Genomic DNA, 57,671 nt, shown 5'->3' on the forward strand with positions numbered 1-57,671 from the left:
AGATTTAAAAAATTACCATGCAGTCTGGCGGACACCGATCACAGGAATTTATAAAGGTTATAAAATCATCACGATGCCGCCGACATCCAGCGGTGGAATTGCCTTATTGCAGTTACTTCATTCGGTCGAAAATTACCCGGTGGCGAGATACGGTTTTAACAGCGATTCAACAATTCAGCTGCTAACCGAAGCAGAACGCCGCGTATACGCCGACCGTGCTACATATTTAGGCGACCCCGACTTCTTCAAAGTTCCGCAAAGGGAATTGCTTGAACACGGCTACTCCGTTGCCAGGATGAAGTCGATGAGCTTTAGCAAGGCGACGCCAAGTTCTGAGATCAAGGCCGGCGATATAACCGTCAAGGAAAGCAATCAAACCACTCACTTTTCCATTGTTGATCAATACGGCAACGCAGTTTCGATCACGACCACATTAAACGGTTCGTTCGGGTCGAAGGTTGTCGTTCAGGGTGCTGGCTTTTTCCTTAATAACGAGATGGATGATTTTTCTGTTAAGCCGGGAAGCCCGAATATGTACGGCCTGGTTGGTGGCGAAGCGAATGCGATCGCTCCCGGCAAACGGATGCTTAGTTCGATGACGCCAACCATCATCGAGAAAGACGGTAAACTGTTTATGGTTGTCGGCACTCCCGGCGGTTCAACTATCATGACATCCGTATTTCAAACGATATTAAATGTTATCGAATTCAACAAAAGCATGCAGGCCGCAGTTTCTGCTAAACGCGTACATCATCAGTGGCTGCCCGACACTATTTATTCGGAAACCGGAGCTTTGGATAGTTTGACTAAGATCAAACTGCAGCAAAAAGGATACCCGATAAAAGAATGGGGCGCCAGCGGCCGGGTCGATGCGATATTAAAAACCAAGTGGGGTTATTATCAGGGAGGCGCGGATCCTAGAGGAGATGATACAGCGATGGGATGGTAAAATATCTAAAGTTCGGTTATTCCGAACACCTGTCCGTTCGATTTAAACCGGATGGAAGCGGCATCCTTTTTTTGCGGGGAGAATCGGTGAGATGGCTAAAAAAAGATATAGCGGACAGCCGGACCACAGGGGCCATTTGTACAAACTTTCATTTCCAAAATCCTGGATCTTGCCGTTTAATTATCCTGGCTTCTTTGGCAACATATTAAACTGGTTCCCAGGAAATCCTACTGTTATCAAAATGAGATAATCTTTTTTAAATTTGAATATGACTTCTACACAAATAAAAACTGAAATACAAAAGGTTTTGGATGAAGTTCCTGAAAACGCTTTACAGGACGTTTTAGACTTTCTGAAAGACTTACAATCGTCGTCATCTGAAAAAATTAAGCTGACAAACAATGTGCGCCAAATTTTAGCTGAGGACAGAGTGCTTCTGGAAAAACTAGCTCGATGATAGACGTTAAAACAGCGTTAAATATTCATAACATTCTTATCGATAAATTTGGCGGAAGTAGAGGAATCAGAGATCTCCCTGGTTTGGAAGCTGCGCTGGCAAGACCATTTATAACGTTTGACCAGATTGAACTTTACAAAACACCTTAAACCAAGGCAGCAGCCATTTTCGAAAGCGTTATCATAAATCATCCTTTTATCGACGGCAACAAAAGGACCGCATATGTACTGATGCGTTTAATTTTATTGGAGCAGGGACTAGATATATCAGCATCTCAAGACGAAAAGTACGAAATGGTAATAAATGCAAGTAAAGGAAAAATAAGAATTGAAGAAATATCTCAATGGATAACTGATAATTTGAAAAAATAAATATCTGAGTTTCATTAACGCCAGCTTTTCAAAATGGAAATTAACAAAACTGATATTGAAGCGATAGAAGCACGCCTTGTGGAAGGAATAAAAGCCGGCGATGTCGGATTTCTTGATAAATTGCTACACGACGATCTGCTTTGCATCACACCAAACGGCAAAACGATTACAAAAGCGATGGATCTCGCATCACACAAATCGCGGGAGATGATCGTTGATAAGCTTACTCATAACATAGAAAACATTAGTATCATCGGCGACACGGCTGTAGCTACCGTAATTTACGATGCAGCCGGCGTCATGCTGGGCGAACCGATCTCCGGAAAATTTAAGTACATCCGCGTTTGGAAACTAGTTGATGATGGCCTGAAAGTTATTGCCGCCAGTTGTTGCCAGATTGATTAGAGTATAAAATCCTTGTTAGCCTGGGCGGTGTCGAAGGAGGTGATTGCGTTTGATTAAAATTAGGAGGCAACATTTAGACAAAACATTGCCACCAGTATTGGCAGGCAACTTCTCCGCCAATACTTAAAGTAGGTCTGACTTTGAGTTAAAGTGCCGGTGACTTTAAGTTAAAGTAATGGCGATTATTGATTGATTTGAATCGGTTATGTTCCGGCATGTAACATAGGCATATCGATGTGAAAACAAAACGAGATCTCCCGATCCCATACAATTACAACAAAGAACTTGGCTAGGCGAAATATCCCCTAATGATACTTACACAAATAAGCCACCGGTTTTTCAGCCCTCACTTTAAACCTAGAGTTTTCCGCAACCTCAAACTTCTCTCCATCTTTAAACGATTCCCAAACCGTTTCTTTATCCAGCTGAGCGTGTAATTCTCCCTGTACAACGATCATGGTTTCCGCTGCCGTTGTATTAAATTCAAATTCGCCGGGTGCTATTACACCTACAGATGATTTTCCTTCATTTGAATCGAAGCCAAGTGACTTTACTGCGCCGTCGAAATATTCGTTTATTTTGATCATATCCTGTAAATATAAATTAGCTCACCATTGTTTCAGTTTTTTGATATATGCGCTGAGTTCGTTGGCGATCATTGCATGTTCTGCGAGATCCGGGTGATCATCGCATCCATTATGATATCGCTTTTTAAAAAAATAAGAACTTACATTCTGGTCGCCGGACGCATGAACGGATTTGGTAATTCCCGCAATCATATTCTCCATGAAACTCCTCAATTTTTGATCAGCCATAGGGCTCGTTATACAAACAACAGATGTCGCAGGGTATTGGGCCCGAACCTGCTTTATAAAGGAAACATAGGCATTACAAAACATCGCTGAATCCTGAATACCGTCGTTCTGGCCAAGACAAATCGTTAATACGTCCGGCTGGTAGCGTTTAAAATCCCATTGCAATGAATCTTTATAGAAAATTACTTTGTCAAAAAGCTGCGGCATGGTAGTTTTAATGTTGCAGCAGCTATGCGTCAGCCCGATTCCCGAGTAAGAAGTCAGCATCCATTGAGCATTCAAAGCCCTTGCCGTCGTCGGCCCGTAACTCATGTAAGCGTTATGCTGATCTTCCCATACACCTTTTCCGCATGGAATTTCAGATTGATCACTTCCGGTTCCGCAGGTGATCGAATTTCCGATGAATTCTATTCTGCGGATTGGCCCGGGCGGAGATTTAAGAAGCTTTTCAGCTTTAACTCCCAAAAATTCGAGGTAGCCGATGCTTGACTCTGTGTTTTTACAAACAGTAATAAAATGCTTGCCACTGCTTAAATTCGGTATTGTGAAGATATTTTCTTTTTCCTTCAGCTGAATCCGGTACGCCTTTTTATCGTCAACGGCTATTTCCAAGTAACTATGTTTAGTGCCGTACAATACTTCATCATTTAGCAGCACATCACATCGCTGACCTTCAATCGAAAACTGAACATAAACACCCGGCGCCCAAAAACGAGGCTTCATTTTATCGGTAAAATCGACCCGGCCGGTGTAGGTGATCAACGGATTATCAGCACGGTAAAAGTTAATCACATTTTGTTTTGCACGTGTGATTGTAGGCAGTGTAAGCAGTAAACAGACGGAGATAATTACTAATCTTGAGATTTTCATTCAACAGTTATAAAAGAAGGTATTCGCTAAAAATAAAAACTTTTCAGACTAAAAATAAGTGAGCTTACTTGATGTGTCCTACTAAGGGAATAAGCAAAAATTACAAAGCGAAATATTGCACGATAGTTATGTTTTGAAGCGGGCGCAATAGAGTATTTATTTGAAAACCAACGTTCACTTCTTCTTTCATTTTCAGCCCCGCCATACGGTACAAGTCCTCACCCTAAATACACATTACTACCGCTTCGTTGCGGGCTTTTCCCTTTTGTCGGGTTTATTACCGAACGGTTAGCATTTCATCGGAATACAGGCCTGTGCCTTAAGATACTTCGGATTACTTTGGCAAAGTACCTGCCGATTAGCAGCTACCTTTTGCCAAAAGCACTGTCCAAAAAAAATGAAATATGAAATACCGTCTGCTCGGTTATAAACCCGGGCGACGCGGATACCGGCCAGGTGTTTAAGGCCTCGTGTAGTATGTGCAAAGCACGGGACTGACATTAATTTTAAAGATTGCCTTGCTTTTCAAATTGTCGTAAATACGCTTTTACTCCGCGAAATATTAAAGATTAGTTTATCAAATCATCACAGCCCTAATCTAGCAAAGGATAAATTTTACGTTCTGTCAATGCATATAAATATTTTTTGCTTTCTACAAATCCATTATATAAATTTGTTATGCTTGCATAGTAAATGAAACCAGAAGAAACCGTAGATTATTTTTTAAAAATAACGTGGCAAAGTATCGCCAATAAGTACAACCAGATCGCATCACAATTTGAAATCACCCAGTCGCTGGGTTACATGCTGATTAATATTCATGAAAATGGAACAGCTGTTTCGCAAATCGCCAATCTGCTTGGAGTAAAAACCACCAGTTTATCCCGCATGCTTAACAACATGGAGGATATGGGACTTATTTACCGCCAGGGTGATGAAAACGATAAGCGATCGGTGCTGATCTTTTTAACCGATTATGGTAAAGAAAAAAGACAGATCGCGAAAGATGTTGTACGGAAATTCAATGAATATCTGAATAAACATATTAGTGAAAATGAGCGTATTCAATTGACAGAAACTCTACTGAAAATAAATCAATTAACTCAAGATTATAAATCAAAATAATGAACAGATCGATCAAAAAAGTAGCAGTACTTGGTTCCGGAATTATGGGATCACGTATCGCGTGCCACTTTGCCAATATTGGCGTGGAGGTGCTGCTGCTCGATATTGTGCCGAGAGAACTTTCTGCCGAGGAGCAGGCAAAGGGATTGAGTTTGGAAAATCCGGCGGTGCGCAACAGGATTGTAAATACGTCTTTGCAAACCGCCATTAAGTCTAATCCATCGCCAGTATACACTAAATCCGTCGTCAATAAAATAACAACCGGAAATTTCGACGACAACATGAAAGATATCGCCGGAGTTGACTGGGTGATTGAAGTTGTGGTTGAAAACCTGGATATTAAAAAGAAGGTTTACGAACAAATTGAGAAGTTCCGCAAGCCGGGAACTCTTATCACTTCTAATACTTCCGGTATTCCGATCCATCTTTTGGATGAAGGCAGAAGTGAAGATTTTAAAGCGTATTTCTGTGGAACGCACTTTTTCAATCCACCGCGTTATCTGAAGTTGCTGGAAATTATTCCAACACCAAACACAAAGCCGGATATCGTGGATTTTCTAATGCATTACGGAGATAAGTTCTTAGGTAAGACAACCGTCCTATGTAAGGATACACCGGCGTTTATTGCCAATCGCGTAGGTGTTTATTCGATTATGGCATTGCTGCATTTGGTAGAAAAGATGGATCTGACAGTTGAGGAAGTCGACAAATTTACCGGTCCGGCTTTAGGGCGACCGAAGTCGGCGACTTTCAGAACAACCGACGTAGTTGGTTTAGATACAATGATCAACGTGGCAAACGGTTTATATCAGAATTGCGCGGATGATAAAGCTCGGGAACTATTCAAGCTTCCGGATTATGTTCAAAAATTAGCTGAAAACAAATGGCTGGGTGATAAAACCGGCCAGGGATTCTATAAGAAAGTTAAAGGTGCTGATGGCAAGTCGGAAATTCTTGCGCTTGATTTGAAGACGCTGGAATATAAGCCGTCTCAGAAAATTAAATCCGCTACGCTCGAAGCAACAAAACCAATTGAAAATCTTCGCGACCGCATGAAGGTTTTCTCAAAAGGAACTGACAAAGCCGGCGAGTTTTTCCGGGTTTCTTTTTATGGATTGTTTGAATATGTTTCCGACAGAATTCCGGAAATTTCAGATGAGCTATACCGGATTGACGATGCCATGCGTGCTGGTTTCGGCTGGGAACTTGGCCCATTTGAAGTTTGGGACGCATTAGGTGTGAAGGAAACGGTTGCCGCGATGAAAGAAAAAGGCAACGAAGCGGCCGCCTGGGTTCATGAAATGCTGGATGCCGGAAATGAAAGCTTCTATAAAGTAGAAAACGGAATAAAAAAATACTACGACATTCCTTCAAAATCTTATAAGCCGATTCCGGGAACAGAAGCTTTCATTATCCTGGATAATATTCGTCCAACAAAAACCATCTGGAAAAATTCAGGAACAACGCTTACTGATCTTGGCGATGGAATCATCAACCTGGAATTTCATACCAAAATGAATACCATCGGCGGTGAAGTGATCCAGGGAATTAACAAAGCGATTGATTTAGCTGAAAAGGATTACAGAGGATTAGTAATTGGAAACGATGGAGCTAATTTTTCTGCCGGTGCAAACGTCGGTATGATCTTCATGATGGCTGTTGAGCAGGATTGGGATGAGCTGAATATGGCGGTAAAGATGTTCCAGAACACGTCGATGCGCTTAAGATATTCATCGATTCCGGTTGTTGTTGCGCCGCATAACCTGGCGCTTGGCGGCGGATGTGAGTTTTCGCTGCACGCTGATCACGTTCAACTAAGTGCCGAAACGTATATGGGCTTAGTGGAATTCGGCGTTGGGCTGATTCCCGGCGGTGGCGGTACAAAAGAATTTGCGCTGCGCGCTTCCGACGAATTTAAAGAAGATCAGATTGATCAAAATGTATTAAAAAACCGTTTCCTGACGATCGGTATGGCGAAAGTTTCGACGTCTGGCGAAGAAGCATTTGAATTAGGTTATTTGCAAAAAGGCAAGTATGCGATCTCTATGAACCGCAACAGGCTGCTGGCCGATGCGAAAGAAAAAGCGATCGAACTGGCAGAAGCGGGTTATACTAAACCTGTTCAACGGAAAGATATTCGCGTTCTTGGAAAACAAGGATTAGGAATTGTTTATGCCGGAGCTAATTCGATGTTTGCCGGTAACTACATCTCCGAGCACGATAAAAAGATCTCTGAAAAATTAGGTTACGTGATGTGCGGTGGAGATTTGTCGCAGCCGACGTTGGTAAGCGAACAATATCTGCTCGATTTGGAGCGGGAAGTGTTTTTATCGCTTGCAGGTGAGCGTAAATCGTTGGAGCGCATCCAGTCGATCATTACAAAAGGTAAACCGTTAAGAAATTAAAGATGCAACAAGAAGCATATATTATAGCGGGATACAGAACCGCAGTCGGTAAAGCGCCAAGAGGTGTTTTCCGTTTTACAAGAGCTGATGAACTGGCGGCTGATGTGATCAAACATTTGGTTGAATCAGTGCCTGGTTTAAATAAGGAACAGATTGATGATGTGATAGTGGGGAACGCAACCCCGGAGGCCGAGCAGGGATTGAATATTGCCCGGATGATTTCCCTGATGGGCCTTGACACCGATAAAGTGCCGGGTGTTACAGTGAACCGCTATTGCGCATCAGGGTTGGATACGATCGCAACCGCCGTAGCAAAGATTCGTTCGGGAATGGCGGATTGCGTTATTGCCGGCGGTGTAGAAATCATGTCGGGTATGCCTTTCGGCGGATGGAAGCTTGTTCCGCATCCTGAAGTTGCTAAAAATCACCCCGACTGGTATTGGGGAATGGGTCTAACTGCCGAAGCCGTTGCTAAAGAATACAACGTAAGCCGGGAAGATCAGGATGCTTTTGCATTAAAATCTCATCAAAAAGCATTGGAGGCAATCAAAAACGGTCATTTAAAAGATGGCGTTGTTCCGATCACAGTTAAGGAAACGTACTTGGATGAAAACTTAAAAAAGAAAACCAAAGAGTATGTAGTTGATACAGATGAAGGTCCAAGGGCAGATACAGCGCTGGACAAGCTGGCAAAATTGAAACCTGTTTTCGCCGCTGGCGGAAGCGTAACAGCTGGAAACTCGTCACAAACTTCTGACGGAGCAGCTTTTGTTTTGGTAGTTTCCGAAAGCAAATTGAAAGAGTTGAACGTGAAGCCAATTGCCCGCTTGGTAAGTTATGCCGTCGCTGGAGTGCCGCCCCGCATTATGGGAATCGGACCGATTGAAGCAATTCCTAAAGCTTTGAAACAAGCTGACATGACACTTGATCAGATCGACATGATCGAACTGAATGAGGCATTTGCATCTCAATCACTCGCTATCATCCGTGAATTAGGAATCAACCAGGATATCGTGAATGTAAATGGCGGCGCCATCGCATTGGGACACCCGCTAGGCTGTACCGGCGCGAAATTGACGGTTCAAATCTTAAACGAGCTAAAAAGACAGAACAAAAAGTATGGTATGGTGACGATGTGCGTAGGCACCGGCCAGGGCGCAGCAGGAATTTTTGAGATGTTGTAAGCTTTTGTCATCCTGAGGTACGAAGGGTCTCAAGGCTATGAAGTAAGGCAGAAGTTTATGCACTTCAGTGCGAATGTGAAACAGATTCTTCTTCGTCAGAATGACAAACAGGCAACTGTGTCATTCTGAGGTACGAAGGATCTCAAGGCTACGAAGTGAGGCAGAAGTTTATGCACTGCAGTGCGGATGTGAAACAGATTCTTCCTGCGTCAGAATGACAAAATTAAATGAAAGATCATAATTACTTTGTTTACATCCTTACCAATAAAAATAGAACGGTTCTTTACACTGGAGTAACCAATGATCTTGAAATACGATTACAACAACATAAAGAAAATAAGGAAAACACATTCTCTTTTACACATAAGTACAATTGCTTCTATCTAATTTGGTTTGAGCGACATACTTATATAGAACATGCAATTGAAAGAGAAAAGGAAATTAAAGGCTGGGTCCGTAGAAAAAAGATTGAATTAATTAAACTTGAAAATAAAGAGTGGAAGTTTCTAAATGAAGAGATCTTATCATAATTGAAATATCAATGTAAAGTGATTATTAGTTGCAACTAGGTAACAGATCCTTCGTGCCTCAGGATGACAAATAGTGACTTGTCATCCTGAGGCACGAAGGATCTAAAAGCCGCGAATAATGCAAATCCAGCGCTAATAGTAAACAGATTCTTCCTTCGTCAGAATGACAAAAAGAAAAAACTAAAAAATTATAATCCACATGGAAACAATAGAAAAGAAAACAATAAAAGGCGGCGAATTCATCATTCGTGAAACAGCGGCAGAAGATATCTTCATCCCGGAAGAGTTTGATGAAGAACAATTAATGATCCAAAAAACCTGCGAAGATTTCCTTGAAGCGGAGGTATTTCCGAACCTCGACAGGATTGACAAACAGGAAGAAGGCCTGATGCAAAGCCTGCTTGACAAGGCGGGTGAACTTGGCATTTTAGGCGTTTCTATTCCCGAGGAATACGGCGGCTTTGGAAAGAACTTTAATACTTCGATGCTGGTTACTGATTCAGTTGGTGCTGGTTACTCATTCGCTGTCGCACTTTCGGCTCATACAGGAATCGGTACATTACCAATCCTTTATTACGGAAACGAAGCGCAAAAATCCAAATATGTTCCAAAACTTGGCTCAGGTGAATGGAAAGCGGCTTATTGCCTAACTGAACCTAATGCCGGCTCCGATGCAAACAGCGGGCGTACCAAAGCAAAATTGAATGCTGAAGGAACGCATTACCTGATCAATGGCCAGAAAATGTGGATCACCAACGGCGGTTTTGCAGATATCTTTATCGTGTTTGCGAAGATCGACGATGACAAAAATCTTTCTGCTTTTATCGTAGAGAAAGAATTTGGCGGTATTTCTATGAACCCTGAAGAACATAAACTTGGAATTAAAGGCTCATCGACGCGCCAGGTGTTCTTTAATGATTGTCCCGTGCCGGTTGAAAACTTGCTTTCTGAGCGTGAAAACGGGTTTAAGATCGCAGTGAACATCCTGAATATTGGTCGTATCAAGCTAGGTGCCGCTGCCATTGGTTCTTCACGCAGAGCTTTAAGCCAGGCCATTAATTATTCGAATGAACGTGTTCAGTTCGGCTTGCCGATTTCCAAATTTGGCGCCATCCGTTATAAAATAGCTGAAATGGCAACACGTAATTTTGCTGTTGAAAGTGCTGCTTATCGTGCCGGTCAGAATATCGACGATGCATATGAGTCGCTTGTCGCCGGCGGTATGGACTCTGCGAAAGCGAAATTGAAATCTACTGAGCAATTTGCTGTTGAATGCGCGATACTGAAAGTATGGGGATCGGAAATGCTGGATTACATTGTCGATGAAGGCGTTCAGATTTACGGAGGTATGGGTTATTCAGCCGAAGCGCCGATGGAGCGTGCTTACCGAGACAGCCGTATTAACCGGATTTTTGAAGGGACGAATGAGATCAACCGCTTATTAATTCTGGATATGATCCTGAAACGTGCTTTAAAAGGCGAACTTGATTTAATGGGACCTGCGCAAGCGGTTGCCGGCGAATTAATGTCGATACCTGATTTTGGAGAAGAAGACGACTCATTATTCGCGGCGGAAAAGAAGGTACTCAAAAATCTGAAAAAAGCCGGATTAATGATTGCCGGTGCGGCCGTTCAGAAATTGATGATGACACTTTCCAAAGAAGAGGAAATCATCATGAACATCGCTGATATTATTGGATACGTCTATATCGCCGAGTCTACCATTTTAAGAGTTGAAAAACTGGTTAAATTACGTGGCGAAGATGCTGTAAAAGGCCAGTTGGATATGATGCGGATTTATCTTTATGGTGCAGTTGATAAGGTAGCTGTTGCCGGTAAAGAAGCTTTAAACTCGTTTGCCGAAGGCGATGAACTGAACATGATGCTTGTCGGTTTACGACGCTTTACCAAGATGGCTCCGTTTAACGTGAAAGAAGCCCGTCAGCGCGTTGCGAAACAACTAATTGATGCGAATAAATATTGCTTTTAAAGAGTAAGAACTTAATGATAAAGAGCAGGAATAGTATACATCCTTGCTCTTTTTATTTGTACAGGTCGCTCTTCGACCTAAAACCGGATCGAACGGCTATTTCTCATCCAAATTATACTGTTTCACCACGTATTCCAGCATGCTGACTGCATCTGCCTTTAGCTTCCTGTTATCGTCTATCAATTCCTTCGTGTTAATTCGTATCAGAACCATATCAGCACGTAACTGAGTAAGGTTTTCCTGGTTCAGGTTGCGCATCTGCGCGGTTAAAGGTGACGAATGATAAAAAGCAGCATTCAGGTTATCAGGCGTAAAATGATATCGCAAAAATGGATCAAGAAAGTTTCGCTGATATTGCAACGCGATATCCTGCACTGTACGAACAAGTTCTGTGTGAGCCTCGTAGGCAGAGATATACTTGATAATATGTGATTCTGAGAACTGCTTCAGGTGAAGTTCATTTTTGATGGCCGAAACTGCGCCCGCTGAAGGATGAAAGGGCCATAAATTGTGCGAACCGATGATAGCCTTTTGGATGCGCAGCATATCAGCGGTTTTTAAAGGCTGACTTAACAGGCTGAACAAACTATCGTTGCTCCTCATAATCTTTTTTTCCTCCTCATAAATTTCATTCAGGTGCACCGTATCGGCCTTGAGGTCGGTTACCAACTGAGAAGTCAATTGGCGGGTATGCTCATTATTAGTGATTTCCTCACGTATGTTTTCAGCAATAAAACCCATCATTACGGCTACGAATATCATAAAACCTTCCAGGAGGTATTCTTTCCAGGGTTTTGGATTGTGATCAAGTCTGGGATGATGATGGACTTCCATGTCGGTTACGGGTGCTGGTTTTTGAGGATTAATTTCTTCTGTGCTCGGTGCGGGTGATTTAACAAAAGATTCGTCAGACGCTTTAGGTGATACATCCTGGCTGGAAGACACTACCTTTTTATCGGCGGCTTTGCTGGCACCGTTTCTTTTTCGCGGTCGCGACGTTTTGACATCATCAGGAGAGTGGCCGGCTTTAGTATCCGGCTTTTTCTGACTGCTTTTACTCATAAAAATTTTTCAAATTTTGCCCAAATGTAAACATCTCTTCGCGAATCCCGAGTGGTACCTATAGCAGACACTCCGATAGAAAAGTTCCGGAATTACGCTGATAGTTGATAACGATTTGGTCCACTATAAAAATATCGGCTTGTCCAACTTCATCGCAATACGATACGCTGCGTTCATTAGTCCAACATGACTATAAGCCTGCGGAAAATTACCCCACTGACTGCCGTCGGCTGAGTCTACATCCTCACTGAAAAGTAACAGGTGATTACTGTACTTAATAATGCTTTCAAATTCGCGGATAGCGTCGTCAATTCTTCCTACGCAAGCCAACGCTTCCACATACCAAAAAGCGCAGATCAGGAAGGTCGTTTTAGGCTTACCGAAGTCATCGGCATGCAGATATCGATAGAATAACCCATTTTCTGCTTTAAGCTCTTTCTCAATTGCAACCAGGTGATCCTTTGCTTTTTGTGAACCTGGATCCAGGTAATTCATCATAATCAACTGCAAAGTACTGGCGTCCAGAAAATTCACATCTTTTGCAGTTGTGTAAACTTTTCGTTCAGGATCGTAACAGCTTTCAATATGGGCAGCTGCCTTGTCGATTAACACGTGAGCCCGCTGTATCAATTCGTCGTTGCCGATAGTTTTAGCCATTTTTGCCGCCGCGTTTGCGCCAGCCCACTGGAACAGATTGCTGTAGCAATGTATGTTCGCGAAATTCCGAAACTCCCAAATACCGGCGTCTTTCTCATCTATAGTACGCTCAATTTTAGTTAACAGATAGTCGATCCATTTTACAGAATCTTTCCGTTCATGAAAAATAAACCTGTGATCGGTATAAAGCGGCAGCATTGATATTAAAACTTGTCCGTAAATATCATTCTGAATGTGTTCGGAAGCCTGATTGCCAACACGTACCGGTTGATTGCCCATATAACCGTCGAGATAGTCGAGAATTTTTTCCTCCAGGTGTTTGTTTCCTGAAATACTGTAAAGCGGCTGATATCTAAAATCTTCGGAAAATGAAATATTTGTGATATAGTTAAAATATCTCTCCATCTCTTCAAAATGACCGATATGATTCAGCGAGGTTATAACATAAAACGTATCGCGCAACCAACAATACCGGTAATCCCAGTTGCGCGTACTTCCCGGAGATTCGGGCAAACTAGTAGTGCTGGCGGCGATAATGGCGCCAGTATCTTCATACTGGTGAATTTTTAAAGCAAGTGCCGACCGTATCACGTATTGCTGATAAAATCCGGCGATCGTCGAATGCTTGATCCATAAGCGCCAGTAATGCATGGTTTTGGTGAGAAAACTCTGCGCGGTACTTATGAGCGGCGCTTCGAGCGGCTGCCCGTAGGTCAATACCAGATATCGAACGTCCGTCAGTGAGAATGGCAGGCCATCACTGATATAGGTCAAGGGAATATCCGTTGTCAGTCGTATTTTCTCAGCCGCGCCCTCATATTCGATATGATTGCTTCCTTCCAGATCATTGAGGGAGCTGGCACCATAATCGTAAACCGGCTTACAGGTAACCTTAACCCGCGGCGAACCCGTCAGCGGTTCAATTTTTCGGATCAGCATCAGCGGCTTATAAAACCTGTCGTATTGACGAAATCTTGGGGCGAAGTCGGTAATACGATATGAGCCGCTTGCCGAGCTTACTTCGGTGCAAAGTATATTGGTATTTTCCAGGTAATATTGCGTGCTGGTATATTCCTCTTGCGGCAAAATGGAAAACTCACCGCCTTTCTCTTTGTCGAGCATCGCTCCAAAAACAAAAGAACTGTCGAAGCGCGGCCAGCAAAGCCATTCAATGTTGGTGTTTTTATGAACGTGGGCAAGGTAGGCGCAATTCCCAATTATTCCGGTTTGATAGATGTGTTTTTCCATTGTGGTTTACAACACGGAAAAAGCAAAGAATGTTGAGTGTTTGTGGAATTAGTGAAGGACTATTCACCTAGCCAGTTCAATGCCGACCGATAATTTAAGATCCAGAATACTAAATAGCTGATACACAATTACTATACGAAATTTTGATTTGAAAACGTACGAAAGTCTTGCTTCGCATCTGCAGTCCTGCTGTTTGCTACAAGTTTTTTGTGATTGACATTGCAAATTGGTTTTATCAACAACGAAAAGCTTTCCGGGGCTGCCAGGTTTATTACACCTAAGCTTAATTTTTATCGCAGCCGTGGGCTTTGTGTGTTAAGAAGCTTCAGGAACATATTACACTGACTCTTTTCAGCGCGAGAGCTAACAAGCAATTATGCTATTACTTTTCGGTCGTCATCAATAAACAGAACCGCCACAGCACCACATATCATCAATATCCCCGCTAACACCAAGGCATATATTGCCTGGTCATTGTAAATATATTTGACGATCATACCACCGAAAAATCCATTTACAATCTGCGGAAGCGTGATAAAGAAATTAAAAATCCCCATGTAAACGCCCATCTTTTTTGCAGGTAATGAGCCAGCAAGAATCGCATATGGCATTGCAAGAATGCTTCCCCAGGCAAGGCCAATGCCTACCATTGAGAATATGAGCAATTTTGGTTCACTGATAAAAAATATCGAAAGCAGACCCACGCCTCCCATTATTAACGAAAACGCATGGGTTGCTTTTCTGCTGGTAGACCTGGCGATATACGGTAACGCAATAGCGTATATCGCGGAAACGCCGTTATAAATTCCGAACAGAAAACTCACCCAATTTCCCGCATCTGCATAGCGAATGGAAGAAGTGTCACCAGGCAAAACCTTGTATATGTGTTGCGCGACAGCTGGCGTGGTGAACACCCACATAGAAAAGAGGGCAAACCAGGAGAAAAACTGAACAAGGCCAAGCTGTTTCATCGTTTTTGGCATGTTTGAAAAATCTGTGATGATACTTCCTAATCCCGATTTTTCCGGACTTTTGTCTTTAGTTGTTTCGGCGAGCTGCTCGGGTGGATATTCATTCGTTGTGATAATCGTCCATAAAATCGCTCCAAGCAATATCGCAGCACCAACGTAAAATGAATAAATGACATTTGGCGGAACCTGACCGGGAGCGGCGGTTTTTGCTACGCCGACATACTCCGACAAAATATAAGGCATCCACGAACCGACAATTGCACCCGCACCGATTAGAAAAGTTTGCATAGAGAATCCCAAACTGCGCTGATTATCGGGTAGCTTGTCTCCTACTAACGCCCTGAATGGTTCCATGGCTACATTAATAGAGGCATCCATGATCATCAGCATGCTGGCGCCAATGATTATCGGAGGCATAAATTTCGCGAGCGACGCCGAGTTTGGCATTAATACAAGGGCCGTTGCAGTCAATATCGCACCAATTAAAAAATAAGGTCGACGGCGACCAAGCCTGTTCCAGGTACGGTCGCTATAATGACCGATGATCGGCTGAATGATCATTCCGGTAATTGGCGCTGCTAACCAGAACAAAGAGAGATGTTCAACATCGGCTCCAAAAGTTTGAAGGATACGAGATGCGTTACCGTTCTGTAAAGCAAATCCAAACTGAATTCCGAAAAAACCGAAACTCATGTTAAAAATCTGCCAAAAGCTTAATTGTGGCTTTACTTTCATATAATTTGAGGTGTCAGCAGTTTATGACCGCCGATTAGTTAATTTAAAATTCAAATATTACGGCGCCCATCGCCGGCACATCAACGGGAAAACCTCCGGACAAATCGACCTTGGAGGTTTTTCCTGATAAAATTTCTTTCACGGTTATTTTCTCTTGTGAACTCAGACTGGCGGGCAGTTTAATACTGGTTGTAAAAGATTTTTCCCTGTCGAAATTTACGGCTACCAAGATCCGCCTGGCAGGCGTATAACGGATAAATGCATAATTATTTTTAGCGAAAGCATCTATGCCTGCTAATTCGACGAGCTGGCCACTACGTATCGCTTCGCTGTTAGCCGAATAGTTCAGTAACGTCGAGTAAAAATCGCGGAGTTTCTTTTGGTCATCCGACAAAAGCGCTCCGTCAAACTCACCTTTGTTCATCCATTTCTGATGTTCCGGAACACCCCAATAATCAAAAATTGTCGTTCGGTTATCATCACCTCCAAAGCCTTCCCGACCAGCCCCCGGTTCACCAACTTCCTGACCAAAATATATCATCGCCGGACCGGAACTGAGTGTTGTTGTCAGAACCATTGCCGGAATTGCATACCAGGGATTTCCAGCAAATCCATTAGACGCGATGCGCTCTTCATCGTGATTTTCGAGGAACCGAAGCATGTGCGAAGCAAAGTTTCGCTGTTGCTGCGTAATATGCGTTATACTGTCAGTACTAGCGCCAGGCTCGTTCCTGATAAGCTTTTTAATTGAATCGTACAACCCGACTTTATCGTAGAGATAATCAAATTTACCTAAGGTGAGATACTTGATATATTGAGTCTGATCGTAGGCCTCAGCGATAAAAATAATCTTAGGATTGATTTTCTTCACCTCAGGAATCACCCAGTTCCAAAACTCAACAGGAACCATCTCGGCCATATCGCAACGAAAACCATCTACTTTTTTCTTAGCCCAAAACACCAGGATATCTTTCATCTTGAGCCAGACCGGCGGCATAGTTTCAAAATGACTTTTATTGTACTGATAATCAACCCCGTAATTTAACTTGACGGTTTCGCACCAATCGTCAATAGAAGGATTCTCCTTAAACACATTGTTTCCGGTTGCCTTGGCGGGATATTCGTCAAACCGCCCGTCCTTCATCGGATTATTAAACTCGCGGCCACCGGCATCGACGCCCTTCGGAACACGGAATCTCTTTCCCGGTATGTAATAAAAGTCGTTCGCCGGAGAAAAGGCCTGGCTTACATCATCGTCTTCACCAAAATTGCGGACACTTTCCGGCTTCACATCAGAATGATAGGTACGTGCTACATGGTTTGGGACGAAATCGATAATCACCTTTAATTTATGCGCGTGTGTTCGTTTGACCAGCGATTCGAATTCAGCCATCCGCTTATTCACATCGATTGCCAGATCAGGGTCAACGTCATAATAATCTTTAATGGCATAGGGTGAGCCAGCACGACCCTTTACAATATCCGGGTCATCCTGCTTTATCCCAAACGATGAATAATCTGTCATCGTAGCATGTTCGATACAACCCGTATACCAAACGTGTGAAATGCCCAGCTTTTTCAAGCCATCAAGCGCCTTATCGTTAACATCATTGAATTTCCCGGTGCCATTCTCTTCTACAGAACCATTGAATTTATTAACTGTATCCTTGTTTCCGAACAAACGCACCATCATTTGATAGATGATCATTTTGCGATTCGGTTGGACAGGCTGTACTGCTGGTTTTGCGGTTTTAGTTTGTGAAAAAACGCTCATTTGGCACGATAAAAAAATCAGGATTAAGACCCGGGTTTTACGATTCATTGCTTCATTTTAATCAGGGCATTACTGTCAGGTCGGATTGGATAGTATGTTGTTTGCCCGATATAACAACAGAAATATCAGACTCGCTATGATTAATTATCCTTACTTTTTCCTTACTAACCCTGACGTTCAGTACAGCACCCCGGAAACTAATATTGAAAGAAAATGAATTCCATTTTTCCGGAAGAAACGGATTAAAATGCAGCACGCCATTGCGAACACGCATGCCCGCGAAACCTTCAACTACACTCATCCAGGTTCCTGCCATTGATGTTATATGCAAACCATCCTCTGTATCATTGTTGTAATCATCCAAATCCAACCGCGACGTACGAAGATAAAACTCGTAAGCTCTTTTTTCGTCACCTAATTTAGCCGCCAGTATAGCGTGAACACAAGGCGATAAAGAACTTTCGTGAACGGTTCTGGGTTCATAAAAATCGAAGTTCCGTCGTAATATTTCATCATCAAACCGGTCTTCAAAGAAATAAAATCCCTGTAAAACGTCGGCCTGCTTGATAAAACACGACCGTAATATTCTGTCCCAGCTCCATTTTTGATTTAATGGCCGATCGGCTGCCGGAAGCTCGCTAACCAGGATTTGCTCCTTATCGAGATAGCCATCCTGCTGAAGAAAAACGCCGAGGTTTTCATCTTCCGGATAGTACATATTGTCGACGATCTTTTGCCAAAGTTCAAACTCTGCCGCCTCATCCAACGAAACTATTTTAGCCATTTCGGCAAATTTTTGCGGATCATTCGCCTTCACCAATTCTGCAACTTCCAAAGCATATTGCATGCACCAAGCCGCGATAGTGTTAGTGTACCAATTGTTGTTTACGTTATTTTCATATTCGTTAGGACCGGTCACACCAAGCATTACATACTTTTGTTTATCGGCGCTCCAGTTAACCCGCTGGCTCCAGAAACGTGCAATGCCGATCAGCACCTCCAGGCCGTAATCCTTCAGATATGACTCATCGTTCGTATAGCGTACATAATTAAAAATCGCGTAAGCTATTGCGCCGTTACGGTGGATTTCCTCAAATGTAATTTCCCATTCGTTATGGCACTCCTCGCCATTCATGGTTACCATCGGATATAATGCCGCACCGTTTTTAAAACCTAATTTTTCTGCATTTTCGATCGCCTTATCTAATTGTTTGTAGCGATACAAAAGGAGATTGCGCGTAACTTCCTGCGGTGCTGTAGCCAGGTAAAAAGGGACGCAGTAAGCTTCGGTATCCCAATAAGTTGAACCGCCATATTTTTCGCCTGTAAAGCCTTTCGGGCCGATATTCAGCCGGGCATCCTTTCCTGTATATGTCTGAAAGAGCTGAAAAATATTGAAACGAATTGCCTGCTGCGCTGCAATATCGCCTTCGATAACAATATCACTTTCCTTCCATTTTTCAACCCAGGCATCTGATTGTTCCTTAAGCAGCGTTTCAAAACCTTTCGCTGCAGCTTCGGTGATATTAGCATTAGCAGTTTTCAGCAAGTGTTCACGCTCATAGTTTTCCGATGAAACATTGGTAGCAAATTTAAAAATCGTAAGAGCATCACCCTGGTTTAGGTTTACTGAAGTCCTAAGGCCAACGAACTTCTCCTTTTTCTCAGGCTCAAAGTCTGAGTTGATATTTTCACCATTCAAAAGGATTTGAGTGCTTATACCTGTACAAACATCGAAGCCGGTCTTCTTGGTTTTTAATGTCAGATACGCTTCGTCATCGGTAATTTCAGAAGAAACTTCCTCCCAGAATTTCTCATCGTAATTGGAATCCTGGTTCTTAACATCGCCGTCCACAAATGAATTAATGTGAATAGTCTCGCTGAAATTCAGCGCGATCAACTCATAACGGATCGCCCCAATCTCGTCGCTTGTAATACTGCAAAAGCGTTTAGTATTCACCTGAACCTGTTTGCCGCTCTTCAATTCAGCCGTAAATAAACGCTCAAGGTAACCCGATTGCATATTCAATATACGCTTGAAGTTGATCACTTTACAAGTAAAAAGATCCAGTCTTTCATCGCCGATAGTGATATCCAGCCCAATCCAGTTTGCCGCGTTCAACACCTTAGCGAAATATTCGGGATAGCCGTTTTTCCACCAGCCAACACGTGTTTTATCCGGATAATAGACACCAGCAACATAATTGCCCTGCAAGGTTTCGCCTGAATAATGCTCTTCAAAATTTGCCCGCTGTCCCATACGGCCGTTGCCAAGACTGAAGATGCTTTCAGATATTTTATTCAAATGAGGATCAAAATCTTCCTCAATGATGTTCCACTCGTTTTTTTGTATATAATTCTTCATACTTACTCTCATTAACGGGTGAGATTCTTAGCTCTCTTTAAATTTCAATTACTTTAAAAATTAGAAAAGCAATATCAAAAGCCAATCGCAACCGATAGTCCCATTTTTCGCTCCAACTCCTCACTCATCCGCACTGTCCTTACGCTTCGTTGCGGGGTATCCGCTTCAACCGGGTTTATTTTGTTCTGTTATGCTTCTATCAACTAATAAAATCAACTCGCCACGTAAGGCTCCCTATAACGTCTTTAGTTTCTTTAAGTCCATTTCGTTCAAACCATTGATTATTAAATCGGCATCTTTTAAAACTGACGAAGACCCAATTCCTACCACTTTCATTCCCGCTGCTTTACCCGCCTGGACGCCTGCAACAGCATCTTCAAAAACCACGCAGTTTTCAGCGCTTTCATTTAGCAATTCGGCACCTTTCAGGAAAACTTCAGGATTTGGTTTTGATGCGGTAACCGTGTTTCCATCAACTATTTCATTGAAAAATGGCGCGAGGTTGGTTCGTTCCAAAATCATTGCTGAATTTTTACTGGCTGACCCAAGAGCGGTTTTAAAGCCATTATCTTTTAGTGATTGCAGAAATTCTAATGCACCAGGCAAAACCTCAGCCGGCGTCATTTTACTGATCATTTCCACGTACCAGTTGTTTTTTATCGTGGCGAGATCCTGGATCTCCTGTTCATTTTTAGTAACGCCGCCCCAGCCTAAAATAAGTTTTAGCGAATCGATGCGGCTGACACCTTTCAGATGTTCATTTTGCGCTTCGGTGAAATCGAATCCCAGTGAATTGGCCAGCCGTTTCCATGCCTGATAATGATAAATAGCCGTATCAACGAGCACTCCGTCGAGATCGAATAAACAAGCTGGATAAGATTTTGAATAGTGGTTTTTTGTAGTGCCCATTCCGTTATTTTAATTCTAAAACCAGCGTTGTTTTTGCAGGCACTTTTAACGTAATAATTGATGACAACTCCTCTCCGCTGATTATATTCCTGGCTTTTTCAAAAGCTTTTGTACGCTCAAAAAAACGGTCAGTCGACATTTCCTTTTCCTGCTCGTTGCTGTTGAAAATCACCATAATAGTTTTAGACTCATCGTATCTAAAGTACACATAAATTCCATCTTGCGGGATATACTGCATCAGCTTACCGCTTTGCAGCGCAGATGTGGTTTTGCGATAGTTCGCCAGCTTCTTTACGAAGTTGAACGCTTCGTTTTCTTTAGCTGTTCTTCCGTTTTCTACAAACTTATTTGTCGTATCGTCTTTCCAGCCACCCGGAAAATCCGAGCGAACCAAACCGTCAGGATTAGAAAAATTTTTCATCAGGATTTCTGTTCCATAATAAATTTCTGGTATTCCGCGCATAGTTAGCAATAGCGCCATTCCTGATTTAAACTTATCAAAATCTTCTCCAACCATCGAATAGAAACGGCTCATGTCATGATTATCCATGAACACCACATTTTTAGAAGGATCTTTGTAAAGAAAATCCTGAGCTAAGGTTGCATACAAACGATTCACACCGTCAGTCCAGCCATTTTTGCCATTCAGTGCTTCATAGATTGCGTCTTTCAAAACTGCATCTGTTACGCCAGGTAACCGGGTATCGAAACCCCTGTTGACAACATTTCCACCGGCAAAAAAAGCCTGGTTGGCAACGGACCAAACGAGCGTTTCGCCAAAAATTGAAAGATTTGGAAATTCGGCTTTCAGCTTTTGTGCCCAGTCAGCCATATAAGCTGGGTCGTTGTAAGGATAAGTATCTAATCGTAAACCATCAATTCCCGCATATTCAATCCACCAGATGTGGTTTTGTGTTAGATAATTTTGAACGAACGGGTTTTCCTGGTTCAGGTCGGGCATTGACGGAACGAACCAGCCATCAAGCATTTGTTTGCGGTCCGCCTCAGAAGCGTGCGGATCCATAACTGTTTGATCGCGATAGGTGGTTTGCGTATACTTTGGCCACTGATGAACCCAGCTTTTCATTGGCAAATCGGTAAAAAACCAGTGGTTGGTGCCAATGTGATTATGTACGATGTCTTTAATTACTTTCAAGCCCATCGCATGGCACTTTTCAACATACGATTTGTAGAGTTCGTTCGTGCCGTATCTCGGATCAATTTTGTAGTGATCAGTAGCGGCATAGCCATGATATGAAGCTTGTTGCATGTCATTTTCAATCTCTGGCGTCATCCAAACTGTTGTTACACCAAGTTCTTTGAGATAAGGAAGATGATTGATCAGGCCCTGGATATCTCCGCCATGACGATAATACATTGAATCACGATTCAAAGACGTTTCCTTTAAGCCTTTTACTACATCATTAGATTGATCCCCGTTTGAAAAACGATCCGGCATCAGCAGATAGATTAAATCGGCCGATGTTACACCTTTAACGCGATCGGTTTGCGTTGAACGGTCTTTAAATTCATAAATGTGCTGCGCTATAACCTTGCCGTTTTCAATGAACTGAATAGGAAACTTTCCGGCCTTAGCTGCAGAAGAAATACTCAGATCCAGGAACAGGTAATTGGGATTTTCAACTTTGTTCACCTTTACCAGCCGGACTCCGGGATAGGCTAGTTTTACCTGGCTATTTGCAATTCTATCGCCATGAACCAGAAGCTGCAAACTGGGATTTTTCATACCAACCCACCAGTTGGCAGGTTCAATCCGCTCAAGCTTTGGTAGCTGCGCAAATAGATTTAATGATAGAAAAACGAGTAGTAAAGTCGAAATTTTTCTCATGTACGAAATATGCTTGTAAAAAGATCCTGCAGGATGATCGACCCTGCAGGACAAAATAAATTTAGTTTTTAACCAGGTTATAAGTGCCACCGGTAACTTTTTTATTCGAATCGTAAGTTAAACTTAGCGTTACGGTATACTTGCCAGCTTCCGCTACGGCGATATTTCCGCCGCCAGCTGTCAGCGTGCCGTTGCTTCCGCCAAGGTTCACATCCCAGGCATCATTCATACGGAATTTTATGTCTCCTGAAGTAAGAGTTGTTGTAAGTTTCCAGGTGTTCTTTCCGTCATTGATAAATTTCATATCCGTGTCAGCATCCCAGCCGCCTGCCGTTGCGCTTCCAATCAAACCCCATGAATCAAATTTTTCGACAGTCCAGGTTTTCTTATTCATGTCGGCAGTAACAAGCTTTAGTCCAGCAGTTCCAACGTTCAGATTTCCACCCGAAGTGCTCAAACTTCCGGCACCGGCATCACCGTAAGCTACGTCCCATTTCTTTTCTGGTGTAATTTTGAAATCAAGGCTGCCGGCAGGAAAATTGATAACACCCTGGTATATGCCATTGCTTGAAGTAGATACCAAACTATCAGCCGTTGAGGGATTCCAACCCTGGTATGCGCCAGGGGCATAAATCCAGGCCGAAGCCAGGTAAGGTGTTGCTGATAATGTAACAACATTCGAGAAAGTCATAGCATTGATCGCAGCGCCCGATTTTAATCTTACATCGATTTGGGCAGGTTCGCCAACTTTTATTCCCAGAGCCAGTAACATGTTGTTAAAATCAGCCGTCGTTGGAGAAAAAGTAGTCGTGGCTACCACGTATTCCTTTGGATTTGAAAAATTGTTGCCTTTTACATCGAATTGGATTGTAGATGTTACAGGAACTGTATAACCGGTTACCGTAGCAGCCGGAAAAGCAAGCGTTACCGCAGGTTTAGCCTGATTAGCCTGTGTTAAATTTAACGTTGTGGCTGACGCCGTAAGTTGTCCGGCCGGACTAACATCGGCCACCACCTGGGTTTCGTCTTTTTCGCACGACCATAAACTAACACTGATTAGTGCGAGTGCAATGGATTTTATAATCGATAATTTCATTGTATTAGCTGAATTTTAATAACCCGTATTTTGAACCAGATTTGGATTAGCAATTAAATCTGCTGTAGGAATTGGGTACAGATTGCGGTATGCCGGGATTCCGGCTCCCGATTTCGCTCCGCCTTTATACGGCCAAACATAACTTGCATCCGTAAACTTGCCGTATCTAACTAAGTCCGTACGGCGGAAACCTTCCCAGTATAGCTCTCTTCCGCGCTCATCTAAAAAGAAATCGGTTGTTAAAGCGCCTACACTACCCGATGCATTTCCATAAGCACGCTGACGTAAAGAGTTTACGTATGTTAAGGCCTGCGCCTGGCTGCCACCGGATCCGCCGCGTAACACAGCTTCTCCGTAAATCAGGTATTGCTCAGCTAAACGGAATAAAGGAAAATCCAATGAAGCGAACGTTCCGTTTAAAGAAGCAGGAGTTGTACCGGCCGAGGTAACGTTTTTAAATTTCGTCACACGCAGTCCATCGGTAAACACTCCGATCTCATCAACAGCTGACTTTGTACCGAAGAAAACTCCTCGTTTATCAGCATTGCCATTAGGATCCGGGAACAGAGCCGGTAGATTCTGACGAGTTCTGTTTCCTCCCCATCCACCATTCGGAACGCCGTATGATTTCGGATTCATATCGCCGTTTATAGCAGCGTTAATAATGAAAGTAGTTCCACCGTAATTGGTTCCTTTAGTACCGTCGTAATTGATCGATAAAATTGTTTCCGGATTATTCGTGTCGTTATCAGCCAGAAATAAGTCTTTGTAATTAGGCTTTAGCGAGTAACCCGCATTGATAACTTTGCTTGAATAGGTAATCGCTTCCGTGTTTTTAGCAGTGCCGGTATATACCTGAGCATTCAGATACAATCTTGCAAGCAACGCCCAGGCAGCTGCCTGATCGGCACGTCCATACTCATTTGTACGGGGGGCTGCTAAGTCAGTTTCGATAGCCTTCAATTCTGATTCGATGTAACTAAACAATTCCTGCCGGCTGATTTGCTTTGGCGAAACTTTGCCTATCGCATCATTTTCGGTAACAAACGGTGGATTTCCAAAACCGTCAATTAAAACCCAATATTGAAAGGCACGCAAAAAACGTGCTTCTGCGCGGTAACGATTAACATTTGTGAGTTCTGAGCCAGTAATTCCGCGGCCTGCCAGTTTTTCAGGAGTACTTTCACGAATAAATTCGTTGCATACGGTAATCTGGTAAACGGCACGTGAATATAATCCGCGAAGGAAAACGTTATCGGCCGACCATGTCGAATTATCCAATTCAGGGATCCCGATATCGCCCCATGAACATACTGCTTCATCAGTTGGTAATTCCTGTGCTGTCCAGAATAAACGGAGAAAATCTGAGAAACCCGCATTGATGCCGCCAAGGTCGCTATTGTCAGACCCGGTTGCGCTTGTTAATGCGTAGCTGGCGTATAATTTTACCAGTTCCTGCTTGTAACCTGCCGGTGTTGCATAAACCTTATCCGCCGTTAAATCATTGGTAGGCGTCAGGTTTAAGTCGTCTTTCGTACATGCATTGAGGGAAAATAACAGAACCCCGCTTGCGATAATTATTTTAAATGAATTCTTCATTTTCGTTTCTTTATTAAAAACCAACATTCACACCCAAAGTATAAGTTCGCGGACGAGGGTAAAGATTATAGTCAATACCAGAACTTAATTCAGGATCCAATCCTTTGTAATTAGTTATTGTAAACACATTTTGGCAATTTGCCGATATACGCAATGTGGCCGGGCTGTTAGGCGATAATTTGCCAAAGTTATAAGCCAATCCCAAGTTGTCCATTTTCAGGAACGATGCGTTTTTAACGTAGTAATCGCTTAAAAACTCGTTCGATTGGAAGTTCGTGTTATAAATATCCGCGTCGGCGTTATTTATCAGGCCGCTCGGACTAAGCACGTTTGAACGGATTCCAAAATTTGAAGAAACGTTATCATAAACGTAGTTATCGATATTGGAACGCAACACAGCGCTTAATGTCCATTTTTTGTAATCCAAAGAAGTATTGAATCCAAAGAAGAACTTAGGATCAGGAGATTTGTAGAAATACTGATCACTTGTATTGATAACTCCATCGCCGTTCAGATCTGCGTATACATTTTCAAGTGGCTTGCCGCTGGCATCATATACCTGTTTGTATACGTAAAATGATCCCGGAATTTCGTTAACTGAATTATATTTTAGCGTCGTTCCTGTAGCTCCTGTAATATCGCCTGCGGAAACTTTGCCTCCCGGATCAGGATATAAAGTAAGGTTTGTTACTTTACGTTTATTGTAAGTTCCGTTTATTCCGATATTCCAGTGCAGGTTTTCAGTATTGATCGCATTGAAATTAATGCTCGCTTCGATACCTCTTACATCCATGTTACCAACGTTGGTGGTTAACAAGTTGCTAAAATTCGTTCCAACCGGAATGTTAACGGTACTTAAAAGATCTTCAGTTTTTTTGTAGTAAACATCTACAGCACCGAAAATTCGTCCGCGCATAAATTCGTAATCGATACCCGCGTTGTAAGTGGTGGTCGTTTCCCATTTCAGGTCGGGATCATAAGCAGCTGGGCTGTAATAGTTATAAAAAGTATTTCCTACCTGGTACTGACCGGTATTACTGCTTGAGTAATATTTTGACAAATAATCATAGTCTTTGATGCCGTCTTTATTACCTGTTTGCCCGTAGCTTAAGCGTAATTTCAGATCAGAAATTGCTTTGCTGTTTTTCAGGAAGTCTTCGCCGATAACTCTCCAGGTAAACGCAGCTGACGGGAAGTAACCCCAGCGGTTATTTTCAGCAAACTTTGATGAACCGTCTGCACGCATTGTTCCTGACAGGATATATTTGTCGTTAAAAGTATAAATCAAACGTCCGTAGTACGATAATAATTTGTTACGGTAAACATCATCAGGAAAAGACGGCGTTGTTAGAACCTCGCCAGTTCCTTTATAAGTTGGGAAATAGAACAGCGTGCGTGCGTTATCGTAGTAACCATAACCAGCTGTTACGTCAAACTTACTTTTAATGCTTTCGACTGTTTTTACGTAATTCAAGTAAAACTCCGCGAATTTATCATGGTTAAGATTTTTTGAATTGGTAATCGAGCCGCTTGTTGCAGCGCTTTGTGCGGCATAAATTGGCACTCGGATAGAGCCGTATCCTTTGGATACGTCATAACCAACGTTCAAATTCGCATGAAGTTCAGGTAAGAAATGCAAAGAATAATCGAGCTTTAAATTACCAAAGCTTCTTTCCGCATTTCCGTTGTTATCCTGCTGACGAATTAAAGCCACCGGATTTCTTGGAGCGTTCGGGTTTGGAACCGAACCCTGGATCCATTCATAATACCCGCCAAAAGCGTTATTTGCATATACAGGCTGAGTAGGATCAAATTGTATTGCTGAGCCGATGGCACCGCTGTTTGCGTAGTGATTTCCGGTCAAAGATCCTTTTACATTCAGATCAATCTTCAAATGATCAGTGAAAAGTTTTGGCGAAAGATTGATCGCGGCTGTCGCACGGTTAAATTTGTCGGTTATCAACAAGCCTTGCTGATCAAGATACCCGCCTGACACGCGATAAGGAACTCCTTTAAACGAACCCGCTACGCTCAGATTATTATCCGTTGAAAATGCATTTTGATAGATCTCATCCTGCCAGTCGGTATTAGCTGTGCCTAATAGTGCCTTTTGAGTAGCGTTGCCGTTCGCGTTCACGAATTCCCGGATCTGATCTGCTGACAATACATCCACTTTTTTAGCGACGGTAGCGATGCCGTTATTGGTGCTAAAATTAATGACCGGCGCTCCAGCTTTTCCTTTCTTCGTAGTGATCAATACCACACCATTAGATGCTCTTGAACCATAAATAGCTGTTGCATTGGCATCCTTTAAAACGGTGAAAGTCTCGATATCATTGGGGTTGATTAAAGAAAGAGGGTTCGGCGCATTATCAATGGTATTGCCGCTAAAAGGAACACCATCAATTACGATTAACGGATCATTGCTTGCATTAAGAGAAGCACCACCGCGGATACGTATCGTACTTCCGACACCAGGCTGGCCGCTGTTTGAAAGAACGTTAACTCCCGCAACCTTACCGGCTATTAACTGCTCAGGTGTTGTGATGGTTCCTTTCTGGAAATCTTTCGAGTTTACAGTTGCAACAGACCCGGTCAAATCCTTTTTCTGCTGGGTACCATAACCAATAACAACAACCTCATTCAGGTTTTGAGCGTTAGGCGCCAGCTTAACTGAAGTAGTTACAGCTCCGTTTACATCAACAGCAACTTCTTTTTGCTGGTAGCCAATAAAGCTTACTACTAATACTTGCTGTCCCTGTGGAACACCGCTCAGGCGAAATTGGCCGTTCGGGCCGGTAGACGTTCCTTTGGCTGCACCTTTTATAGCTACAGATGCGCCAGGAAGCGGTTGATTCGTTTCATCAATAACGGTTCCCGAAATGCTGCCGGTTTGAGCGTTTGCCATAACTGCAAAAGAACAAATCAGTAGTGTAAGGAATCCATTTCTGATTAAGTAAAATAAATTCATTTTTAACTGGATTTTGTAAAAAAATAATTGGTTTTTAACTGTGTACTTACTTGCCGATAAATTTAGATACCACAAAACCATTTCAAAATTTTGTACTAAATTTTAGAAAATCACAATATTTTATACTGATAAATGAAAATTTTCAAATCAAACAGTTGGTCAATTAGAATTGTATTCCCGACACATTTATTACACAAATAATTGAAAATCAAAATTTTAAAAATCAAAAAACATCTAAAAAGTGTAAGTTAAACACTATGTAAATTTGTCAATATTTTTCGGGAACGATACCGGGAACGTTCCCGAAAAATATTCAAGCAGATGGGTAGTTTTGATGGAATTCTGCGTAAAACGGCCTGTTGGCTGATATTTCTTATTCAGATTTAACCTTTCGTGTACAATTAAATCTTGTCAGCGCTTGAGTCGCGCCTGAAGATGCGTGAATTAAGAATCACGTGTTCGTTTACATGGGCAGTTGGCCCTTGCTCAAGTGATTTGAACAAAAGCTTTGCCGCACGGATACCCATTTCGAAGGCAGGCTGCGTAATTGTAGTAAGTGAGGGATTCAATAAGGGTGCGATCTCGAGGCTCGAAAAGCTAATCACTTTCATATCGTTTGGAATCCTGATTCCTTCATCCTGGCATACATAATAAGTTGCAAACGCCAAACGTTCAACGGACGCAAAAACACCATCGGGTTTTAAGGTATGAAAAGCCTCTTTAAGCAGCTTGTAGTTTTTTTTGTGATCGTTGCTGCAATCGATTATTAACTGGTCGTCTATCGCTACTTTATGTCGCTTCAAAGCATCTTCATAGCCCAGCATACGGGTTTTACCAATCGATAAGCTCTTGTTTACAACCAGGTAAGCGATTTTTTTGCATCCCCGTTTGATTAAATGTTCGGTGGCAGCATAACTGCTGTCGTAGTCGTTTGTGGTAACTTTAGCTGTATCAATATCTTCATAAACCCGGTCGAAAAAGACAAGCGGTATTTTTTTCTGACTAAACCTATTTAGATAAGTATGATCATTGGCTTCACCGGAAACCGACATGATTACGCCGTCTGCCTTGCCGTTATGGAGATGGCTGATGAACGAAACTTCTTTCGAGTAATCGTCCTCGGTAGCAAGAATCAGGACATGATAACCTTTTTCCCGCGATACCTGCTCGATTCCTTTGATAGCCTGCGCGAAAAAGTTATTTGCGAGCTCGGGAACCACAACCGCAATAGTTTTACTTTTTTGCTCGCGTAAATTACTGGCGTGATGATTAGGCTGGTAACTAAGTTCGCTGGCTCGCTTAAGAATCCGCTCTTTAGTCTCTTTATTAATATCGCTGTTTCCCCTGAAAGCCCTTGAAACCGTAGATGTTGATATGCCTAGTTCTTTAGCAAGCTTTTTGATATTAATACTGTCCATTTAATCCCAAATGTAAATAAACCATTCAAAGATTTATAAAAGGATGCCTTTCATTAATAAAACAGCTATAGAAAAGTAGATAACAAGGCCGGTTACATCAACCAGTGTGGCGACAAACGGAGCTGAGGATGTTGCCGGATCGGCGCCAAGTTTTTTCAAGAGCAAGGGCAGCATAGATCCAGCCAACGAGCCCCACAAAACGACACCTATTAATGCAAGGCCCACCGTAAGGCCAACGAGAAACCAGTGTGGCCCGTAAATATTTGTAAACAAGGTCCATGCAAAAATCCGCATAAAGCCAATAATGCCTAGTGTTACGCCTAACAATAATCCCGATAATATCTCGCGCCGCATTACGCGCCACCAGTCTTCTACGGTAATTTCACCTAAAGCCATCGCCTGGATAATCAGTGTTGAAGCTTGTGATCCGCTATTACCTCCGCTGGAAATAATTAACGGAACAAACAAGGCGAGTACGACAGCCTTGGCTATCTGGTTTTCAAAAAAACCCATCGCAGTCGCTGTTAACATTTCTCCTATAAAAAGTATAATAAGCCAGCCAACCCGCTTTTTGACTAGTCGTAGAAGCGGCATGTCAAGATAAGGCTCATCGAGAGCTTCGGTACCCCCGATCTTCTGTATATCTTCCGAATACTCTTCGTGAGCGATCCAAAGAATATCATCGATGGTTACAATGCCCAACAATATTCCTGTTTCATCGATAACAGGCAATGCTGTACGGTTATTCATCCGGAAAACATTAATGGCCTCTTCCTGCGGGTCGTTAACATGCAAAGCGATTAACCGGTTATCCATTAAGTCGCTCATCTTCGTTTCCTGTTTAACCAGTAAGATTTCCCGAATACGGATATCGTCAAGTAAAACACCGTTTTCATCCAGGATGTAAATCACATCGATTGTTTCAGAATTTTTGCCATACCGCCTGATGTGTGACAGAACCCTGGCAACATCCCAGTCCTTGTTAACAGCAACGTAATCAGGCGTCATTAAGCGGCCTACGCTGTCTTCTTTATAACCAAGCAGTGAAAGTGCCTCTTTTCTCTCGTCATGCGGCAAAAGGATGATAAGCTGCTTTACCACATCTCCATGCAATTCGCTAAAAAACGAAGTACGGTCATCCGGCGGGAGTTCATTAATTAATTCTGATATCTTGGCGCCGGAGAGCTTTTTGAAAATACGCTCCTGGGTAGGAAAATCAAGGATACGAAAAACGTTAACAGCACGATTTATCGACAGCGTTTCGATAAACTTCGCACCATATTCGGGCATTTCATCTACGAGCTGTTCAACTTCAGAAATATTTAGTTCATTGAGGAGCTTTTTAAGTTTACGGTCATTGCCACCTTCAAGCAGCATTTCAATTTCTTCAGTCAGTTGCTCCATCTTGATTTTTTAACTTATCCGGAGATTCTAGTCACATGGCAAACAGGCATTTATTAAAACACCTTCTGGGATTACTTAATTTTTGCGCGGGCTGTTTTCACGTCAGCAGCAACAACGGCGCTGGCTTTATTACCGAAACTGTTACGCACATAGGTAAGTACATCGGCAATCTGTTTATCTGTTAAAAAGCTTTGCGAAGGCATTACATTTTCATAAGTATCACCATTTATCTCCTCATGCGTATCAAGTCCCTTTAACAGGATATTGATCAGCTTTGTTTTTTCACCGAGAACCTGTGAGGTTTTAATCAGCGGAGGGTTTAAATTGGGAACGCCGCCACCGTTAGCCTGATGGCAAGTTACGCAGTATTGTGTATAAACCGCCTTTCCAGCGGCGATAGATGAAACTGCAGTAACGCTGGTTTTTGCGGTTGACGCTTTTTTTGTCTGCGCATTGATACTAAAACATGTGGATAGAAAAACGAAAGCAAGAAAAAAACGCATTATTATTTTTGGTAAGATATTTTATAGATCGTGCCTTTTACATCATCGGAAACATAAAGTGAACCATCTGGTCCCTGCGCTAATCCACATGGACGGTGCTGAGCTTCATTAGTGCTTACAACCTTGTCTGTTCCTGCAAATCCTTTGGCAAAAATTTCCCAATCGCCGGCCGGTTTGCCGTCCTTGAATGGCACAAATGCTACAAAATACCCTTCTTGCTGAGGGCTGCGATTCCATGATCCATGGAAGGCAATGAATGCGCCATTCTTATATTTTTCCGGAAATTGACTGCCAGTATAAAACAGCAATGCGTTCGGTGCCATGTGGCCGGGAAAAGCAGCCGCAGGATCAATGTACTTATTATCTGCTTCTTTTTTGCCATCACCGCCATATTCGGGAGCAACGATTTTTTTCTTCTGAAGCTGATCATAATATAGATACGGCCAACCGGCATTATCGTCTTTTTTCAATTCGTACATACATTCAGCTGGCAATTCGGCTGATTGCTGCTCGGTATATAAATCGGGAAACAAATCATGTAACTGATCGCGTCCGTGCTGCATAACAAACAAGGTGTTTGTCTGTTTATTCCAGTCGAGACCTACTACGTTTCTTAAACCGGTAGCGTAACGTGTCCCATCGCCGTAGGTTTGATTAAGTTTATCAGCCTTGAATTGCCAGATACCACCGGCCGAATCAAGGATCGGGCAACCTTCACGTCCCATTGACCCTTTTTGGCGATCCTTTTGCTGGCAGGAATTTGAGTAAGCACCGATATTTACATATAAATTATCGTCGTTATCAAAAGCTATCGATTTTGAGTTGTGCTGGCCGCGGTCGATTAACCCGGTTACTACAGTTTCCGGCTTTGAGGGATCAGAAACCTGTTGCTGATCGTTTAATTTATATCGGAAAACTTCTTTATTGGACGAAGCATATAAATATCCGTCATGTATTGCGATTCCAGTTCCGCTATAGTTGCCGAAAGCAGGAGTCTGCTCGAAAGAATTTCCATTGCTTTTCAGCATGACAATACCGCCATTTTTTGATCTGTCCAGTTTCACAAAAAGATCGCCTTTTGAATTAAATGCGATATGCCGGGCTTTTCCCAACTTATCGGCAACCACCGATGCCTTAAAACCCGCTGGTAATGTAAGTCCGGGCGAGGCCTGTTGAGCATTAACGTATGAATGAGCCAGTAAAACTGTGCTCAACAAAATGAATGTTTTTAAGATTTTCAAAGATTTCATGTCACTGGATTAAGCCTTGTTGATAACTAAATAAGATAAATTAAGTTTGAGATATGCTAATTCGCACGAAACTAAATACAAATTTCAATAAGTGAAAAACCATGTTGAATTTTCAATCGTATTTAACTTACATTCTATCAATATTTTATGAAAACTAACTATTTTATTCGCAAGTCTGACACGAAACTGTGTCACATTTTCATGGCATTGAGCCTATGTCTCATACTGGGATCTTCCTGCACGAGCGAACACAAACGTTCTGACAACACCGACAGCATTGACAGCTCTCACACCGTCGATACAATGGCTACCGCGACGCCGGAAGTAAAACCAAGTGGTGAAAAGCCTGAATGGGGTAAAGACATTAAGCCTGAAATGCAGGCAGTAATTGAAAAACTGGCGAGCTATAAGGATACGCCCATTCCGCAGCTGGTTCCGAAACAGGCCCGCAAAAATCACACACCGACAGATGCCGTAAAAGATCTGATGAAGGAAAATCAGATTCCAATGCCCCCTTCAAAAGTCGACACGATGGGAAAAGAGATTGCGGTAACCGGGGGAAATATCCACTTACGTATTTATACTCCTAAAAACAGCAACGGGCCATTTCCGGTAATCGTTTATTATCATGGCGGAGGTTTTGTAATCGCTAACCTCGACGTTTATGACGCATCGGCTAAAGGTTTGGCCGAACAAGTTGGCGCTGTAGTAGTTTCTGTCGCTTACCGGCTGGCTCCGGAACATAAATATCCAACTGCACATCACGACGCCTTTGCAGCCTACAAATGGGTAACTCAAAATGCGGCTTCTATAAAAGGTGATCCAAAGAAAATAGCAGTGGTTGGCGAAAGTGCCGGCGGAAACCTGGCTTGCAATGTAAGCATCATGGCCCGTGATAACAAAATCACTCAGCCGGTTCATGAGGTTTTAATTTATCCAGTTGCTAATTCTGACATGAACGCGGAATCATATCAAAAGTATGCAAACGCGAAACCTCTTGATAAAGCTATGATGATGTGGTTTGTAAAATACTATACTTACAGTCCGGAAGAGGCCAGAGCACCGATGATATCGCTGGTGAAAGCCAATCTTAAAGGATTGCCGCCTACAACAATCATTAATGCGGAGATAGATCCCCTTGAAAGCGAAGGAAAATTATTGGCAGATAAAATGAAAGATGCCGGTGTGGACGTTAATCGTAAATTATATGACGGCGTAACCCATGAATTTTTCGGAATGGCAGCTATAGTGCCACAAGCCAAAGATGCGCAGGCTTTTGCCGCCGATCAGTTAAAAAAAGCGTTTGGCATGTAAGGTCAAACTGATTAATAAGTTTTGAAACAGCCGCTTTTAAATAAAAAGGCGGCTGTTTTTATGAGCCGCCTTTTAACAAAACAAGAAATACTTTATTTCTTAATCGAGAATTTATAAATCGACGAGGTTTTATAAGTCTGACCAGGCTTTAACTCGGTTGATGGATAGGTAGGCTGATTCGGAGAATCAGGGAAATGCTGCGTTTCCATGCAAAAGGCAGTACGGTGATCATCCTTGATACCATTTTTAAAGGTATTTTGCGCCTGCATAAAATTTCCGGTGTAGAATTGCAAGCCAGGCTCCTGGGTTTCGATGTCCATTTGAATTCCTGACTTGTCACCAACTACAGTTGCCGCGTGGTGCATTGCGGGGCCGGCGTTATCCAGCACGTAGTTATGGTCAATACCTTTTCCATTTTTCAATTGAGTATTGTCTTCATTTATTTTCCCGCCAATAGCTGCTGGTTTTTGAAAATCAAACGGAGTGCCTGCAACAGGCTCGAATTTCCCCAGTGGAATCAAAACAGTGTCAACCGGTGTATACTTACTGGCATCGATCTGCGCAATATGATTTAAAATAGTTCCGCTTCCTTCGCCATTCAAATTGAAATATGCGTGGTTTGTGAGGTTACACACTGTTGGTTTATCAGTTGTTGCCTCATATTCCATTTTTACAGCGTTATCATCAGTGAGAGTGTAAACAACCTTCACTTTCAAATTTCCTGGAAAACCCTCTTCTCCATCCTTTGACAGATAAGTAAATTCAACAGATTGATCATTCAACTGCTTTGCATCCCAGACTTTTGACTGAAAACCGTTTTTACCTCCATGCAGAGTCTGCCCGTTGTTATTTACCGAAAGATTGTATTCCTTGCCTTCCAGTGTAAATTTTCCTTTAGCAATACGATTACCGTACCGTCCGATTGTTGCACCGTAGTAAGCTTCTGTTGATTTCAGGTATCCTTCCACGCTGCCAAAACCTACAACTACGTCAGTCATTTTGCCATCTTTATCTGGTACGATGAGGCTAACAATACGGCCGCCGTAATTTGTGAAGGCAGCCTGCGCATTGTTTTTATTTTTCAGGATGTACAAATCAGTTTTTTTACCGTCTGTCGTTCCTTCAAAATTTGCCTTATCAGGTATTGCCGCTGTTTTTGCGCTGTCTGTTTGGACAGAATCTGCACCGTTTCCTGTTTGTTGATTACTGTTTTGATTGCAGCTCGCAAAAATTATCGCCGAAGCCGCCATCACTGCTAATGATTTTAAATTCATGGGTTAGTATTGATTGGTTTAATTATCTTAATAAATTTCAATTTCAGGTATTTTTCTGACAAACTATGTCGAAGCATTCATCCTTCACAGGAAAATATGCATCTATTTACTTTCCGAGGGAACAGGCAGTTCGACACCTTCTTTAACCGGCTCCCCAAAATTAGGTGTTCCGTCTTCATTCCAGGTAAATTTCTGTGCTCTCGGCGAACGGAAACCACCGCAACCCAACCCTGGTTTATTATTGGCGTGATACAATATCCAGTCTTCAGTACCATCTGGCGATTTAAAGAAAGAATTGTGACCGGGTGCATATACATTATGTTCCGGAGATTGTTTGAAAACCGGTTTTTCAGATTTTTTCCAGGAAGCAGGCTTTAATAAATCACTACCAGCTGACGCACTTAGCAATCCCAGTGTATAAAAATCCGTCCAGCAGCCACTGGCAGAAAAGATGATGAAAATTTTATCGCCATGCCTTAAAAACTGCGGACCTTCATTTACATCAACGTGCGGCGGATTCACATCGTCATGCAAATCACCAATAGTTTCCCATTTATAAGTCGGCACCGAGATCTTAACACGTTCGCCCGCTACCGTCCATGGATTTTTGAGCTTTGCAATAAATATTTCTTGCTTACCGTTCTTACTTCCTTCCCATCCTGACCATATCATATAAAGCTGGTTGTCAATTTCCGCTATATCGCCATCAATGGCCCACCTATTCGTTGAATCGCCGACTTTCCCTTTAAAAACCCATTCCCCTTTCATAGGGTCAGCTGATGAATTCTCCAGAACGTACATCCGGTGGTTGTCGTTTTTCCCGTCATCTGCTGCAAAATAAGCGTACCATTTTCCCTTGAGAAACAATACTTCAGGCGCCCATATTTCTTTGGAATAATTGGTACCAGCCGGCGGCGTCCAAATGACTTTCTTAGGTGCGGTTTTCAAATCGGCGATGCTTTTGCTTTTCCATAAAACGATGTTATGGCCGGTCGTATTGGTGTAATAATAATATCCGTCTTTATAAAAACTATATGGATCGGCCCCGGACGGCAACAAGGGATTTGTGAAAGTTGCTTTCTGAGCCAGGCATGAGAGTACAAGTCCGAATAGAAGAACAGTGGATAGAATTTTTTTCATGATTTTAATTGATTTCCAGATCATTTTTCTCCGGAAGTTTTGGATAAGCTGAATGCGGTTCTTGCTGATACCAGTAAGAAACCGTTATGATATCTGATTTTTGCGGTAAATATCTTCCGCCGGACATCCATCCCAAATCCTGGATGGTTACCTTTAAATTTTTATCAAAGCGAATCGGATCCTGAATATGCCAGCGGTACATCCCGAAACGCTGTTGAGATGTATACAAGCCATCGGGGCGAATTACCTGGTGCAATCCGGCATATGGCGTAGAAAATTCCTGGTATTGATGAGTGCGTTTATTTTCAAAATTATAAGATCCGCAAAAATAGTCTTCGGTTCCGGTGCCGACTATTGTAGCATTCTCCTTATCACCGTCCATAAAGAATTTAATTTCTCCTTCGCCCCACCAGCCGTTGTTATTAACACCGATTGCCATGTATGTACCTACATATTGCCCCTTGCCGGTTACGCCGTCGAGAATTGTGTGAACAGAATTCTTAGTTGGTTTGCTTCGGCGATACTGCGCGTGAAAATATCCCTCGTCTGCAGCGACCGTTGTTAAGGTATAATCAACCTGGTAATACAAGCGCATCGCTTCATCCTTATTAATATTTTCCATGGTGATTTTACATTTTTTACGAAAAGGCATTTGCCAGTACGAGTTAAATGCGCTGCCGGGATTTACTGTAACCGCAAGTGAGTTAAGCGGGGAGAAATCGTTCCAGGCCATACCAAAAAAAGCTCCCACCGGACATTCGATCGAAGGCTCTTTTTCATCATCCCAATAAACACGCATGATGGTAAAACTCCAGTTGCCGGTAGGTGTCATCCATATATGCTGGACAGCTCCCGGGCCCTCCATCTCTGCTATAGTTACGGTCTCGCCGGCGTTAATAATTATAAAGGGATTTACTTTCCACCCGGTGCCAAGATCTCTTGCTTCATTGGCAGCATTCGCCACATTCCGTTTGCCTTTATCCTTCACCGGATCAGCCAAAGCGCCTTTCCCTTTTGCGCCGGTAAAATTTTCCGGACTTATGGACCGTGATTTCGCATCAGATAATTTGGAAAGATTTCCGAGGTTCATGTTCAACCCGTTGAACGGATGTTCCTGAGAAAAAGCCAACGACGCAAAGCACGTGAAAATGCATAATAAAAAGAGGCCTCTCCAGCCTGCTGTTACTTTTTGAGAAACGGCGAAATACGTTACTTTCATCACGGTGGTCTCTTTAATTCAAAAAGCTGTCGGCACCCCTACCGACAGCTTCCAACCAATTATTAACCTATTACTACTAAAGGTTATTTTTAAACCGCCTGGGCAGTTTATATTTTCCATAGGCGTAAAAGCCTTTTTTTTCATGTGACGCTGACTTTGTCGTTTAATCGTTGGTTAGCCGCCAGCTCAATAATCCAAAGCTGGCAATTTTTACAATCAACAAAGAACTGTATCGTATCAATATTTCAACAAAAAGTATCATTTTGCATTCCCTCGTTAAGCTTGTTTCGGATTCCTAACAAACTTATTTTATCATATTAATCATGTTTGCTATAAATCGTATTGTGACTTTTGTAATAACTACCGGCAAGCCGGTAGTTATTACAAAAGTCAATCTATTTGAGCTGGATTTTCTCAGGCGCAGAATATGCTAACTCCGGAACACCGATGGTTTTAACACCAACCCTCGCATAAACAGCTTCACCATTTGCCAGCGATGCCGGGATTGTAGCAGTAATTGTCAACTGCTGGTTAATATCCTGGATATTAGCGGCTGGAACTACAGTCGCCGCATCCTGGTTTAATTCATCTACCAGTGCTGTTTTATAAATATACAACTTTACAAACTCAAGATTTTTTGTTGTATTGACACGTTGAATATTAACAGTGCTTGTTACAGTTAAATTATTGCGCTGATAAGCAGCACTTTTTACCAGAAAATACGGATCAACAGGAACATCGACAACAGTATTTCCTTTTACAGTGATTTTTATAGAATCGGTATTGTCTGCCCAGGGACCAACGCCTCTCTGACGAGTTAATAAATACTCGCCGTCAAACAGCCTGGCGGAAAAAGATCCATCCTGCGCAACATAAACCGGAATTTTACTGAAGAAATCATATCCATGTTGCCACAATTCGAGTTGAACACCATTAGAACGCAGTCCAATCGGCGTGCTCTGGTAAACCACACGACCTGTCAGCATTGATTCCGGCGCTTCATAATTATCCTTTTTACACGCTGTAATAGCTATAGCAGCAATAGCAAACAGCCCTATAATATTTCTAATAATTTTCATGATTCATTTAGTTAAATGGATTTGGAACAATTTTCGGATTGTTATTTAACACACTTTGATCAAATGACGAATAATAGTTAAACAACTGGAAAAACCTTGGCGCTCCAAAACGTGGCGCTCTAAGCTTATCAAATACAATTTTTCCATCTCTCGGATCACCCGGACGAACAACTCTGTAAGGGTATAATGCATAAACAACATCTTCCGGGTTGGATTCTGTTCCGTTCCATACTTTATCCGCTATTCTCCAGCGTTTTAAATCCCAAAGGCGATGATCTTCAAATGCAAGTTCTGACCTTCTCTCTTTACGCACTTTTTCGAGCGTTAAGGTTGCAGATGAGTAATTGTTTGCCCCAAATCCAGCACGCTCTCTTATCGCGTTGGTATATGTTAGCGCATCAGAAATCTGGCCTAATTCAAACGCTGCTTCGGCAGCATTGAGATAAATTTCGCCTAAACGAAACCATACCCACCAAACATCGCTTTGAATACCACGTGTTGATGTTCCTGCACCAGAATCAATGTATTTCCTTAAATAAAATCCAGTGTTGGATACTTCCATAATTGAACGGTGGGGGCCTGACGGTGCTACCAGCAATTTTCCGTCGGTATAAGCAGAACCCAAATCTGCCGACTCAACTGTTTGATAAGCGTTGGTTGCAGCATCCCATTTTTTAACGCCTGCCTGCATATCAATTGCCAGACCTTTAAAGCTGGCACCTGGAAAAATTACGGTTCCATAAAGCCTAGCGTCTTTATTAGCGAACAAGTCTGTCGTTTTATCAAAATAAATGTAATCGCTGTTATCAGGGGTTCTGATTTTCAAAGTTCCCGCTGTTCCGTCGAGATTATCATAGCTTTCTACCAGATTTAGTGAAGGCGTAATATTCGATGAGCTTAAATTATCTTCACGGATTCCGCGAGCGATATTGTCATAGGTAAAGCCATGCTTTTTAGCCTTTGATGTCAGGAAGTCGCGTACAAAAATCACCTCCTTATTATTAGCTTTCTTCACAATCGCTTCGTAGAAGTTTTCGCCCGGGTTTGGATTTCCCTTGTAAAGTGAATAGGCTCCGCTGTTGATAATTGCTTTTGAAGCATCCAATGATTTTTGGAAATATTCGTTGGCTCTTGACGCAGGTATTCCCACCTCGCCCCCGGCAGTAACAACGCTTGGCGTAAGCAAAGCATTATATTTTGCGATTGTTGCGGCATATAACATCGCGCGACTTTTTAACGCGAGACAAGTATATTTATTGGCACGACCAGTACTTCCTCCATTTGCGATCACATCCTGGATAGCATCCATTTCACTAGCGATAAAGTCATAAACTTCAGCTTCTTTTGCCCTTGGTTGTTGCAAAGGACTTGGATCGCCGCTGTAATCATAGATTAATTGCGATGTCACTAAAGGTACGCCGCCCATCCTTTTTACCATTTCAAAGTATTGGTATGCCCTGATAAATCTAAACTCGGCTTTCAGCTGGGTTTTCTGCTCGTCGGTTAACGATGAGCCTCCATATTTATCAACATTGTCGATAGCCAGATTTAAATCCCTGATGAAGCCATAATCATATAAACGCCACCAGTCACGGCCATAAGATGGAATATCGTTACGCCATTGGTCGTTTGAATTTCCTGACCACAACGCATCGTCGTAAACCGACATATTTCGCCATTGAGATCCAGCCTGGTCAGTCAAACCCTGATCAGTAGGCATCCGGTTATAATAGTTGGCAAGCAGTCCCACGATAAGTTTCGGGTCCTTCCACAAATCCTCGTCGGTAACAATACTGACCGGTTCACGTTCTAAAAAATCTTTTTTGCAAGAAACGGAGCTTAAAAGAAGCCCTACACCCACAATGATGTATTTTGATATATTTTTCATCTCTGTTTTCTTAAAGTGTTAAATTGAATCCAAACGTGTAGATTTTTTGCTGAGGATAAACCAGGCCATTTGTTGAAGCTATTTCAGGATCAATCTGGTAATCTTTTACGTTGTCAAATGAAAATAAATTCGATCCGTTCGCATAAACTCTTAAAGCAGTAATATGTACTTTACTTATAAGTTTCTTTGGGAATGAGTAGCCTAATTCCAGGTTTTTCAAACGGAAATAGCGAATGTTGGTCGTCCAGAAATCATTGCGATCATTTCCATCTAACGGGCTACGGAAAATCGAGAGTCCTGTATTATCTTTTCTCAACGCCGGATAAGTTCCAGGAATCCATTCACTAGCAGGATTATAAGGATCGGCCTGATGCCAGCGATCGTTCAACATGTATGCCGGCGAGTTACCGTTATTTTGGAACGGATATTTTAGCTCCCAGTCTCTGAAATAGGTTTGCATACCAGCACCTGCAAAATCCGCAATAAGTGAAATACCTTTCCAGCTTACCCTTGCATTAACGCCATAATTGAAATACGGCAATGCACCCTCTGCGTAACCAATTGGTTTCTGGTCGAGGTTATTGATTATACCGTCACCGTTTAGATCTTCATATATCAGATCTCCAGGCAACAGCGTTCTGTTTCCCTGTCCGTCGATGTTAACAGGATAGTCATTAATTTCCTGCTGTGATTTAAATTGACCAATAATATGATGTCCCCAGTTAATAGCCTGCCAACGGTCGGTGCCGTTATTGCGATATTGATCGTACGAATTTCCAAAACGAGGCTTGTAGATATAATCATTTTTTGTACGACCTAAAGTCGCGTTACCACCAATTGAAAAATCAACTTGCCCGATAGTATTGCTGTATGTTATAAAGCCATCCAGCCCTCTTGTGATATCAGAGTTCAAGTTTTCCTGAGGTAAAGCGTATCCTACTTCTGAAGGCAATACCACGTCATATCGCGCTGCAGGGAATCCCGAGCGTTTGCGTTGGAAAACATCGAACTGGCCGGTAATATGTTTCACTACCGTAAAGTCAATACCTATGTTCGCCATTCTGTTTCTTATCCATGATAAGTTAGTTGTAGGTAATCCTCTTGGCTGAACGCCGTTATAATAAATTCCGTCGAATACAGCGTTACCGGCGTTTGTGTTATATCCGCCGAGATAAGCAAACGGCGATGGGCTGTAATAATTCCCGTTCCCGTCCTGTAAAGATGTTCCCGTTTCACCGTATGAAACACGAAATTTCAGCTCGTTAACAACCTTGCCAATGCTTTCAAGGAAGAATCTTTCCTGAGAAATACGCCATCCGGCAGAAACACCGGGAAAAAAACCATAACGGCTGCCCCCCTGGTAAAGGAAAGAACCGTCGACCCGAGCTACACCCTCCAGCAAATACTTCTTTTTATAATCATAATTTAAACGCATTGCATAACCTTCGAACGCTTCTTCGTAATGAGAATCGCCTAAATAATCGAGGTCAGCAAATAGCTGGGTGGTAATGATGTTATTGGGAGGAACTGAGTGAAGAGCGATATAATCGTTGCTTGACTCACGTCTTTCGGCTGCCGCCAACGCGGAAATATTATGATCACCGAGTTGTTTCGCATAGCTGACTTGTAATTGGGAAAACTCAGAAATAACATTCCTTTTGTGCTTTTCCCTCCATGGATTCTGGTTACCATACAATGCACCGTTTGGAGCCCGGTCGTTATATTTACCAGTCGTCGGATCAAATATGTAGGCTGGATAAGTGTATTCGAACCCGTCGAAATCTTCGTTGTAATAGTCGTAAGAGTACAATCCTTTGATTGACAAGCCAAATTTAAAATCGTATTGAGCGTTCAGCTTGGCTCCTGCACCGCGTGTAACATCGTCTATGTAACCGGTTATGTCATTGGTATACGTTGCAGGGTTTACATTTACGTTGTGCGTTTGATTAATATATGCAGGGTTATTATTTGCGTAAGCGGTTTCTGTTGGCCACATACTGCCGATACTTAGCAATGGATTGAAATAATCATCTAAACCGGGAACACCTACATTATGCCGTTTTTCAACGCGGCCGCTAAGCTGAGCCCCAACGGTAAATCCTTTTAAAATAGTGCTTGAAAGATTTGCCTGAATATTTGTTCTGTTAAAATTGAAGTCCTTAATAATTGCATCCTGATTTAAATGTCCGACAGATAAATAATAAGATGATTTTTCGGTACTGCCGGAAGCATTGGCATTTAGCGAGTATTGCGGCACATTTGGCCTTGTTACGAACTTGTAATAATCGTTGCTTTGATAGCCTGGCTCAGTGCCAGCTTGCCATTTTGCATACTCTTCCGGGCTGTACAGTAGTGCAGGATTTCTGCCAAGATTCTGCTCTGATTCAAGCCGCCCCCGCACGTATTCGGCCGCATTTCCAGGATATGGAAACCTTGTGAAGTTTTGTAAACCGTAATAACTGTTTACATTAAGCGCAGGTTTATCGCCTTTTTTTCCCTTTTTGGTAGTTACCAATACAACACCATTACCTGCAGCTAACCCGTAAATTGAGGCTGATGCATCTTTAAGAACAGTGATACTTTCAATATCATCTAAACCAAGTTGGTTAAATGCATTTACTCCCGAAATTCCCGTATTATAGCCAAATGCATCCGTTCCGTTACTGGTACTGTATGCAACTCCGTCAATCACATATAATGGGTTTCCGAGATTTCTGATCTGCAGGCTCGCTCCATTTCCGGGACGTGAATCCATTGTTCGAGCTGTTACGCCTGGAACTTTCCCAACAAGCGCACTTGTTGCCGCAACTGCAGGGGTGCGTACAATGTCTTCGGACCTGATGTTGCTTATCGCCCCCGAAATAGTGGCTTTTTTCTGGGTACCGTATGCTACAACAACTACTTCATTAAGCTGGTTGTTGGCATCGGCCTTTAAACGAACATTGAGCGTTGCTTGTGAATTGACCGCGATTTTTTGAGTAACGTACCCGATATAAGAATAAACGAGCACTGCGTCGTTTGGCACCGTTATACTGTAATTTCCGTTAACGTCGCTAACGGCTCCTTTTGTACCACCTTCTACTTTGATACTTACGCCCGGTAAAATTTCACCGTTTTCATCTGTTATCTTACCCTTCACAGTAATATCAGCCAGCCAGGTTCCACTGTTCTCATAGGTTATTTTTATACCCGCATAACTTGAAGGAACCGTTAAGACGATGGCCATTGCGGGCAAGACAATAGCATGCAATGCCGCTATTGCAGCAAATCTTAAAAATTTCATAATGTTTAATTTTTAGTGAATCGAATTGGTTAATTAACAATCCTGATCAATTGGCTAAATAAGGATTGACTCGACTAATAATACTATCCGCTAGTAATGTGTGTTTTCATATTAATAATTGGCTTGATTTATAATTGTCTAATATACACTAATTTTATAAATGTAAATATTACACTTAAAAAAAATTAAAAAAAATTATTACGTGAGATTGCGCGCTGCTTTTAAACCTAGCACGATTGGCAGTATGCCGATCCGCTATTTTAACGCACAGTTAGATGGAGTTCAACAGACTTACTTAGCCTGCCGCTCATTTTTGAGAAAATAAAAGCTTTCAGGAGCTATCATTAAGACGTCTGCATCCTGTTTCGTACTAGACCACTTTGCATCGATAATTGCTGTCAGCCGTGGTGACACTGTTTTATCAGAATAATGAGTATGAAAAACGTATTTCAGATGACCGTTCTTATCTTTAAAAAAATCACCGTGGCCCGTTCCATTTTGATGAATGTTCACACGACTTATGACAGGATTGCCTGCAAATTTCTTCCACGGACCAAATGGCGACCGAGATGTCGCATAACCGACAGCGTAATCTATATTTCTGAAATCATTGGCTGAATAGAAAAGATAATATAAGTTGTTGTGTTTTAACACTGTTGGTCCTTCTGTAACCGGCCAGTTTGTTCCGGCTGTATTTTCCCAGGGTTCATCTCCTGCAATGCATTCTCTGACAGTTGTCGAATCAATATCAGACAAATCATTTTTTAATTGTGCTACGAAAATCCGGTTTCCGTTCGTCAGTCGGACGTGATACAGATATAACTTACCGTCGCTGTCTTTGAAAATAAAAGGATCAATCTGTTTTCCGCTTCCAGACAATGGCTTTTTTATTTTTTGCTTAAACGGACCAAGCGGACTATTACTCTCGGCTATCGCAATTTGTTCATCGGCAGTGTACGCCATGTAGTATTTGTCCGCCGACTTAAATATCTGTGGCGCCCAAAACCCTTTTGTACCGAAGCTATCGCCAATGTAAAGTGCATGTCCTTGTGTTTTACCAACAGGACCGGACCAGTTTTTTAAATCGTTTGACTTATATACCAAAAACCCCTTGGGGCTGTTAGTGCCGTACAAATAGTAAGTGCCCTTGTCCAAAAAAATTGTTGGATCGGCCAGGCGGATTGTATCAGAAAAAATAGTGCTCCTCGCCTTCCCGGAGGAAGCGAAAAGCACTATCATCAACAGAATAAAAAAATATCGGATTCTGTGCATTAACGCTTGTTCAGTTTGCCGTCAAGAACTTTCATGAAATAACCGCCTACTACGCTTCTGGCCTGAAAGCCTACCTGCTTGCCATCCGTAGTTTCGTGCCAATCGCCTAACGGTACACGTGTCGGCGTTTCAATTGCGTATTTTTTTAGAGGAGAAACAAATTTTTCAAAAGTTTCGTTGTCTCCGGCCAGCGTCGCCGTCCATAAAATCCAGTCGGACTTGGTATAAGTTTTACGGCTGTCAAGCGGCAATCCAAAATCGTTTTGCTTAGTGAGATAGAATTTAACTTCTTTTTCAGCAACTTCTTTAGGAAAAATTCCGAGATTAAGGACCTTGTCCCAAACCAAGTTATATTTCTGGCTCCAGGTACCCTTTTTATCAAATGTCAATGCATAATGATCCCCGTCGTCAGCCATTTTCATCCAGCGTAAAGCCATATCTTTAGCCATCGCCTTGTATTTAGCCGCTGTTTGCTTTTCACCTAATTGCTCGGCAAGCATCGCATAACATCCGATACCGACGATCGCTTTCACTGACAAATTCGCGTTACGCGCAAGGTGTCCGGCAAAGTCATCGGTACATAACTGATTGGCTGGATCGAAACCTTCTTTACTTAAAAATTCAACCCAGGTGCTGAGTGTTTTCCAATGTTTTTTTGCATAGTTCGCGTTGCCTTCTACTTTCGCTATCGCCGCGGTAAGAATGACCATATTTCCCGATTCTTCTACAGGCATATCTTCGCCGTAGGTTTGGCCGTTTGCTAAAGGATATGTCCCTAAATCGTGGGCAGCAAATGGCTTTTTCCACTTCCCGCTTTCACTGTAATAAAAAATGCCGTTCATCATCCCCTTTAACAGATCCGGATTATAGATAAGATATAAAGGAGCCGACGGGTAAGTTATATCAACGGTATTTATCGATCCGTTACTGAAATTTTCCTTTGAAAGAAACAGTAGTTCTCCCTGCGGACTTCTGACCAATTTGTGAGCTGAAATTGACTGACGATAAGCTAGCACGCATAAATCAGCGTAATCGGCGCCACCGCTGGCAGCAGTTGAAGACTGCACTTGCTTATTTAACGCATCACATTTAGCTAATACCGTTTTGTATTCAGCATTTGCAAGATTTAATTGTTTATCTATTGTCTGTGTAGCGTCGTTCTTCCACCACGGCTTCAGATTCGTGCCGAAATATTGTACAGAATATATATCGTCGTAAGCAAGCATAACGTACTGCTCTTTCTGAGTTCCAGATACCACTCCCATATCTATCGCAGTATTTAAAGCCAGCGACTTCCCTTCTGTTTCTGTAGACGCTTTCCTGTTTCCTAAAAAATTAATTTCAGCATTAGTTGCCGTAGTAATTGTTTGTGTAACAGCGGACGACTTTGGCGCTGCAACATACATATAGCCCCAATCAATTCTAACATCGTCTCCTTTTTCTTTGAGAACAGGCTGAGTTTTGGTTCCGGCTTTGAGCACCGACAGATTTCCGCTTTGATAGGCTGTAGCTGTAACCGGTTGTGCTGCGTAATTCACTGCAAGATCGGACGAAGCGCTGAACATTACCTGGACGTTATGTGATGCCCCATCATTCGATGATGTTTTAAATATCACATATGATACCGGCCGCGACATTAGCGAAAGATCATTCATCAGCAATGGCGATGTGAAGCAAACATTCAGATCGACATTTCCGCAAGTAAAATCATATTGCGTTTGCGTTGCGTTTATAGACACATTCTTCTGCCGAGCAAGAACTATCGCATCCGATTCCGGATTTTTCTTTTCGTAAACCAGGCCAGCGTCTATCCATTGGCCGCCGCCGGTATTTGTTACATGAATTGCCAATACATTTTTCCCTGTTTTAAGCTTTTTCAATCCGGCATCCGATAAAGGAACATAGATAAATTTGCCGTTGAAACATTCGCAATCATATATTTTTTCACCGTTGAGGTAAACTTCTGCATTGTCATCGTGCCTGATTTTAAGGTTCACTTTTTCGAACTCAGTGCTGCTCAGATCAAATTCGCGGCGAAGCCAGATTTCTTTCGTCCGCCATTGAGTTGTAGCCGATCCATCGCCATAAGGCGCCATCCCGGTTTTCCATTTTGAATCGTCAAAGCCTGGGCTTTCCCATCCGCTTCCCGGATCGGTTTCTGAAAGTTTTGATGTGTATGACGATTCGTCGGCAGCCGGGGCAATGCTTTCATATAAAACTTCTTTTCCGCCTAAAAACCGGTATACCTTTCCGTCTACTTTAATCAAACCATTTAAGGCTTGGTTAGTGCCTGTCCAGTGTTTGGTAGGTGATGCGTTCAGATTATCGGTAAACGACCATATACTAAAGTAGGGATCGTGATTAATCAAAGGATAAGCCGGTGCCTTGCGTTGTTGCGCATAGCTCGTTAAAACCGCAAAAAATAAAAGAAGAAAAATTCTGATCTGTTTCATTACTGAGATATATAAATTAACATATCCTTAAGACTGGATAAGCTGGTAAAATTTGCGTGCTTTTCGCTGATGTATTGCCTGATCTGTTTTTCCTTGTCGGGAAACGCTTTTAAAAACTGCTTTTGACTATTTGCCTTGATAAACGAATTCCCTGATTTGAGCCAATATTCATCCGCCGGAACAACTTTGAATTCATCCGGTAATTTGAGGTCATAAATTGCTTTGCCTCCATTATTACTTGGTAAACTCGACAGTGCTGTCGCTCCAGATGTCTGCGTGGTTGATCCGTAACCAACGGACGTGCCAGGCAAACTTACCGTAGATTTATGCTGAATATATAATGCCAGTGTCGCTACGTTTACTTTCTCAAAAAATCGCTCACCTGCGGGGATAAAACTTTTGCCTTTTATGACCACGCTGTCAATAGATGCCAGTTCCGCCAAGGCCAAATTTTTCCCATTCAGGCTAAATATCATTTCCTGGGTAACAGTGTTGTAATTCAACGGTACAGATTCCTTGTTTCCATCGGCTTTATAAACGGTGCCTGTGATAAATTCAGGAAAAACATAATGAGAAACGCCGGCAGTTTCCTGCGGATAAGCGGTCGCCAGCGTTAGCCATAACAGTCCGGTAAACATTATATATTTCATATCAATTATTTTCCACGGTGGGGAAAGCCGAGATCCTTAAGCGTGCTCCGCCCATTGGAACCAATGTCAAAGGTTTCACCGGTTGATTTGTAACAACCGGGCTTTGCGGTAAAACGCCACACAAGCCATACTGATCAATTGTCCATGAAGTTATTTGCCTTCCTTTACCAATTAATTCGATTGGTGCGTTTTTATTTGTAAAGGGATTATTATCTGCCGGCCAGCCCTTTTTAACGATCTCTAAAGATTTTAATGGATTAGCTTTATCAATAATCAACCCGTAATTCCAGTTAGATGCAGGGTGTATTTCAAACGACGGCCACTTTTGAGGATCCGCTCCCTGTTGCCATTTGGAATCGCCAATGGCCGTTTCCTTACTGTCTTTCTCAACAAGCTTTTCATCGATTTTAAGAGAGTAAGTCAGCGGACCGTAATTTACACTAACGCTGTTCTTATTACGCTGCCATTCTCTGACTTTTAGCTCCATCGGTAACTGCAACGTTATTTTATCGCCGTTTTTCCAGGTGTTTGAGATTTTTACGTAGTTCCCGCTTCCCGAAAAAGCGATCTTTTTTCCGTTAAGTTCCAGGCTTGCATTTTTGCACCATGAAGGAATACGAAGGTAAAGCGGAAAAGCGACCGGCTTTGGTGTGTTGACCAGAAATTCGACCTTATCTTCAAAGGGGTAATGTGTTAACTCCTGAAGTTGAACCTCTGTTCCGCCCGCAACTTTTGCATTAACTTCGTTTTGAGAATATAACTGAACTGCCAGCCCGTTATCAGGTGTAGCCGACCAGCTATTTTCGATATAATAAACCCAACCAGCCGAATGGTTGTGCTGGCAGCATCGGCTGCTAAACGGATTCATCATCAAAAACGGGCCTTCATTAGCAATTCCGGGACTATGATTTTTGCTGTCGCTGATAACCATATTTGGCGCCGTTAAATAACGTAAAGCACGATAGTCTGGCATAAAAGCGGCAGGAAAAGTATTAAATGCAACATCCTCGCAATTATCCGCCCATAATGGATCGCCGGTAAAATTTAGTAAATACTGGTCAGATGTCATTTGTTCGACCATGCCGCATGTTTCTACTGCCTGCCGGGGATCATCATACCCCTTCCGCGCGTTTTCATCCGAGCCAAACATACCGCCGGGAACTTGCCCGTAGATATCTCTTACAAGGCGAAAATTGTCATACGTTGCCTGGAGGTCTTTCTTGTCATGGCTTTGAAGATAATAAGTAGCCGGCTCCCTAAAGCATTGCGCAATGTTCACGTTATGCCAATTAGGCAAATTGTTTGTCTGACGCCAGTTCGCAGTATTCTTATCGATTTTTGTTGCGAGGTCTAGTAAAAATTTCTCGCCGGTATGATTATAAAGCCAGTAAACACTCAGCATGTTATCGCCGCCACGGCTGTTTTCCCAATAATCTTCCAGGAACAAGCTATCTGGTATCGATAATTCATACTTGAAATATTTACTCATAAAACTGAGTACGCGCGAATCTTTCGAATATTCATAGTAAGACTGCAGGCACCAAAGCATTGGCATGTTGGTCCATAAATCCCGCTTACCAGCGCCCTTTTCAACTGCCGGGCCAAAATCTCCGTTATCGCGCTGGTTAGTTAAAACGGCATCGATCCAGAATTTCGCCTCGTTAATTATTTTCTGATCGCCAAGAACATAGCCGATGTCGGCATAACCTTTAAGCCAGTAAGGTAGTTCTTCCCAGCCATATTTACCTTTCCCTTCTTTATTTAGCCAGGCATTATCTTCCTTACTCAACCATATACTGATCTCTCCTAAATTTCCTGTTAAGCCGTCACGCTGCAATTCGAGCATTTTTTTCAGCCAGCCATCAGGCTTTACTGAAGTAACCGGAAGCTTAACAAAAAATTGATTTTGAAGAGGCGCTTTGTTGGATGGATACCATTTATTGATTCCTGTATTAGTAGCATTAACCAGTTGCGCTTTTGGCTGTGCGCTGGCATGCATAAACTGGGTGCTGATCAATAAGGCAGAAGATATTACTACTTTAAAATTCATAGATATTACAAATTAAACCGCGGTTAGTCCGCAAGTGTCGTTTGTGTCAGCTTGTCGTTTATATTTTTCAACTGGCCTAACGGAACCTTCATCACACGATCGTAAGTCATAAAACCATTTATCTCTCCTTCCACATCAGTTGTTTGCGTATAAACCGCCGCTGAAAGTCCTTTTTTGGATAATTCGAGCAGGCTGTTTACAAATGTCGTATACCGGTCAAACATCTCCTGCGGAGTTTTGAAGCTCTGATAGCCCCAGTTATTTTTTTGTTGCCAGGTATGACCTTCAACGGGTAGTCCCAAGCCACCAAACTCACCTAAAACAACGGCTCTTTTTGAGCCAAAAAGTTTTGCGTCAGGCATAGCGGGTTCCGGGTAATTATGTAGGTCGATGATATGTCCGGTGTCGTAAAAATTGCCGCCGCTTGCGCTGTTAACCAGGCGGGATGGATCTTTCTTCATCGTCCATGATGAAATATCTTCGGTTTTGAACTGACCCCATGCTTCATTGAAAGGCGTCCATACTACAATGCTTGGAACATTGTAAAGAGAATTCATAATCGCGTTCCATTCCTTACGGTAATAGCCTTCTGATTCGGCGGTCCGATTCTGATCGGTTGCCCGACCAATTATTCCCGGACGCGGGTCCCAGCGGTTTCCTAAATCACCGCTCGGCATATCCTGCCAAACCAGCATGCCAGCCTTATCGCAGTAATAATACCACCGGGCCGGCTCAACTTTTATATGTTTACGGATCATGTTAAAACCCATCGCCTTGGTTTGATCTACATCAAACTTTAAAGCTTCATCGGTGGGTGCTGTATATAAACCGTCTGGCCACCAGCCTTGATCAAGCGGGCCAAACTGGAAAACGAATTTATCATTCAGCATCATGCGCTGAACACCATCTTTATCAGCGGCAATTGAGATTTTCCGCATGGCGAAGTAGCTCTTCACCTCGTCTACCGTTTTACCACCACGTATAACTGATATCTTCAGATTATAAAGAAATGGATTTTTAGTATCCCATAATTTCGCATCCGGAATTTTTAGTATCGCGGTTTCGCCTGAATTGATCGAGCTTTCAGCTATTTTATTTTGTCCGTCAAGGGCTGCGATAACTATTTTGTCGCCCTTTTGCGCGTTCCAAACTAAAGGAGTAACAGAAACAGATTTTTGATCGACATCCGGCGTTTGTTTGGTCGAAATCACATATGTTTTAGGAACGCCTTCCAGCCAGACTGTTTGCCAGATACCCGTTACCGGTGTATACCAAATGCCTTCGGGCTTCGATACTTGTTTACCTCTTGGCTGTGGCCCTTTGTCGGTTGGATCCCAGACCTTCACAATGATTTCCTGGTTGCCGCCCTTTAAATATGGCGTAATATTGAAGCTGAAAGGATCGAATCCACCCTCATGATCTCCCGCTTTTTTCCCATTTACAAATACTTCGGTGCGCCAATCTACCGCACCAAAATGAAGCAGGACTGTTTTGCCTTTTAACCCGGACGATACTGCGAAACTTCTTTTATACCATAAAATACTGTCTTTTCCAACTGTACGTCCGACACCTGAAAGCGACGACTCTACAGCAAATGGCACCAAAATTTTGCCTTCAAAACCGGATGGTTTAGATGTGGCCGACACTGGTACTATCGAATAATCCCATAGTCCATTTAAATTTTGCCAGTCGTTACGCACAAACTGTGGCCTCGGGTATTCAGGTAATGTTTTTTGCGGATCAACTTTGGATGCCCATTCAGACTGAATTTTGCCTGGCAGCGGTTTCCAATTTGAGGTTTGCGCCCTGGTTTCTGTGACTAAATAAAACAGGAAAAGGATAGCAAAGAGTTTTTTCATAAAAATTTGCGACTGGGAGAATACAAGAAAGAGCCGCCCACTAAAGGAGCGGCTCATTGTTTAAAAAGAAACTTTGACCAGAGGCGAGAACATCATATCTTCTACACCTGCTATTCTAACTCCGATACGTGCAAAAACGTAGTTCTGTGTCGGAGTCATTGCCGGAATGTCGGCAGTAAGTGAAATGTTATTTGGATCTAAAATTGCTGAACCAGCAATATCCGCACTGGCAATATTATTTCCACCAGAAACAAATTGCGTTTTATTAAGATACAAGTATACACGATCAATATCACGACCGTTAACGGCGTCTGTTATGATCTTTTCCAGCTTAAAGTTTGCGGTAACTTTCTGGCTGGCGGCTGTAATTTGTGAGTTGCGGATCATATAGAAAGGCATAACTTCTATGTCCATCGTCTGGCTGCCGCTCATAGTGACCGCCACGGTATCAGGCCGGCCCGCCGCATTTTGTTTCCACAAAAATGGCCCTTGATTAGGCGGTATAGTTAGTTTATAATTCCCGTTAAATAACAACTGAGAAAACGAACCATCTTGGCCTATGGATAAAGATATAGCTGCGTTCTTACCGAATCCAGGTTGCCATAGTTCAAAATTAACCTGGTTGTATTCGACACCGATCGGCTCTCCTTTATACACAATCCGCCCAGAAAAGGTATCTGACGGGGCATCGTAATTATCCTTTTTACAGGCCGAAAAACCCGCCAAAAGAAATAATGCTATATATTGAATTTTCACTTTCATGATTTTGATTATAGAGTTATTGATTTGGCTGCCTGACAAGTTTAGGATTTGAAGAACGCAGGGCATCGTCGATAGCAGAATAGTAATTTCCAAAAAGAAATCTGTCATAGCCTGTTACTTGGTTCGGTAATACTTCTCTGTACAACCATTTGCCGTCGTTAGGGCTTCCCGGACTATAATATTTATAAGGCCATAATCCCCATGGCTGCGTATTCCGTTTAGTCGCCTTGCCAATATTGCTTAGCAGGTCTGCTGAGCTCATTGTATTTCCATCCCAAACGATATGGGCAATCCTCCAGCGTTTCATATCAAATAAGATATGTCCTTCAAAAGCCAGTTCTACACGCCGCTCATGAGCGATGCGGTCAAAATCAATTGTCGCCAAAGGTGTTGTCAGACCTGCACGGGCACGAACCTGATTTATGTAGCCAAGAGCAACCCCTGGCTGGCCTAATTCAAAAGCAGCTTCTGCGGCATTTAATAAAACTTCCCCGTAACGATAACGAATAAAAGAAACGTCGCTACCCCGTCCTCTTCTTCCCGAACCAACCGTTGGATCAAGGTATTTCCGGATATAGAAACCTGTTTGCGACCGTAATTCAAGTCCGTTGATAGGACCATCTGTGCCAACAACTTGAACTGGAGTACTTGTTCCCGGCAGCGGCTTCAAATTTCCGGCTACATCGCTAGTTGTAATATTGCCGCTGGCATCTATGTATCCAGCCCAGATATCAACACGCTTTCCCTTAAACAAGCCGTTTGGAATAATAACAGTACCTTCCAACCGTGCGTCTCTTCCAGCAAATATATCCTGTTGATTAGTGTAATAGACAGGATTTCCCGATACATCTTTTGTTGGAAGGGGAGCATACGTATTATCCAACTTCTCAAATGCTTCAACAAGATTTAGCGAAGGATTGATACGGCCCGCATCGCCACCCTCATCGGAGATGGAATAAGGCTGATCATTAGTAGTAAAACCATGAACCTTGCCACCATTTGCTTTAAAGTCCTCCACATAAATCGCTTCTTGGTTTGTACCGCTTTTATCCAAGAAAATTGCGGCAAAGTTTTCTGACAGATTAGGCAAAACCTGGTACAATTTGTAAGGTCCTGCAGAACCATTTATTATCTCTTGTGCAGCTGCCAGGGCCTTAGTGTAATATCCGTTTGCCATGTTGATGGGAATTCCTACTTCGCCTCCTGACAATGAGACCTGCGGAGTTCCAGCCCCATATTTTGCTATTGAACCTGCATAAAGCGCTGCTCTGCATTCCATAGCCAATGCGGCGGCTTTGGTGGCCCTGGCTTTAATATTTACATCTTTTGGCAACTGGTCTTTTATCGCCTCAGCCTCACTAATCACAAAATCATAAATTTCGGATTCTTTTGCCCGTGGCATTTGAAGTTCAGGAATGTTGTTACCGTCGTATGCTAGCGGGTCAGTTACTAATGGAACTCCGCCCATACGTTTCACCATCTCGAAATAGTAGTTAGCACGTAAAAAGCGACCCTCTGCTGTATATCGATCTTTTTCAACATTGGTTAAAGCTGTTGACGCTGCTAAACGCTTGAGGTATAAATTAAGATCGCGTATATATCCATAATCCCATGTGGCCCAGGAATTGTATCCCCAACCCGTATTTTTCACTATAAAATACGAGCCATTTTCTGAAGGAAAGCTTTCTCCAAAATCCGCAAAAGTTCGCCATCCCGGTTCGTAAGCCGTATTAACAGACATGTTATACGGATTATTTGATGTAGGATTATTCGGATCGTAATTTGGGTGACCGTCTAAACTCGAAAAGTCAAGCGATCGGTTGTAAAGATCGCCGACGACAGATAATACAAGTGCAGGGTCAGAAAAAGCAACGTCTTCCGGAATAACGCTGGTTGGTGGTACGTCTAAAAAATCACTGTCTTTTTTACACCCGGCAAAACTAATAAGTAGCGCGGAAAGTGTAATCGATAATATCTTTTTCATTAGAATCTTTTCTGTGTGAATAATTAAAATGTAAGGTTGATTCCAAAGTTGATCACCTTATTTTGCGGGAACTGAAGCCCGTTATCATCGGCCACCTCCGGATCAACATTATATTCTTTCAAATTATCAAACGAGAACAGGTTATATGCATTAGCGTAAAGTCGTGCCCGCTGAGCTCCTACTTTGCTGATCCATTTCTTTGGCAAACTGTAGCCTAGTTCCAGCGTTCTTGCACGCAAATACCTCACATTATGCAACCAGAACGTTGAATTTCGTTGCCCGTCGAGTTCATAGTCACTGTGGCCAAAACCCGGATTGTAACGATTTGCAGGATATTTTCCTGGTACCCAAGCACTGTTAGGATCATACATATCTGCGCGGTGCCATCTGTCTTCAAAAATGGAATTTAGGTTTCCGTTATTCTGAAATGCCCACCTTGTCTCCCAGTTTTGGAACCAGGTATAGCCTGAGCCTCCCGAAAAATCAGCATGGAAATCGAAATTATTCCAGGAAAGAGCGAGATTAAATCCAAAGTTAATATTCGGCTGAGTACCGTAACCATAACCTATGGGTCGTTCATCGTAATCGTTAATAACTCCGTCACCGTTTTGATCCTTATATTTTAAGTCGCCAGGTAATAGTGTCGTGTTTCCTCTGCCGTCGATATTCACGGGATAATTGTTTATTTCATCCATCGACTGGAACTGTCCGTCAACTACGTATCCCCAATCGATATGAGAATACCTGTTTTCTGTAGAGGTTCGATATTGATCCCAGGAATTAAAATAAACCGGATTATAAGAGGTTAGATTTTTTTGCCGGCTATAACTAAAATTACCCCCAACCTGGAAATTTACTTTTCCAAAGGCTGTATTATAAGCCAAAGAAACTTCACCTCCTTGTTGAGAATCACTGTTTAGATTTTCCGCAGGCAGTCCATAACCCAATTCAACAGGTAAGAGAATATCATTCCTGACTCCTTTTAAACCTGTACGCTTGCGATAAAAATAATCCAGCGATCCGCTTAATTTATTGTTTAAAAGCACATAGTCAACTCCAATATCTGTGATTTTACTTTTTAACCACGAAATCTGTGTTACCGGAACACCTTTATCCCGTGAAACGGTTACGCCATTTCCATCAAGTACAGAAATGTTCTGATTGAAGTTATCGCCGTACGTGTAACCTGGCAGATAGGCATACGGAGGTACAATAGGCCCTGGATTATTAGGATCGCTTGTAGGGTCCCTGTCATCTCCGAGTACACCATAAGATCCACGTATTTTCAAATCATTCAGAACGCTGTTTTCTCCTAACAGATTTTTCATCCAAGGCTCTTCTGTGATTCTCCATCCTGCAGATACACCGGGAAACCATCCAACACGCTGGTCCGGAGCAAATAAATACGAAGCATCGCGACGGCCGGATAACTCTACGTAGTATCTATTTGCAAAATTATAGTTGATTCTTCCAATATAACCGGTACGTGCTTCCTGATCATCCCGATCCTGATAAGTATCGGCAGTAGGGAAATAAATTAATGGAAGATTATTCGATACTGGTGATGCATGGATCCAGTTCCTTAAATGGCGCAATTTAATACGCTCAGCAACGAGAGTACCTCCAACAGTATGCTTGCCGAATGTATTGTTGTAATTTATCTGGGCCTGCCAGGTGTTATTAAACTCTTTACGCTGCTCGCGCTCTCTCCATGGATTTGTAGCTCCTCCGGTTACTTTGTAAGTATCATCAGTGGGTTGATAAGTGTATGCTTTATAAGTATATTCATGATTGTTCAATACGTAATCAGCCAGATAATAAGAGTAAACACCTCTTACCGCTAAGCCTTTAACGCCAGGTATATCGTAGTCTGCAGAAAAGTTAGTTTGCAGTACCCGCCAATCACCCCTTAGTTTTCCAGAAATTTTTTCGTTTAAGAATGCATAATTTGACTCCAGGTGAGGGCCAAGGTCATTCAGGTATTCCGGATTGTCATTAGCATAGGGCCTTTCCAGCGGTGTGTTTCTCAAAACCGCTAGCCTGGAAAGGAAGTAATCGTCTCCACCCGGCACACCAGGATTTTGCCTGGTTTCAATTCGCCCGTTTATTTGTGCATTTAACTTTAAACCCTTAGCGATTTTTGCACCGATATTTGACTGAATGTTAGACCGGTTAAATTTATATTCACGGCCAAGCACCGAATTTTGAAATAAATTGGTTCCTGATACATAGTAATTTATTTTATCGGTACCTCCGGTAAAGTTTACGTTTACCTGGTTTTGTGGAGCGCCATTATTCAATACATAATCGCGCCAGTTAAAGCTGCGGTATAAAGGACCAGCACTTTCTCCTTGTTTATATTTATCCAGCTCTGCTTGAGTAATGTTTGTCGACCCATAACTATTAATCTCCGCATCGGCACGATAGCGCATATAATCATAAGAGTTGCTGGTTACTTCCGGGAAACGATACCAATCCTGGAAGCCGGCATAAGCATCAATATTTACCTTACTACCACTATTATTTGCACCT

General features: G+C 42.5%; 41 protein-coding genes (2 of these 41 cut by a window edge). 11 read left to right on the forward strand and 30 right to left on the reverse strand.

From position 1 onward, the window contains the following. The 5 genes from ggt to GS399_RS08280 all read left to right on the forward strand — a co-directional run. On the forward strand, positions 1-949 hold the 3' portion of the coding sequence (ggt, locus tag GS399_RS08265) for a gamma-glutamyltransferase (RefSeq protein ID WP_160844144.1). 746 nt of this gene lie to the left of the window's left edge; 949 of the gene's 1,695 nt are visible here — the last part of the coding sequence; its start codon lies beyond the left edge, outside the window; the stop codon is at positions 947-949. 268 nt (positions 950-1,217) lie between these two features. Beyond that, the gene (locus GS399_RS08270) at positions 1,218-1,406 is read left to right on the forward strand and encodes a hypothetical protein (protein WP_160844145.1); all 189 of its coding nucleotides are present in this window, start codon (positions 1,218-1,220) and stop codon (positions 1,404-1,406) included. Continuing rightward, positions 1,403-1,555 (forward strand): hypothetical protein, encoded by a 153-nt coding sequence (locus GS399_RS20655; RefSeq protein WP_202409403.1) that lies wholly within the window; start codon positions 1,403-1,405, stop codon positions 1,553-1,555. The genes GS399_RS08270 and GS399_RS20655 overlap by 4 nt, the downstream gene beginning before the upstream one ends. Positions 1,556-1,570: 15 nt before the next feature. Then, entirely contained in the window at positions 1,571-1,777 is a 207-nt protein-coding gene (locus GS399_RS21095) for a type II toxin-antitoxin system death-on-curing family toxin (protein ID WP_369410112.1), read from the forward strand. 33 nt (positions 1,778-1,810) lie between these two features. Next, positions 1,811-2,182: a nuclear transport factor 2 family protein gene (locus tag GS399_RS08280; RefSeq protein ID WP_160844146.1), complete on the forward strand. Its 372-nt coding sequence runs from the start codon at positions 1,811-1,813 to the stop codon at positions 2,180-2,182. Positions 2,183-2,487: 305 nt separating this feature from the next. Here GS399_RS08280 and ppnP read toward each other — a convergent pair whose 3' ends face one another. After that, entirely contained in the window at positions 2,488-2,769 is a 282-nt protein-coding gene (ppnP, locus tag GS399_RS08285; protein ID WP_160844147.1) for a pyrimidine/purine nucleoside phosphorylase, read from the reverse strand. Between the two features lie 21 nt (positions 2,770-2,790). Continuing rightward, positions 2,791-3,867, reverse strand: a complete 1,077-nt coding sequence (locus GS399_RS08290; protein ID WP_202409404.1) for an SGNH/GDSL hydrolase family protein — start codon at positions 3,865-3,867, stop codon at positions 2,791-2,793. A gap of 693 nt (positions 3,868-4,560) precedes the next feature. Between GS399_RS08290 and GS399_RS08295 the strand changes: the two genes are divergently transcribed. The 5 genes from GS399_RS08295 (at position 4,561) to GS399_RS08315 (ending at position 11,101) form a co-directional block, all read left to right on the forward strand. Next, on the forward strand, positions 4,561-4,992 hold the full coding sequence (locus GS399_RS08295; protein WP_160844148.1) for a MarR family winged helix-turn-helix transcriptional regulator: 432 nt from the start codon (positions 4,561-4,563) through the stop codon (positions 4,990-4,992). Beyond that, the gene (locus tag GS399_RS08300; RefSeq protein WP_202409405.1) at positions 4,992-7,397 is read left to right on the forward strand and encodes a 3-hydroxyacyl-CoA dehydrogenase/enoyl-CoA hydratase family protein; all 2,406 of its coding nucleotides are present in this window, start codon (positions 4,992-4,994) and stop codon (positions 7,395-7,397) included. The genes GS399_RS08295 and GS399_RS08300 overlap by 1 nt, the downstream gene beginning before the upstream one ends. Before the next feature lie 2 nt (positions 7,398-7,399). Then, complete coding sequence (locus tag GS399_RS08305; protein ID WP_160844149.1) at positions 7,400-8,581, forward strand: acetyl-CoA C-acyltransferase; 1,182 nt, start codon at positions 7,400-7,402, stop codon at positions 8,579-8,581. Positions 8,582-8,808: 227 nt separating this feature from the next. Then, positions 8,809-9,111 (forward strand): GIY-YIG nuclease family protein, encoded by a 303-nt coding sequence (locus GS399_RS08310; protein ID WP_160844150.1) that lies wholly within the window; start codon positions 8,809-8,811, stop codon positions 9,109-9,111. A 199-nt stretch (positions 9,112-9,310) separates the two neighbouring features. Continuing rightward, positions 9,311-11,101 (forward strand): acyl-CoA dehydrogenase FadE, encoded by a 1,791-nt coding sequence (locus GS399_RS08315; protein ID WP_160844151.1) that lies wholly within the window; start codon positions 9,311-9,313, stop codon positions 11,099-11,101. A 96-nt stretch (positions 11,102-11,197) separates the two neighbouring features. Here the strand turns inward: GS399_RS08315 and GS399_RS08320 are convergent, their stop codons facing one another. From GS399_RS08320 to GS399_RS08385, 14 genes are all read right to left on the reverse strand, one after another. Beyond that, the gene (locus GS399_RS08320; protein WP_160844152.1) at positions 11,198-12,163 is read right to left on the reverse strand and encodes a hypothetical protein; all 966 of its coding nucleotides are present in this window, start codon (positions 12,161-12,163) and stop codon (positions 11,198-11,200) included. Positions 12,164-12,286: 123 nt separating this feature from the next. Continuing rightward, entirely contained in the window at positions 12,287-14,068 is a 1,782-nt protein-coding gene (locus GS399_RS08325) for a glycoside hydrolase family 15 protein (protein ID WP_160844153.1), read from the reverse strand. A gap of 374 nt (positions 14,069-14,442) precedes the next feature. Continuing rightward, a complete protein-coding gene (locus GS399_RS08330; RefSeq protein WP_237487905.1) occupies positions 14,443-15,732 on the reverse strand; it encodes an MFS transporter in 1,290 nt (429 codons plus the stop codon). An 85-nt stretch (positions 15,733-15,817) separates the two neighbouring features. Continuing rightward, positions 15,818-17,482, reverse strand: a complete 1,665-nt coding sequence (locus tag GS399_RS08335; protein WP_237487906.1) for an alpha-amylase family protein — start codon at positions 17,480-17,482, stop codon at positions 15,818-15,820. A 127-nt stretch (positions 17,483-17,609) separates the two neighbouring features. Further along, complete coding sequence (locus GS399_RS08340; protein ID WP_160844156.1) at positions 17,610-19,913, reverse strand: glycoside hydrolase family 65 protein; 2,304 nt, start codon at positions 19,911-19,913, stop codon at positions 17,610-17,612. 234 nt (positions 19,914-20,147) lie between these two features. Then, a complete protein-coding gene (gene pgmB / locus GS399_RS08345; protein WP_160844157.1) occupies positions 20,148-20,822 on the reverse strand; it encodes a beta-phosphoglucomutase in 675 nt (224 codons plus the stop codon). Between the two features lie 4 nt (positions 20,823-20,826). Beyond that, positions 20,827-22,671 carry a glycoside hydrolase family 13 protein gene (locus tag GS399_RS08350; protein ID WP_160844158.1) on the reverse strand — a complete coding sequence of 615 codons (1,845 nt, stop codon included), beginning with the start codon at positions 22,669-22,671 and terminating at the stop codon, positions 20,827-20,829. 61 nt (positions 22,672-22,732) lie between these two features. Then, a complete protein-coding gene (locus tag GS399_RS08355; RefSeq protein WP_160844159.1) occupies positions 22,733-23,767 on the reverse strand; it encodes a SusE domain-containing protein in 1,035 nt (344 codons plus the stop codon). Between the two features lie 15 nt (positions 23,768-23,782). Continuing rightward, positions 23,783-25,366, reverse strand: coding sequence for a RagB/SusD family nutrient uptake outer membrane protein (locus GS399_RS08360; protein WP_160844160.1), 1,584 nt, complete (start codon positions 25,364-25,366; stop codon positions 23,783-23,785). 13 nt (positions 25,367-25,379) lie between these two features. Further along, a complete protein-coding gene (locus GS399_RS08365; protein ID WP_160844161.1) occupies positions 25,380-28,337 on the reverse strand; it encodes a SusC/RagA family TonB-linked outer membrane protein in 2,958 nt (985 codons plus the stop codon). 401 nt (positions 28,338-28,738) lie between these two features. After that, positions 28,739-29,755 (reverse strand): LacI family DNA-binding transcriptional regulator, encoded by a 1,017-nt coding sequence (locus GS399_RS08370; protein ID WP_160844162.1) that lies wholly within the window; start codon positions 29,753-29,755, stop codon positions 28,739-28,741. Between the two features lie 33 nt (positions 29,756-29,788). After that, positions 29,789-31,159 carry a magnesium transporter gene (mgtE, locus tag GS399_RS08375; RefSeq protein ID WP_160844163.1) on the reverse strand — a complete coding sequence of 457 codons (1,371 nt, stop codon included), beginning with the start codon at positions 31,157-31,159 and terminating at the stop codon, positions 29,789-29,791. 71 nt (positions 31,160-31,230) lie between these two features. Next, complete coding sequence (locus GS399_RS08380; protein WP_160844164.1) at positions 31,231-31,662, reverse strand: c-type cytochrome; 432 nt, start codon at positions 31,660-31,662, stop codon at positions 31,231-31,233. 2 nt (positions 31,663-31,664) lie between these two features. After that, positions 31,665-32,912: a PQQ-dependent sugar dehydrogenase gene (locus GS399_RS08385; protein WP_160844165.1), complete on the reverse strand. Its 1,248-nt coding sequence runs from the start codon at positions 32,910-32,912 to the stop codon at positions 31,665-31,667. Between the two features lie 147 nt (positions 32,913-33,059). Between GS399_RS08385 and GS399_RS08390 the strand changes: the two genes are divergently transcribed. Beyond that, positions 33,060-34,226 carry an alpha/beta hydrolase gene (locus GS399_RS08390; RefSeq protein ID WP_237487907.1) on the forward strand — a complete coding sequence of 389 codons (1,167 nt, stop codon included), beginning with the start codon at positions 33,060-33,062 and terminating at the stop codon, positions 34,224-34,226. A 92-nt stretch (positions 34,227-34,318) separates the two neighbouring features. Here GS399_RS08390 and GS399_RS08395 read toward each other — a convergent pair whose 3' ends face one another. The 14 genes from GS399_RS08395 to GS399_RS08460 all read right to left on the reverse strand — a co-directional run. Then, complete coding sequence (locus GS399_RS08395; protein ID WP_160844166.1) at positions 34,319-35,500, reverse strand: aldose epimerase family protein; 1,182 nt, start codon at positions 35,498-35,500, stop codon at positions 34,319-34,321. Positions 35,501-35,602: 102 nt separating this feature from the next. Next, entirely contained in the window at positions 35,603-36,640 is a 1,038-nt protein-coding gene (locus GS399_RS08400; protein WP_160844167.1) for a glycoside hydrolase family 43 protein, read from the reverse strand. A gap of 4 nt (positions 36,641-36,644) precedes the next feature. Further along, complete coding sequence (locus GS399_RS08405; RefSeq protein ID WP_160844168.1) at positions 36,645-37,859, reverse strand: glycoside hydrolase family 172 protein; 1,215 nt, start codon at positions 37,857-37,859, stop codon at positions 36,645-36,647. Positions 37,860-38,254: 395 nt separating this feature from the next. After that, positions 38,255-38,938, reverse strand: coding sequence for a DUF3823 domain-containing protein (locus GS399_RS08410; protein WP_202409408.1), 684 nt, complete (start codon positions 38,936-38,938; stop codon positions 38,255-38,257). A gap of 7 nt (positions 38,939-38,945) precedes the next feature. Then, a complete protein-coding gene (locus GS399_RS08415) occupies positions 38,946-40,826 on the reverse strand; it encodes a RagB/SusD family nutrient uptake outer membrane protein (RefSeq protein ID WP_160844169.1) in 1,881 nt (626 codons plus the stop codon). Between the two features lie 10 nt (positions 40,827-40,836). Beyond that, positions 40,837-44,109: a SusC/RagA family TonB-linked outer membrane protein gene (locus GS399_RS08420; protein WP_160844170.1), complete on the reverse strand. Its 3,273-nt coding sequence runs from the start codon at positions 44,107-44,109 to the stop codon at positions 40,837-40,839. Positions 44,110-44,400: 291 nt separating this feature from the next. Continuing rightward, positions 44,401-45,381, reverse strand: coding sequence for a glycoside hydrolase family 43 protein (locus GS399_RS08425; protein ID WP_160844171.1), 981 nt, complete (start codon positions 45,379-45,381; stop codon positions 44,401-44,403). Continuing rightward, positions 45,381-47,834: a glutaminase family protein gene (locus GS399_RS08430; RefSeq protein WP_160844172.1), complete on the reverse strand. Its 2,454-nt coding sequence runs from the start codon at positions 47,832-47,834 to the stop codon at positions 45,381-45,383. The genes GS399_RS08425 and GS399_RS08430 overlap by 1 nt, the downstream gene beginning before the upstream one ends. Beyond that, positions 47,834-48,484 carry a hypothetical protein gene (locus GS399_RS08435; protein ID WP_160844173.1) on the reverse strand — a complete coding sequence of 217 codons (651 nt, stop codon included), beginning with the start codon at positions 48,482-48,484 and terminating at the stop codon, positions 47,834-47,836. The genes GS399_RS08430 and GS399_RS08435 overlap by 1 nt, the downstream gene beginning before the upstream one ends. A 1-nt stretch (position 48,485) precedes the next feature. Continuing rightward, positions 48,486-50,534 carry a beta-L-arabinofuranosidase domain-containing protein gene (locus GS399_RS08440; RefSeq protein ID WP_160844174.1) on the reverse strand — a complete coding sequence of 683 codons (2,049 nt, stop codon included), beginning with the start codon at positions 50,532-50,534 and terminating at the stop codon, positions 48,486-48,488. A 23-nt stretch (positions 50,535-50,557) separates the two neighbouring features. After that, the gene (locus GS399_RS08445; RefSeq protein ID WP_160844175.1) at positions 50,558-52,393 is read right to left on the reverse strand and encodes a glycoside hydrolase family 2 protein; all 1,836 of its coding nucleotides are present in this window, start codon (positions 52,391-52,393) and stop codon (positions 50,558-50,560) included. 60 nt (positions 52,394-52,453) lie between these two features. Beyond that, on the reverse strand, positions 52,454-53,155 hold the full coding sequence (locus GS399_RS08450; RefSeq protein ID WP_160844176.1) for a DUF3823 domain-containing protein: 702 nt from the start codon (positions 53,153-53,155) through the stop codon (positions 52,454-52,456). A gap of 16 nt (positions 53,156-53,171) precedes the next feature. Then, the gene (locus tag GS399_RS08455; protein WP_160844177.1) at positions 53,172-55,139 is read right to left on the reverse strand and encodes a RagB/SusD family nutrient uptake outer membrane protein; all 1,968 of its coding nucleotides are present in this window, start codon (positions 55,137-55,139) and stop codon (positions 53,172-53,174) included. 23 nt (positions 55,140-55,162) lie between these two features. Next, on the reverse strand, positions 55,163-57,671 hold the 3' portion of the coding sequence (locus tag GS399_RS08460) for a SusC/RagA family TonB-linked outer membrane protein (protein ID WP_160844178.1). The gene runs 764 nt beyond the window's last position; 2,509 of the gene's 3,273 nt are visible here — the last part of the coding sequence; its start codon lies off the right edge, out of view; its stop codon occupies positions 55,163-55,165.

This window comes from Hufsiella arboris (assembly GCF_009834875.1).
Lineage (GTDB): Bacteria > Bacteroidota > Bacteroidia > Sphingobacteriales > Sphingobacteriaceae > Hufsiella_A > Hufsiella_A arboris.

Bases quoted from the DNA above. Each gene is read 5' to 3' on its own strand.
- GS399_RS08270 (WP_160844145.1), top strand. From the start codon at position 1,218: ATGACTTCTACACAAATAAAAACTGAAATACAAAAGGTTTTGGATGAA.
- GS399_RS20655 (WP_202409403.1), top strand. From the start codon at position 1,403: ATGATAGACGTTAAAACAGCGTTAAATATTCATAACATTCTTATCGAT.
- GS399_RS08280 (WP_160844146.1), top strand. From the start codon at position 1,811: ATGGAAATTAACAAAACTGATATTGAAGCGATAGAAGCACGCCTTGTG.
- ppnP (WP_160844147.1), bottom strand. From the start codon at position 2,769: ATGATCAAAATAAACGAATATTTCGACGGCGCAGTAAAGTCACTTGGC.
- GS399_RS08290 (WP_202409404.1), bottom strand. From the start codon at position 3,867: ATGAAAATCTCAAGATTAGTAATTATCTCCGTCTGTTTACTGCTTACA.
- GS399_RS08295 (WP_160844148.1), top strand. From the start codon at position 4,561: ATGAAACCAGAAGAAACCGTAGATTATTTTTTAAAAATAACGTGGCAA.
- GS399_RS08300 (WP_202409405.1), top strand. From the start codon at position 4,992: ATGAACAGATCGATCAAAAAAGTAGCAGTACTTGGTTCCGGAATTATG.
- GS399_RS08305 (WP_160844149.1), top strand. From the start codon at position 7,400: ATGCAACAAGAAGCATATATTATAGCGGGATACAGAACCGCAGTCGGT.
- GS399_RS08310 (WP_160844150.1), top strand. From the start codon at position 8,809: ATGAAAGATCATAATTACTTTGTTTACATCCTTACCAATAAAAATAGA.
- GS399_RS08315 (WP_160844151.1), top strand. From the start codon at position 9,311: ATGGAAACAATAGAAAAGAAAACAATAAAAGGCGGCGAATTCATCATT.
- GS399_RS08320 (WP_160844152.1), bottom strand. From the start codon at position 12,163: ATGAGTAAAAGCAGTCAGAAAAAGCCGGATACTAAAGCCGGCCACTCT.
- GS399_RS08325 (WP_160844153.1), bottom strand. From the start codon at position 14,068: ATGGAAAAACACATCTATCAAACCGGAATAATTGGGAATTGCGCCTAC.
- GS399_RS08330 (WP_237487905.1), bottom strand. From the start codon at position 15,732: ATGAGTTTCGGTTTTTTCGGAATTCAGTTTGGATTTGCTTTACAGAAC.
- GS399_RS08335 (WP_237487906.1), bottom strand. From the start codon at position 17,482: ATGATCATCTATCAAATGATGGTGCGTTTGTTCGGAAACAAGGATACA.
- GS399_RS08340 (WP_160844156.1), bottom strand. From the start codon at position 19,913: ATGAAGAATTATATACAAAAAAACGAGTGGAACATCATTGAGGAAGAT.
- pgmB (WP_160844157.1), bottom strand. From the start codon at position 20,822: ATGGGCACTACAAAAAACCACTATTCAAAATCTTATCCAGCTTGTTTA.
- GS399_RS08350 (WP_160844158.1), bottom strand. From the start codon at position 22,671: ATGAGAAAAATTTCGACTTTACTACTCGTTTTTCTATCATTAAATCTA.
- GS399_RS08355 (WP_160844159.1), bottom strand. From the start codon at position 23,767: ATGAAATTATCGATTATAAAATCCATTGCACTCGCACTAATCAGTGTT.
- GS399_RS08360 (WP_160844160.1), bottom strand. From the start codon at position 25,366: ATGAAGAATTCATTTAAAATAATTATCGCAAGCGGGGTTCTGTTATTT.
- GS399_RS08365 (WP_160844161.1), bottom strand. From the start codon at position 28,337: ATGAATTTATTTTACTTAATCAGAAATGGATTCCTTACACTACTGATT.
- GS399_RS08370 (WP_160844162.1), bottom strand. From the start codon at position 29,755: ATGGACAGTATTAATATCAAAAAGCTTGCTAAAGAACTAGGCATATCA.
- mgtE (WP_160844163.1), bottom strand. From the start codon at position 31,159: ATGGAGCAACTGACTGAAGAAATTGAAATGCTGCTTGAAGGTGGCAAT.
- GS399_RS08380 (WP_160844164.1), bottom strand. From the start codon at position 31,662: ATGCGTTTTTTTCTTGCTTTCGTTTTTCTATCCACATGTTTTAGTATC.
- GS399_RS08385 (WP_160844165.1), bottom strand. From the start codon at position 32,912: ATGAAATCTTTGAAAATCTTAAAAACATTCATTTTGTTGAGCACAGTT.
- GS399_RS08390 (WP_237487907.1), top strand. From the start codon at position 33,060: ATGAAAACTAACTATTTTATTCGCAAGTCTGACACGAAACTGTGTCAC.
- GS399_RS08395 (WP_160844166.1), bottom strand. From the start codon at position 35,500: ATGAATTTAAAATCATTAGCAGTGATGGCGGCTTCGGCGATAATTTTT.
- GS399_RS08400 (WP_160844167.1), bottom strand. From the start codon at position 36,640: ATGAAAAAAATTCTATCCACTGTTCTTCTATTCGGACTTGTACTCTCA.
- GS399_RS08405 (WP_160844168.1), bottom strand. From the start codon at position 37,859: ATGAAAGTAACGTATTTCGCCGTTTCTCAAAAAGTAACAGCAGGCTGG.
- GS399_RS08410 (WP_202409408.1), bottom strand. From the start codon at position 38,938: ATGAAAATTATTAGAAATATTATAGGGCTGTTTGCTATTGCTGCTATA.
- GS399_RS08415 (WP_160844169.1), bottom strand. From the start codon at position 40,826: ATGAAAAATATATCAAAATACATCATTGTGGGTGTAGGGCTTCTTTTA.
- GS399_RS08420 (WP_160844170.1), bottom strand. From the start codon at position 44,109: ATGAAATTTTTAAGATTTGCTGCAATAGCGGCATTGCATGCTATTGTC.
- GS399_RS08425 (WP_160844171.1), bottom strand. From the start codon at position 45,381: ATGCACAGAATCCGATATTTTTTTATTCTGTTGATGATAGTGCTTTTC.
- GS399_RS08430 (WP_160844172.1), bottom strand. From the start codon at position 47,834: ATGAAACAGATCAGAATTTTTCTTCTTTTATTTTTTGCGGTTTTAACG.
- GS399_RS08435 (WP_160844173.1), bottom strand. From the start codon at position 48,484: ATGAAATATATAATGTTTACCGGACTGTTATGGCTAACGCTGGCGACC.
- GS399_RS08440 (WP_160844174.1), bottom strand. From the start codon at position 50,534: ATGAATTTTAAAGTAGTAATATCTTCTGCCTTATTGATCAGCACCCAG.
- GS399_RS08445 (WP_160844175.1), bottom strand. From the start codon at position 52,393: ATGAAAAAACTCTTTGCTATCCTTTTCCTGTTTTATTTAGTCACAGAA.
- GS399_RS08450 (WP_160844176.1), bottom strand. From the start codon at position 53,155: ATGAAAGTGAAAATTCAATATATAGCATTATTTCTTTTGGCGGGTTTT.
- GS399_RS08455 (WP_160844177.1), bottom strand. From the start codon at position 55,139: ATGAAAAAGATATTATCGATTACACTTTCCGCGCTACTTATTAGTTTT.